The 56,307-nt window shown below is 68.6% G+C and carries 53 protein-coding genes and 1 tRNA gene (1 of these 54 only partly in view); 32 read left to right on the forward strand and 22 right to left on the reverse strand.

The features are described from left to right. Positions 1–600 (reverse strand): phosphoglycerate kinase (gene pgk, locus MKD38_RS20465; protein WP_252679465.1); only part of this gene is annotated, 600 nt, incomplete at its 3' end. Between the two features lie 415 nt (positions 601–1,015). Between pgk and MKD38_RS20470 the strand changes: the two genes are divergently transcribed. Both MKD38_RS20470 and MKD38_RS20475 read left to right on the forward strand, forming a co-directional pair. Then, positions 1,016–2,119 carry a helix-turn-helix transcriptional regulator gene (locus tag MKD38_RS20470; protein ID WP_252679466.1) on the forward strand — a complete coding sequence of 368 codons (1,104 nt, stop codon included), beginning with the start codon at positions 1,016–1,018 and terminating at the stop codon, positions 2,117–2,119. 100 nt (positions 2,120–2,219) lie between these two features. Then, positions 2,220–3,356 carry a helix-turn-helix transcriptional regulator gene (locus tag MKD38_RS20475; protein ID WP_252679467.1) on the forward strand — a complete coding sequence of 379 codons (1,137 nt, stop codon included), beginning with the start codon at positions 2,220–2,222 and terminating at the stop codon, positions 3,354–3,356. A gap of 47 nt (positions 3,357–3,403) precedes the next feature. Here MKD38_RS20475 and MKD38_RS20480 read toward each other — a convergent pair whose 3' ends face one another. Both MKD38_RS20480 and MKD38_RS20485 read right to left on the reverse strand, forming a co-directional pair. After that, entirely contained in the window at positions 3,404–4,420 is a 1,017-nt protein-coding gene (locus MKD38_RS20480; RefSeq protein ID WP_252679468.1) for a Bug family tripartite tricarboxylate transporter substrate binding protein, read from the reverse strand. Between the two features lie 197 nt (positions 4,421–4,617). After that, positions 4,618–7,656: a DEAD/DEAH box helicase gene (locus tag MKD38_RS20485; RefSeq protein WP_371925722.1), complete on the reverse strand. Its 3,039-nt coding sequence runs from the start codon at positions 7,654–7,656 to the stop codon at positions 4,618–4,620. 162 nt (positions 7,657–7,818) lie between these two features. Between MKD38_RS20485 and MKD38_RS20490 the strand changes: the two genes are divergently transcribed. The 6 genes from MKD38_RS20490 (at position 7,819) to MKD38_RS20515 (ending at position 12,393) form a co-directional block, all read left to right on the forward strand. Continuing rightward, complete coding sequence (locus MKD38_RS20490) at positions 7,819–8,739, forward strand: branched-chain amino acid transaminase (RefSeq protein WP_252679469.1); 921 nt, start codon at positions 7,819–7,821, stop codon at positions 8,737–8,739. Positions 8,740–8,834: 95 nt separating this feature from the next. Then, the gene (locus tag MKD38_RS20495) at positions 8,835–9,029 is read left to right on the forward strand and encodes a zinc-finger domain-containing protein (protein WP_010812205.1); all 195 of its coding nucleotides are present in this window, start codon (positions 8,835–8,837) and stop codon (positions 9,027–9,029) included. Between the two features lie 118 nt (positions 9,030–9,147). After that, positions 9,148–10,170 (forward strand): lipopolysaccharide heptosyltransferase II, encoded by a 1,023-nt coding sequence (gene waaF, locus MKD38_RS20500; protein ID WP_252679471.1) that lies wholly within the window; start codon positions 9,148–9,150, stop codon positions 10,168–10,170. A 31-nt stretch (positions 10,171–10,201) separates the two neighbouring features. Beyond that, positions 10,202–10,642, forward strand: a complete 441-nt coding sequence (locus tag MKD38_RS20505; protein WP_012351840.1) for a YybH family protein — start codon at positions 10,202–10,204, stop codon at positions 10,640–10,642. A 41-nt stretch (positions 10,643–10,683) separates the two neighbouring features. Further along, positions 10,684–11,763, forward strand: coding sequence for a YheT family hydrolase (locus MKD38_RS20510; protein ID WP_252679473.1), 1,080 nt, complete (start codon positions 10,684–10,686; stop codon positions 11,761–11,763). Between the two features lie 39 nt (positions 11,764–11,802). Next, on the forward strand, positions 11,803–12,393 hold the full coding sequence (locus tag MKD38_RS20515) for a DUF2946 family protein (RefSeq protein WP_252679474.1): 591 nt from the start codon (positions 11,803–11,805) through the stop codon (positions 12,391–12,393). Positions 12,394–12,412: 19 nt separating this feature from the next. On the opposite strand, the gene MKD38_RS20520 is transcribed toward MKD38_RS20515, so the two are convergent. Further along, positions 12,413–14,236 carry a beta-barrel assembly-enhancing protease gene (locus MKD38_RS20520; RefSeq protein WP_252679480.1) on the reverse strand — a complete coding sequence of 608 codons (1,824 nt, stop codon included), beginning with the start codon at positions 14,234–14,236 and terminating at the stop codon, positions 12,413–12,415. Between the two features lie 118 nt (positions 14,237–14,354). Between MKD38_RS20520 and moaC the strand changes: the two genes are divergently transcribed. The 3 genes from moaC to MKD38_RS20535 all read left to right on the forward strand — a co-directional run bounded on the left by moaC (position 14,355) and on the right by MKD38_RS20535 (position 16,026). Next, entirely contained in the window at positions 14,355–14,834 is a 480-nt protein-coding gene (gene moaC, locus MKD38_RS20525) for a cyclic pyranopterin monophosphate synthase MoaC (protein WP_035816150.1), read from the forward strand. Between the two features lie 233 nt (positions 14,835–15,067). Further along, positions 15,068–15,502, forward strand: coding sequence for a hypothetical protein (locus tag MKD38_RS20530; protein WP_115708267.1), 435 nt, complete (start codon positions 15,068–15,070; stop codon positions 15,500–15,502). A gap of 14 nt (positions 15,503–15,516) precedes the next feature. Beyond that, a complete protein-coding gene (locus tag MKD38_RS20535) occupies positions 15,517–16,026 on the forward strand; it encodes a hypothetical protein (RefSeq protein WP_252679482.1) in 510 nt (169 codons plus the stop codon). A 1-nt stretch (position 16,027) separates the two neighbouring features. On the opposite strand, the gene MKD38_RS20540 is transcribed toward MKD38_RS20535, so the two are convergent. From MKD38_RS20540 to recA, 8 genes are all read right to left on the reverse strand, one after another. Continuing rightward, positions 16,028–17,845: a PglL family O-oligosaccharyltransferase gene (locus tag MKD38_RS20540; protein WP_252679484.1), complete on the reverse strand. Its 1,818-nt coding sequence runs from the start codon at positions 17,843–17,845 to the stop codon at positions 16,028–16,030. 95 nt (positions 17,846–17,940) lie between these two features. Next, on the reverse strand, positions 17,941–18,420 hold the full coding sequence (locus tag MKD38_RS20545) for a pilin (protein ID WP_252679485.1): 480 nt from the start codon (positions 18,418–18,420) through the stop codon (positions 17,941–17,943). Positions 18,421–18,735: 315 nt separating this feature from the next. Then, the gene (locus MKD38_RS20550) at positions 18,736–19,431 is read right to left on the reverse strand and encodes a TerC family protein (protein WP_252679486.1); all 696 of its coding nucleotides are present in this window, start codon (positions 19,429–19,431) and stop codon (positions 18,736–18,738) included. Positions 19,432–19,675: 244 nt separating this feature from the next. Continuing rightward, positions 19,676–20,557 carry a succinate--CoA ligase subunit alpha gene (gene sucD, locus MKD38_RS20555; protein ID WP_252679489.1) on the reverse strand — a complete coding sequence of 294 codons (882 nt, stop codon included), beginning with the start codon at positions 20,555–20,557 and terminating at the stop codon, positions 19,676–19,678. Between the two features lie 86 nt (positions 20,558–20,643). Beyond that, positions 20,644–21,810, reverse strand: a complete 1,167-nt coding sequence (gene sucC, locus MKD38_RS20560) for an ADP-forming succinate--CoA ligase subunit beta (RefSeq protein WP_252679491.1) — start codon at positions 21,808–21,810, stop codon at positions 20,644–20,646. Between the two features lie 89 nt (positions 21,811–21,899). Further along, on the reverse strand, positions 21,900–22,607 hold the full coding sequence (locus MKD38_RS20565) for a DUF2889 domain-containing protein (RefSeq protein ID WP_240073767.1): 708 nt from the start codon (positions 22,605–22,607) through the stop codon (positions 21,900–21,902). 334 nt (positions 22,608–22,941) lie between these two features. Next, positions 22,942–23,409, reverse strand: a complete 468-nt coding sequence (gene recX / locus MKD38_RS20570; RefSeq protein ID WP_112773721.1) for a recombination regulator RecX — start codon at positions 23,407–23,409, stop codon at positions 22,942–22,944. A 110-nt stretch (positions 23,410–23,519) separates the two neighbouring features. Next, positions 23,520–24,584 (reverse strand): recombinase RecA, encoded by a 1,065-nt coding sequence (recA, locus tag MKD38_RS20575; RefSeq protein ID WP_252679495.1) that lies wholly within the window; start codon positions 24,582–24,584, stop codon positions 23,520–23,522. Between the two features lie 236 nt (positions 24,585–24,820). Between recA and MKD38_RS20580 the strand changes: the two genes are divergently transcribed. The 5 genes from MKD38_RS20580 to MKD38_RS20600 all read left to right on the forward strand — a co-directional run bounded on the left by MKD38_RS20580 (position 24,821) and on the right by MKD38_RS20600 (position 29,592). Beyond that, entirely contained in the window at positions 24,821–25,510 is a 690-nt protein-coding gene (locus MKD38_RS20580) for a response regulator (protein ID WP_012351826.1), read from the forward strand. 48 nt (positions 25,511–25,558) lie between these two features. Then, positions 25,559–27,103, forward strand: a complete 1,545-nt coding sequence (locus MKD38_RS20585; protein ID WP_252679497.1) for a sensor histidine kinase — start codon at positions 25,559–25,561, stop codon at positions 27,101–27,103. Further along, on the forward strand, positions 27,100–27,438 hold the full coding sequence (locus MKD38_RS20590; RefSeq protein ID WP_252679499.1) for a DUF4212 domain-containing protein: 339 nt from the start codon (positions 27,100–27,102) through the stop codon (positions 27,436–27,438). Before MKD38_RS20585 ends, MKD38_RS20590 begins: the two co-directional genes overlap by 4 nt. Before the next feature lie 246 nt (positions 27,439–27,684). Continuing rightward, positions 27,685–29,382 (forward strand): MFS transporter, encoded by a 1,698-nt coding sequence (locus MKD38_RS20595; RefSeq protein WP_252679501.1) that lies wholly within the window; start codon positions 27,685–27,687, stop codon positions 29,380–29,382. Positions 29,383–29,515: 133 nt separating this feature from the next. Further along, positions 29,516–29,592: transfer RNA gene (locus MKD38_RS20600), tRNA-Met, on the forward strand. 118 nt (positions 29,593–29,710) lie between these two features. Here the strand turns inward: MKD38_RS20600 and mepK are convergent. From mepK to MKD38_RS20620, 4 genes are all read right to left on the reverse strand, one after another. Continuing rightward, positions 29,711–30,310 (reverse strand): peptidoglycan L,D-endopeptidase MepK, encoded by a 600-nt coding sequence (mepK, locus tag MKD38_RS20605; protein ID WP_252679503.1) that lies wholly within the window; start codon positions 30,308–30,310, stop codon positions 29,711–29,713. A gap of 33 nt (positions 30,311–30,343) precedes the next feature. Next, entirely contained in the window at positions 30,344–31,933 is a 1,590-nt protein-coding gene (locus MKD38_RS20610) for a L,D-transpeptidase family protein (RefSeq protein ID WP_252679504.1), read from the reverse strand. 102 nt (positions 31,934–32,035) lie between these two features. Then, positions 32,036–32,662 carry a response regulator transcription factor gene (locus MKD38_RS20615; RefSeq protein WP_115705985.1) on the reverse strand — a complete coding sequence of 209 codons (627 nt, stop codon included), beginning with the start codon at positions 32,660–32,662 and terminating at the stop codon, positions 32,036–32,038. A gap of 190 nt (positions 32,663–32,852) precedes the next feature. Next, positions 32,853–33,920, reverse strand: a complete 1,068-nt coding sequence (locus MKD38_RS20620; RefSeq protein WP_252679505.1) for a CaiB/BaiF CoA transferase family protein — start codon at positions 33,918–33,920, stop codon at positions 32,853–32,855. Between the two features lie 349 nt (positions 33,921–34,269). Between MKD38_RS20620 and MKD38_RS20625 the strand changes: the two genes are divergently transcribed. Further along, entirely contained in the window at positions 34,270–34,710 is a 441-nt protein-coding gene (locus tag MKD38_RS20625; protein ID WP_252679508.1) for a universal stress protein, read from the forward strand. 49 nt (positions 34,711–34,759) lie between these two features. On the opposite strand, the gene MKD38_RS20630 is transcribed toward MKD38_RS20625, so the two are convergent. Both MKD38_RS20630 and MKD38_RS20635 read right to left on the reverse strand, forming a co-directional pair. Next, a complete protein-coding gene (locus MKD38_RS20630; protein ID WP_252679512.1) occupies positions 34,760–35,830 on the reverse strand; it encodes a serine/threonine protein kinase in 1,071 nt (356 codons plus the stop codon). An 18-nt stretch (positions 35,831–35,848) separates the two neighbouring features. After that, complete coding sequence (locus tag MKD38_RS20635) at positions 35,849–37,396, reverse strand: DEAD/DEAH box helicase (protein ID WP_252679514.1); 1,548 nt, start codon at positions 37,394–37,396, stop codon at positions 35,849–35,851. A gap of 308 nt (positions 37,397–37,704) precedes the next feature. On the opposite strand from MKD38_RS20635, the gene MKD38_RS20640 reads away from it, so the two are divergent. The 7 genes from MKD38_RS20640 to lnt all read left to right on the forward strand — a co-directional run bounded on the left by MKD38_RS20640 (position 37,705) and on the right by lnt (position 45,792). Beyond that, positions 37,705–39,390 carry a ClcB-like voltage-gated chloride channel protein gene (locus MKD38_RS20640; protein ID WP_252679515.1) on the forward strand — a complete coding sequence of 562 codons (1,686 nt, stop codon included), beginning with the start codon at positions 37,705–37,707 and terminating at the stop codon, positions 39,388–39,390. Positions 39,391–39,521: 131 nt separating this feature from the next. Further along, on the forward strand, positions 39,522–39,917 hold the full coding sequence (locus tag MKD38_RS20645) for a hypothetical protein (protein WP_252679517.1): 396 nt from the start codon (positions 39,522–39,524) through the stop codon (positions 39,915–39,917). Positions 39,918–40,008: 91 nt separating this feature from the next. Further along, positions 40,009–41,361: a tRNA (N6-isopentenyl adenosine(37)-C2)-methylthiotransferase MiaB gene (miaB, locus tag MKD38_RS20650; protein WP_252679520.1), complete on the forward strand. Its 1,353-nt coding sequence runs from the start codon at positions 40,009–40,011 to the stop codon at positions 41,359–41,361. A 49-nt stretch (positions 41,362–41,410) separates the two neighbouring features. Further along, positions 41,411–42,412: a PhoH family protein gene (locus tag MKD38_RS20655; protein ID WP_252679522.1), complete on the forward strand. Its 1,002-nt coding sequence runs from the start codon at positions 41,411–41,413 to the stop codon at positions 42,410–42,412. Further along, entirely contained in the window at positions 42,413–43,168 is a 756-nt protein-coding gene (ybeY, locus tag MKD38_RS20660; protein ID WP_252679524.1) for an rRNA maturation RNase YbeY, read from the forward strand. Between the two features lie 132 nt (positions 43,169–43,300). Then, positions 43,301–44,188, forward strand: a complete 888-nt coding sequence (locus MKD38_RS20665; RefSeq protein WP_252679527.1) for a CorC family transporter — start codon at positions 43,301–43,303, stop codon at positions 44,186–44,188. Then, positions 44,185–45,792, forward strand: a complete 1,608-nt coding sequence (lnt, locus tag MKD38_RS20670; RefSeq protein WP_252679528.1) for an apolipoprotein N-acyltransferase — start codon at positions 44,185–44,187, stop codon at positions 45,790–45,792. The genes MKD38_RS20665 and lnt overlap by 4 nt, the downstream gene beginning before the upstream one ends. An 82-nt stretch (positions 45,793–45,874) precedes the next feature. Here lnt and MKD38_RS20675 read toward each other — a convergent pair whose 3' ends face one another. After that, positions 45,875–46,063 carry a hypothetical protein gene (locus MKD38_RS20675; protein ID WP_252679530.1) on the reverse strand — a complete coding sequence of 63 codons (189 nt, stop codon included), beginning with the start codon at positions 46,061–46,063 and terminating at the stop codon, positions 45,875–45,877. A gap of 296 nt (positions 46,064–46,359) precedes the next feature. On the opposite strand from MKD38_RS20675, the gene glyQ reads away from it, so the two are divergent. From glyQ to MKD38_RS20715, 8 genes are all read left to right on the forward strand, one after another. Further along, a complete protein-coding gene (gene glyQ, locus MKD38_RS20680; protein ID WP_252679531.1) occupies positions 46,360–47,310 on the forward strand; it encodes a glycine--tRNA ligase subunit alpha in 951 nt (316 codons plus the stop codon). Continuing rightward, positions 47,307–47,936, forward strand: a complete 630-nt coding sequence (locus MKD38_RS20685) for a hypothetical protein (protein WP_252679532.1) — start codon at positions 47,307–47,309, stop codon at positions 47,934–47,936. The genes glyQ and MKD38_RS20685 overlap by 4 nt, the downstream gene beginning before the upstream one ends. A 38-nt stretch (positions 47,937–47,974) precedes the next feature. Beyond that, positions 47,975–50,098 (forward strand): glycine--tRNA ligase subunit beta, encoded by a 2,124-nt coding sequence (gene glyS, locus MKD38_RS20690; RefSeq protein WP_252679533.1) that lies wholly within the window; start codon positions 47,975–47,977, stop codon positions 50,096–50,098. A gap of 42 nt (positions 50,099–50,140) precedes the next feature. After that, on the forward strand, positions 50,141–50,749 hold the full coding sequence (gene gmhB / locus MKD38_RS20695) for a D-glycero-beta-D-manno-heptose 1,7-bisphosphate 7-phosphatase (RefSeq protein ID WP_252679534.1): 609 nt from the start codon (positions 50,141–50,143) through the stop codon (positions 50,747–50,749). A 50-nt stretch (positions 50,750–50,799) separates the two neighbouring features. Beyond that, complete coding sequence (locus MKD38_RS20700; protein ID WP_252679535.1) at positions 50,800–51,564, forward strand: lysophospholipid acyltransferase family protein; 765 nt, start codon at positions 50,800–50,802, stop codon at positions 51,562–51,564. After that, complete coding sequence (locus tag MKD38_RS20705; protein WP_252679536.1) at positions 51,561–52,439, forward strand: M48 family metallopeptidase; 879 nt, start codon at positions 51,561–51,563, stop codon at positions 52,437–52,439. Before MKD38_RS20700 ends, MKD38_RS20705 begins: the two co-directional genes overlap by 4 nt. A 95-nt stretch (positions 52,440–52,534) precedes the next feature. Continuing rightward, a complete protein-coding gene (gloA, locus tag MKD38_RS20710; RefSeq protein WP_252679538.1) occupies positions 52,535–52,942 on the forward strand; it encodes a lactoylglutathione lyase in 408 nt (135 codons plus the stop codon). A 65-nt stretch (positions 52,943–53,007) separates the two neighbouring features. Then, the gene (locus tag MKD38_RS20715) at positions 53,008–53,859 is read left to right on the forward strand and encodes a DMT family transporter (RefSeq protein WP_256505665.1); all 852 of its coding nucleotides are present in this window, start codon (positions 53,008–53,010) and stop codon (positions 53,857–53,859) included. Between the two features lie 28 nt (positions 53,860–53,887). Here MKD38_RS20715 and trpS read toward each other — a convergent pair whose 3' ends face one another. From trpS to pdxA, 3 genes are all read right to left on the reverse strand, one after another. Beyond that, positions 53,888–54,925: a tryptophan--tRNA ligase gene (gene trpS, locus MKD38_RS20720; RefSeq protein WP_252679542.1), complete on the reverse strand. Its 1,038-nt coding sequence runs from the start codon at positions 54,923–54,925 to the stop codon at positions 53,888–53,890. 72 nt (positions 54,926–54,997) lie between these two features. Then, complete coding sequence (gene rsmA, locus MKD38_RS20725; protein WP_252679544.1) at positions 54,998–55,831, reverse strand: 16S rRNA (adenine(1518)-N(6)/adenine(1519)-N(6))-dimethyltransferase RsmA; 834 nt, start codon at positions 55,829–55,831, stop codon at positions 54,998–55,000. A 17-nt stretch (positions 55,832–55,848) separates the two neighbouring features. Beyond that, positions 55,849–56,307, reverse strand: partial view of a 4-hydroxythreonine-4-phosphate dehydrogenase PdxA gene (gene pdxA / locus MKD38_RS20730; RefSeq protein WP_252679546.1) — the 3' portion only. 630 nt of this gene lie beyond the right edge of the window; only the last 459 of its 1,089 coding nucleotides appear in the window; the start codon falls outside the window, past its right edge — the gene reads right to left on this strand; the stop codon is at positions 55,849–55,851.

A 56,307-nucleotide genomic window follows, 5' to 3' on the forward strand; every position in this document is an offset into this window, starting at 1 on the left:
GACCTTGGAGCCTGCCACGATCGCCACCAGCGGGCGTGCGGGCTGGCCCAGGGCCTTGCCCAGCGCGTCGATCTCGGCGGCCAGCAGCGGGCCGGCGCAGGCGATCGGCGCGTACCTGGCGATGCCGTGGGTGGTGGCCTCGGCGCGGTGCGCGGTGCCGAAGGCGTCGTTGACGTAGACATCGCACAGACGGGCCATCTTCTGCGCCAGTTCGTCGCTGTTCTTCTTCTCGCCCTTGTTGACGCGGCAGTTTTCCAGCAGCACCACCTGGCCGGGCGCCACTTCGACGCCGTCGACCCAGTTCTGCACCAGCTGGACCGGCTTGCCAAGCAGTTCGGACAGGCGCGCGGCGATCGGCGCCAGCGAGTCTTCGGGCTTGAACTCGCCCTCGGTCGGGCGGCCCAGGTGGGACGTGACCATCACCGCGGCGCCGGCGCCCAGGCAGGCCTCGATGGCGGGCACGGAGGCGCGGATGCGCGTGTCTTCGGTGATATTGCCGGCGTCATCCTGCGGCACGTTCAGGTCGGCACGGATGAACACACGCTTGCCGGAGAGTTTGCCTTGGGAGATCAGATCGGAAAGACGCAGGACAGAGGTCATGACGGTGGATGGCGCGAGATTTCGCTGCGGACTCGGGGAAACCGGCATTTTACCTGAACGCGATCGGGCCTTTGCCGAATCCGGACCGTGGCGGACCATGATGCGCTCCGCAAGGCACAAACCCGCCTGCCAGCCAGTGCCAAGGGCGCCCGACTGCCCCCACTCCCCACCAAAGAAGGGGCGCCAGCGTTTTCCGCGAGACCCCCAAGTGCGGTAATGTACGCAACGTCTGCTACATCAGACACGCAATCACGCCAGAGCCGGTCTACAAACGGCCAAGACAAGCGGCGGCCGACAAGAGGCTAACAATACGGCCCACTGCAAGCAGCCAAGAACAACAAAGCATGCCGGGGTGCGAGCGGACGCACCACCGGCGCCGCGCATTATTTTGTCGCGAATGCAAGGGGTAAGTCAGATGAACGAAGCCGACATGCACGGAGCCATCCGCGGCTTGTACGAGGGCATTCTGGATCCCGGGGCCTGGCAGGAGAGCCTGCGCGCCCTGACCGGGCTGGCGGGAGCGGCACATGGCTCGATGATGGTCTGGGATACGGTGCGCGACCAGATCAGCGTCAACGAGATCATCAACCCGGTGGTCGAGCTGTTCACCGAATACGAGTCGGATTACCAGGCGATCGACCCGGCCAAGCAGTTCGCACCGCGCATGCAACCGGGCGACTGGTATATCGATGCGCGCGAGCTGGGCGAAGGCACCATGGCGCGCCACCCGTTCTACCGCGATTTCTTCCACCGCTATGGCCTGCGCTCCTACGTGGCCTGCCTGGTCGAGCGCCAGCCCCATTACGAAGTCTATTTCTCGATGCAGCGCGCGCGCCGGCAGCCGCTGTTCTCGAGCGTCGACACCGGCGGCCTGGACTGGGTCATTCCGCATATGCGCAGCGCCATGGCGATGCGCGATCGCACGCTCGGGCTGACGGTGCTGGCGCGGCTGTCGACGCAGCTGGTGGAGCGGCTCAATTTCGCCCTGCTGGTGTTTTCGCCGCAGCGCCACGTGCTGTTGTGCAACCGCGCCGGCGAACGCTGGGCGCGGCGGCTGGACCCGGCCGGCAAGGTTTCGGAGTGGACCTTGTCGCGCTCGTTCGCCGACATGGTCCAGGCCGCCTGCGACCCCCGCCACGCCGTGGCCGCGCAGGCGGCGCGCGCCACCAGCGGCGACGCCAGCGCGCAGGTCATCGTGCTGCCGCTGCCGCCGTCGCACGCCTTTGCCGCGCAGTGGCAGGAACCGGCGGCGCTGGTGATCGTGCACGAGCAGGACCGCGCGCCGCTGCTGCTCGGCCCCGTACTGCGGGATCTCTACGGGCTGACGCCGGCCGAGACCCGGCTCAGCGTGCAGCTGGCGCACGGCCAGGGCCTGCCCGAAGCCAGCCAGCAGCTCGGCATCCGCCACGAAACCGCGCGCACGCAACTCAAGGCGGTATTCCACAAGACCGGCTGCAACAGCCAGGCCCAGCTCACGCACCTGCTCTCGCGCCTGGGCGCGGCGCTGGATCAGGGCTGAACCCGCCAGCCTCTGCAACGCGCCGGCGCCGCGCCGGCGGCCCGCGCGCTGCCACGCGAGTAAAGTGCTAAAAATAAAAGAAGTAAGAAGAAGGGAAGCCATGAGCGACACACAGATGCACGACACCATTCGCGCGCTGTACGAGGGAATTTTCGACGCCGATGCCTGGCAGCGCAGCCTGAGCGCGCTGTGCCAGGCCAGCGGCAGCAGCCACGCGCACCTGCTCGTGCTCGACACCGTGCACGAGCGCGTGCTGGTGCACCAGGAAGTCAACCCGATGCCCGAGGCCGTGGCCGCGTACCGCGAACAGTTCGCCGCGATCGACCCGGCGCTGCCGTTCGCGCGGCGCATGGCGGTGGGCAGCTGGTATATCGATTCGCGCGAACTGGGGCCGCAGGTCATGCGGCAGTCGCCCTTCTACGGCGAGTTCCTGCGGCCGATCGAACAGTCGTCGGTGATGGCCTGCCTGATCGAGCGCCAGCCGCACTACGACGTGTTCCTGTCGCTGCAGCGCCCGCATGGCCACGATCATTACTCGCCCGAGGATGCGCGCGCGCTCGACTGGGCCATCCCGCACGTGCGCCAGGCCATGGCGCTGCGCGAGCGCACCCACCAGGTGTCGGCGCTGGCGCATGCGTCGTCGCAGCTGATGGAGCGGCTGCCGTTCGGCGTGATCGTGTTCCGCGACGATGGCAAGCCGCTCATGGCCAACAGCATCGGCGAAACCTGGGTGCGCCGGCTGCTGCCGGCGGTGTCGATCGAGACCAGCGTCGCGGCGCCGCTGGCCGCGCGCGAGGATGGCGGCTGGACCCTGTCGCGCCCGTTCGCGGACGCGCTGCGCGCGGTGAGCAACCCGGCCAGCGCGCAGCCGGCGCAGGCGCTGCGCGCCATCGACAGCGCCGGCCGGCAAGCGCAGGTGATCCTGCTGCCGCTGCCCCCGGCGCATCACCTGGCGCTGGACTGGCAGCGCCCCAGCGTGCTGGTGGCGATCCACGAACCGGGCGCCGCGCCGATGACGCTGCCGACCGTGTTGCGCGACCTCTACGGCCTGACGCCGGCGGAGATCCGGCTGGCGCTGCAATTGTCATCGGGCATCGGCCTGCCCGAGGCCTGCGAGCTGATCGGCATCCGGCGCGAGACTGGTCGCACCCAGCTCAAGGCGATCTTCACCAAGACCGGCACCGGCACGCAGGCGCAGCTGGCGCACCTGCTGACGCGGCTGGGCGTGCGCGCCTAGCGGCGCCGGCAGGCTCCGGCCGCGCTTGCAACGGATCCGTCGACGGCTCAGTCGATCGAAGCGCCCACGGTCTTGACCACGCCCGCCCACTTCTGGCGGTCGGCCTTCACCGTGGCCTTGAACTGGTCCACCGTCTCGACCCGCGGCGTGTTGCCGGCATCGATCAGCTTCTGGCGGATCGCCGGCGTTTCCAGCGCCACCTTGACCGCGTCATTGACCTTGCGCGCGATCTTCGGGTCCAGCCCCCTGGGCCCGAACAGGCCGAACCAGATGGTGCTGTTGAAGCCGGGCAGGCCGCTTTCCGCAATGGTCGGCACATCGGCGATCACCTGCACGCGCTGTTTGGTGGTCACGCCCAGCAGGCGCACCTTGCCGGCGCGGAACTGCGGCAGCACGCTCTGCACCTGGTTGAAGATGCAGCAGACCTCGCCCTTTACCACTGCCTGCAGCGCATCGGGGCCGCCCTTGTAGGGCACGTGCACCATGTCCAGCCCGGCGCGCGCATTGAACTCGGCAAACGCCAGGTGCGTGCCGGTGCCGTTGCCGGTGGAGGCAAAGTTGTACTTGCCGGGATTGGCCTTGACCTTCTCGATGAACTCCCTGACCGACTTGACGTCGAGCACCGCCGGGTTGACGGTCAGCACGTTGGAGACCTCGACCAGCGGCGCGATCGGGGTGAAATCGGCGTCGGCATCGAACGGCAGGGTCTTGTACAGCGCCGGGTTGATGCCGTGCGTGGCGGCGGTGCCGAGCAGCAGCGTGTAGCCGTCCGGTTTGGCATGCGCCACCACCTCGGAGGCAACGTTGCCGCCGGCGCCCGGCCGGTAGTCATAGACGATGGTGGTCTTCAGCGACTTCTGCAGCGATTCCTGCAGCGTGCGGCCGACGATGTCGACGCCCGAGCCCGCGGTAAAGCCCATCAGGATCGTCACCGGTTGCGTCGGCCATTCGCCCTGCGCATGGGCGGGCAAGCTGGCCGTGCCGGCCACGGCGGCGCACAGCGCGGCAACGCGGAAGGCGGAACGGAAGGACAAGCGCGGAAGCAGGCGGGACGAGTTGGGCATGGGGGCACCGTCGGTGAATGTCACAGGAAGCGGCCCGGCGCGGCGGGGACTTCGCGGCGGACCTGAGCGATGGCCGGGATCTGAGCCCCGGGCCAGCGCAACAAGATAGCAAGGTTCCTGCCAAAACCAAACGACTGAGTTTGCCTGAAGGTATGCCGTGCGGGCATATGGCAACCCGCCTCGGCGCGGCTTGCGCTTCAGCGCCGCAGCAGCCCCACCAGTTCGTCGACATCCGGCAGCGGCGCGCCGGTGCCCGCGGCATGGTCGTCGTCGGCTTCCAGCAAGCCATCGGCCAGCGCGCGCTTGTCGCGGTGCAGCTCGACGATGCGCTCCTCGATGGTGCCCGCATTGATCAGTCGGTACACCGTGACCGGGCGCTGCTGGCCGATGCGGTGCGCGCGGCCCATGGCCTGGTCTTCGGCGGCGGGATTCCACCACGGGTCGGCGATGATCACGTAGTCGGCCGCGGTCAGGTTCAGGCCGAAGCCGCCGGCCTTCAGGCTGATCAGGAAGACATCGCCCTCGCCCGCCTGGAACGCGGCCACGCGGCGCGTGCGCTCGGCCGCGGGGGTGGCGCCGTCCAGGTATTGCAGCGCCAGCCCGGCGCGCTCCAGCCCGTGGCGCAGCAGCTGCAGGAAATCGACGAACTGGCTGAACACCAGGGTCTTGTGGCCACTGGCGGCCAGTCCGCTGGCCAGTTCGACGAAGGCGCGCACCTTGGCGCCTTCGTTCAGCTGGCCGCTCAGTTGCCCGCCAACTTCGGGCGTGACCAGGCGAGGATCGCACGCGGCGCGGCGCAGCCGCATCAGCTGCGCCAGCACGTGCAGGCGCGCCTGCGCCTGGTGCCGGGCCTGCGCCAGCGCGCGCGCCTTCGCGCCGGCGGGCGCATCGCGGGTGGCCTTGCGCGCGGCTTCGAGGCGTGCCAGCGCGGCCTCGGCCTCGGTCTGGGCCTGGCGGCGCAGCGCCTCGTAATGTGCGGCTTCGACCGGCTCGGGTTCGACCCGGATCACCAGCTCGGTGCGCGGCGGCAGCTCGTCCAGCACCTGCGCCTTGGTCCGGCGCAGCACGAACGGCGCGATCATGCGGCGCAGCCGCAGGCGTGCCTCGCGGCTGCCGGCGCGCTCGATCGGGTTGGCAAAATGCTCGTTGAAGCGGGCCAGCGAGCCCAGCAGGCCGGGATTGCAGAACCGCATCACCGACCACAGCTCGGCTAGCCGGTTTTCCACCGGCGTGCCGGTCAGCGCCATGCGAAAGTCCGACGGCAGCGCGAACATCGCCTGCGCCCGCCGCGTGACCGCGTTCTTGAAGGCCTGGGCCTCGTCGGCCACCACGGTATGCCAGGCGCGCGCGCAGAAGTCCCGGCTGGCCTGCTGCAGCAGTGTGTACGAGACGATCACCAGGTCATGCGGCCCGGCCTGCGCCAGCAGCGCGTCGCGATCGCCCTCGGCATAGACATGGACGTTGAGCGTGGGCGCGAAGCGCCGCGCCTCGGCGGCCCAGTTGCCGCACACCGAGGTCGGCGCGATCACCAGCGCCGCGCCCCCGCCGGCGCGCGCCACCAGCACCGCCAGCGCCTGCAGGGTCTTGCCCAGGCCCATGTCGTCGGCCAGGCAGGCGCCCAGTCCGGAAGCGGCCAGCGTCATGGCCCAGCGGTAGCCGGCTTCCTGGTAGGGGCGCAGCTCCGCCGCCAGCGTGGCCGGCAGCGCGATCTCGCGCTCGCGCGCGGCGCGCAGCCGGGCGATGCGCGCGCGGAAATGCGCGTCGGGATCGACGCCCGCGCCGGCCAGCACGTCGTCCAGCCACGGCGTCGCCATCTGCGGCACGCGGATGCCGTCGCGGGTGCCATCCGTAAGCCGCTCGCCCACGCCGGCAAGATCGCGCAGCCGGCCGCGCAGCACCTGAGTCAGCGCCACGTAGACGCCCTGCCCCATCGGCACGAAGCGCCCGGCGTGGCTGCCGGTCCAGTCGATCAGCTTGCCCAGCTCCAGCACCAGCCCCTCGGCCACGCGCAGCTCGCCCGCCAGCTGGTACCACGCGCCGCGGCTCTCGATCTGCACTCCCAGCTGCGGCAGGTCGGCGGGCAGCACGCGCAGTTCCTTGCCGCGCGGCCATTCGACCGCCTGCACCGCGGACAGCGCCGGCAGCGCCTCGACCACCGCGAGCGCATCCTCGGGATCGTCCAGGGTCCAGGTGTACTCGCCGCCCGGCGGCGACAGCGCCACCAACTGCGGCAGCGCGGCGAAGACTTCGGCCACGCTGGCCAGCTCGGCGTCGAGGTCGCGCTGCGTGGACAGGGTCTCGCCGCGCACCGTCGCCATCAGCCGTTCGCGCCCGGCGCCGGGCGCCAGCCGCGGCCCGAGCGGGCCCAGCGGCGTCACCACCAGCCGCAGCGAGATGCCGCGTCCCACCGGCGCCACTTCGGCGCGCAAGCGTGCCTCCGCCTCGACCGCGCGCGAGCCGGCCGCGGCATCGGCCTGGATCTGGAACTGGCCGGCCAGCGCGCGCAGGGTCTGGTCGAGCCGGGCGTGGCCTTCCTCGGGAATTGCCACGCCGTTGCCGATCAGCCGCGCGGCCTCGAACTGCGCCGGGGTATAGCGGACCAGCCGCAGCCGGTGCGGGCCGTCGCGCAGCAGCGTGAACTGGCGCAGCGCCTCGGCCTCCTGCCGCGCGGCGGCGGGCAGCAGCGCCTCCAGCGCAGGCGCCTCGCGCACCGGCGGGAACAGCCGCAGCACGTAGCGGCCGGCGCTGCGCACGGCCTCCAGCGCGGGCGCGTCCTCGACCACGTCCAGCGTCTGCGTGGGCGCGTGGGCCAGCACCACGCCCGGGTGCCCGGCCAGCGCCATCAGCGCCATGGCGCGGTCGAGCACGTAGCGGCGGTGGTGCGAGGCATCGCGGCGGATGGCGCGCGCCACGCGCGCATCCCACGGCTCGAGCCGCTCGTCCTCGGCGATGCGCGCCAGCGGCACCGGCCGGGGCTTGCCCCAGCCCTTCGGGCCGCGCACCTGCTCGAGCGGCTCGATCGTGCCGGGCGCGCCGTCGGCGTCCAGCGTCAGCGCCCACAGCAGGCGCCGGGCCGGTGCCGCCGCACCTTGAGCGGTGGCCGGGTCGGTACCGGCGAGGGCGCGCAGCGCGTCCAGCGCCTGCTGCCAGTCGGCCTCCGGCGCGCCAGGGGCGTCCGGCAGCGCGTCAGGCTGGCCAGGCTGGCGATCGGGGCTGGAATGTGGGCTCGAAGGCACGGCTTGCAGGAAGGTCGACTGGCGGACGCCGCCGCCAATGCAGCGACGATGCCGTGAAAAAGCGCATTCTAGACCGCCGCGGCGCCCGCGCCGCGTTGTGACCCATGCCCCCCGGGCTTACAATATCGTTTTTGCTATTTCCACGGCGCAGGGAGAACAGACATGTCGATGGCGGATCGCGACGGCAAGATTTGGATGGACGGCAAGCTGATCGAGTGGCGCGACGCCAAGATCCACGTGCTGACGCATACGCTGCACTACGGCATGGGCGTGTTCGAGGGCGTGCGCGCCTACAAGACCCCCGCAGGCACCGCCATCTTCCGCCTGAAAGAGCACACCCGCCGCCTGTTCAATTCCGCCAAGATCTTCCAGATGGCGATGCCGTTCGACGAGGCCACGCTGGAAGCCGCCACGCGCGAAGTGGTGCGCGCCAACCACCTGGAATCCTGCTACATCCGCCCGATCGTGTGGATCGGTTCGGAAAAGCTGGGCGTCTCGGCCAAGGGCAACACCATCCACGTCGCCATCGCGGCGTGGCCGTGGGGCGCCTACCTGGGCGAGGAAGGCATGGAGCGAGGCATCCGCGTGAAGACCTCGTCGTTCACCCGCCACCACGTCAACGTGTCGCTGGTGCGCGCCAAGGCCAGCGGCTACTACATCAACTCGATCCTGGCCAACCAGGAGGCGACCGGCCTGGGCTACGACGAAGCGCTGCTGCTCGACACCGACGGCTACGTCAGCGAAGGTTCGGGCGAGAATGTCTTCATCGTGCGCAACGGCGTGATCTACACCCCGGACCTGGCCTCGTGCCTGGACGGCATCACCCGCGACGCCACCCTGACCATCGCGCGCGACCTGGGCATCGAAGTGCGCGAGAAGCGCATCACCCGCGACGAGATGTACTGCGCCGACGAAGCCTTCTTCACCGGCACCGCCGCCGAGGTCACGCCGATCCGCGAGCTGGACGACCGCATCATCGGCGAAGGCCGCCGCGGCCCGGTGACCAAGCAGATCCAGGACGCCTTCTTTGCCGCCGTCGGCGGCACCGACGAAAAGTACAAGAAGTGGCTGACGCTGGTCTGAGCACCGGCCGGCAGTCCGCGTGCCAGTCGCCCGCCCGTGCGGGCGCGGCACGCGCCTTGTTTTGACGAACAATACGTTTTATTCCCTGCAACACCATGACGCAAACCGCGACCATCATCGAAATCGGCGCCGAAGACATTCCGCTGCACTGCCCGACCGCCAACACCCCGGCCTGGAACTACCATCCGCGCGTGTTTCTCGACGTGGCCGACACCGGCGAAGCCAAGTGCCCGTACTGCGGCACCGTGTACAAGCTCAAGCCGGGCACCGTGCTGAAGGGCCACCACTGACCCGAGCCGCCGGCCATCGCACCTCCCTGACGCTCCGGGCCGCCCACTGGCGCCCCGGAGCGTTGGCGTTGCCGGCGCCCGCGCCGCTGCGCCCGTGCCGGCTCCTTGCGCCCCTTCCATGAAGAAAGCCCTCGTCATCGCCCCCAACTGGATCGGCGACGCCCTGATGGCGCAGCCGCTGTTCGCGCTGCTCAAGGCGCGCCATCCGCGCCTGGTCATCGATGCCCTCGCGCCCAAGTGGGTCGCGCCGGTGCTCGCGCGCATGCCGGAAATCGGCCGCGTGTTCCCGTCGGACCTTGCGCACGGCAAGCTGCAGCTGTCGGCGCGGCTGATGTTCGCGCAGCAGCTGAAGAACGAAGGCTATGACCTCGCCTACGTGCTGCCGAACTCGCTCAAGTCGGCGCTGATCCCGTGGCTGGCCGGCATTCCGCTGCGCATCGGCTACCGCGGCGAAGCGCGCTTCGGCATGCTCAACGTGCGCCACGCCAATCCGCCGCGCGACCACCGCCCGCCGATGGTGGAGCACTACGCCCGCCTGGCGCTCAAGCCCGGTGCGCGCCTGCCCGACAATCTGTCCGAGCCGCGCCTGCGCGCGGACCCGGCGCGCGTGGCCGCCACCGCCGAGCGCTTCGGCCTGGCGCCGCACACGCGCGTGATCGCGTTCTGCCCGGGCGCCGAGTTCGGCCCGGCCAAGCGCTGGCCCGCGGCGCATTTCGCCAGGCTGGCGCAGATGCTGCGGCGCTCGTATCCGTACGCACAGATGATCACGCTGGGCTCGGCCAAGGACGCCGAGATCGCCGCCGAGATCGTCAGCGAGGCCCCGTTCGTGCGCAACCTGTGCGGCCAGACCTCGCTCGACGACGCGGTCGACCTGCTGGCGCTGTCCGAAGCCGCGGTCTGCAACGATTCGGGCCTGATGCATGTGACCGCGGCGCTGGGCCGGCCCCAGGTGGCGGTGTACGGCTCGAGCGATCCGCGCCACACGCCGCCGCTGTCACAGGCAGCGAGTATCATGTGGCTGCAGCTGGAGTGCAGTCCGTGCTTCAAGCGCGAGTGTCCGCTGGGCCACCTGCGCTGCCTGAAAGAGATCGAACCGGAAATGGTGTTCGTCGAGCTGCGCAAGCTGCTGCACCGGCCCTGACCTCCCCGCCCTAGCCACGTCCATTGCCAACATGCCTCGCTTTGCCCGCCTGTTCGATTCCGCCGAAGACATCGTCGACGCTTTCCGCGAAGCGCTGAAGCTGCGCGACGCCGAAGGCGCGCTGCGCCTGTGGCTGGACGAAGACTCGATCACCTGCGTGCTGCCCGACGGCCAGCGCCTGATCGGCCACGAGCAGCTGCGCCAAGCATTCTCGCAGCTGCTGGAAGAGCAGCCGGTGCTGGTCGACGCCATCGAGACCAGCAGCCATGCGTCGATGGCCGTGTCGATCTTCGACGTGACCGAGGCGCTGCGCTTCGGCAGCGACCGCGTCGAGGCCGACCTGTACGTGCACACCACCTACGTGCTGATGCAGAACCACGAAGGCTGGCGCCTGGCCCACATCCATTGCAGCCCGGCCAACGCGGTGCAGGTTGCCGCGGTGGCCGCCACGCCGGGCCAGGCGCTGCACTGAACCCCCGGCCGCGCGGCGGCCCCCCGCAACACCAAGCCGGCATGACGCAGCTTCCGCACCACCGACTGCCCTACGCGGTCCAGGCAGATCCCGCCAGTGCGCACGGCTATGGCGAGGGCACGCCGATGCCCTGGTGGCTGCGCGGCGGCCACGCCCAGACCATCATCCCCGCGCGTTTCACCCGCCGCCCGCCGCGGGTCGGCTTTCGCCGCGAACGCTGGGCCACCCCCGACCAGGACTTCATCGACCTCGACTGGACCACTCATGCGGTGCGGCCGGAGACGCCGCTGGTGGTGATGTTCCACGGTTTGGAGGGCGACTCCGGCAGCCATTACGCGCAGGCGCTGATGCATGCGCTGTCGTTGCGCGGCTGGCAGGGCGTGATCCCGCATTTCCGCGGTTGCTCCGGCGAGCTCAACCTGGCGCCGCGTTTCTACCACTCGGGCGATTCGGCCGAGATCCGCTGGGTGCTGGAGCGCGTGCGCCAGCACCACTGCGCCGGCGGGCGCAAGCTGCTGGTGGTGGGAATCTCGCTGGGTGGCAACGCCTTGCTGCGCATGCTGGGCGAAGACGGCAGCGGCGCCGGCCACGTGCATGCGGCCGCGGCAATTTCCGCGCCGCTGGACCTGGCCGCCGGCGGCGCCGCGCTGTCGGCCGGCTTCAACCTGGTCTACACGCGCATGTTCCTGCAGACGCTCAAGCGCAAGTCGCTGGCCAAGCTGGAGCAGTTCCCGGGCCTGTTCGACCGCGACACCATGCTGGCCAGCCGCGACCTGTACGCCTTCGACAACGTCGTCACCGCGCCGCTGCACGGCTTTGCCGATACCGACGACTACTGGCGCCGCGCCGCCAGCAAACCCGTGCTGCGCGACATCGCCGTGCCCACGCTGGTGCTCAACGCGCGCAACGATCCCTTCCTGCCCGCGCAGCACCTGCCCGGCCCGGCCGACGCCAGCCCGCAGGTCTGGCTGGAACAGCCCGAGCACGGCGGCCATGTCGGCTTCATGACGCCGCCGGCGGACTGGCGCCGCCACCTGCCGCTGCAGGCCGACGGACGCTTCGGCGGCCATATCGAATGGCTGCCGGCACGGATCCTGCGATTTTTCGACAGCATGATGTAAGGCGGGCGCCCTTCCCTGCGGCCCGCCGGGGAGACAGAGATGGACGACATCGTCAGGCAGGCCATGGCACGCTGGCCCAACGTGCCCAATGCCTATGGCTGGCTCACGCTGGACCGCCGCGGGCAGTGGCGGCTGCGCAATGAGTACGCGCAGCAGCACGGGCTTTCGGGCGACCCGATCCGCCATGAAGCGCTGATCGGCTTTATCGAGCGCAACTACCAGTGCGACGAACGCGGCTGCTGGTACTTCCAGAACGGGCCGCAGCGGGTGTTCGTGATGCTGGGCTATGCGCCGTGGATCGTGCGGCTGCACCAGGGCGCGCTGCAGACCACCACGGGGCAGGCCTTCACGCTGCAGGCCTGCTTTGCCGACGAGCACGGCAACGTGGTCCTGGCAGGCACCGTCGCCGGCATGGCGCCGGGCACCGCGCCGGCCTTGCAGGCGGCGCTGCTGCACGACCACGACCTGGAGCAGTTCAGCGGCGCCAGCACCTGGCATGGCGAAGCCTGCGGCGCGGACCTGGGCGTATTCCGTCACGATGGCCGCGACCTGCCGATCGAGCCGATCGCCGAGAGCGAGGTGCCGAAGCGCTTTGGCTTCGTGCGCCAGCCGGCGGCGCCGGCCGGCTGAGGTGCACGAACCCCGAACCTCAGTTCGGCATGCCCTTGTTGTCCTGCTTGTCCTCGCGGTACTGGCGCTCCAGCTGGTGCAGGCGCGCATCGACCTCCGACAGCGTATAGAAATCGCCGTCGCCGGCCTTGCGCGCGATCTGCAGCTGTTCGATGGCGGCCTGGTAGGCGCCATCCATCGCATATTTCTCGGCCAGCGCCTGATGTTGCTGCAGCCGCTTGCCCTGGCCGGCGTAGGCGCGCGCCAGCATCTCCCACCATTCGCTGCGGCCGGTCTCCTGGCGCGTGCGCTCGCGCAGGAAGCGCACCGCTTCGTCATGGCGGCCGGAGCCGATCAGGGTCTCGGCGTAGGCCACCGCCACCGCGTGCGACAGCGGGAAGGCCTTCATCGAAGCGCTGGCCTGCGACAGCGCCTCGGGCACGCGGCCCTGCGCGCGCGCCAGTTCCACCGCCATCACGTCGAGCATCGGGCTGCCGGAGCTGGCGCCGGGGATATTGCCGTACAGGCGGCGGGCTTCGGCCAGTTCCTGTTCGGCCGCCGGATAGCGGCGCAGGCGCTGCTCGACGAATGCCAGCGCGTAGTGCACAGCCGGCGCGCGCAGCGCCGACGCCCCGGCCAGTTGCGTGCGCAGCGCCGCGCGCAGGTTCTGCAGGTCGCTCGGCGACGCTTCCTGGATCACGCGGGCACGCATGCGCGCGAACTCGTACTCGGGCGTGTTGGGCACCTTGCGCTGGCTGGCATGGCTGACGCGGTCCTGCATGTCGGCGATGCGCTCGGAGGTCAGCGGGTGGGTGCGCACATAGGACGGCACCGAATTCTCGGCGGTGCCCGCGGCGCGCTGCAGCCGCATGAAGAAATCGGGCATGCCCTGCGGATCGAAGCCCGCCGCGGTCAGGATCTGGAAGCCGACCCGGTCGGCCTCGCGCTCCGCGCCGCGCGAGAACGACAGCTGGTTGGCAATGGCGGCGCCCTGCCCGCCCATGGCCAGCGCCGCCGCCGCATCCGGGCTGCGCGTCGCGGCCAGCCCGGCCAGCACCATCGACGCCAGCGCGATCCACATCGACTGGTCCTGCTGGGTGATGCCGCGTGCGATATGCCGCTGCATCACGTGGCCGATTTCATGGCCCAGCACCGAGGCCAGCTCGGATTCGGTATCGGACTGCACCAGCAGCCCGGTGTGCACGCCGATATAGCCGCCCGGCAGCGCAAACGCGTTGATGCTGCGATCGCGCACCGCGAACAGGTCGAAGCCGGTGGCGAAGGTGCCGGCGCCGGTCGAACCGGAGATGTTCTGGCGCCGCGCCGCCTGCACCAGCCGGTAGCCGAGCGCGTTCAGGTAGTCGGACAGCAGCGGATCGGGCACGTACAGCGGATCGCGCCGGATGTCGCGCATGATGCGGTCGCCCAGGCGTTTTTCCATGTCGGGAGACAGCGACGCGGTCGACGGGTCGCCGAGGTCCGGCAGTTGCACGCCGCCGGCCTCCACCACCGCGTTGTTGCTGCGCAGGCCGAACTCGGACTTCTGGCCCGCCTTCACGCTGCGGTTCAGGTTGTCGTAGACCTGGTCCGTCGCCTCGGCCGAGGTGGCCGGCGCCGACGCACGGGGCGCAGCCACCGGCGTCGCTGGCGCCGCTGCCGGGCGCGGCGTACCCTGTGGCCACGCAGGTGCCGCGAACGTCAGCGCCAGCAGCGCCGCCAGCGGCCGCCGCCATGGCGCCCAGGCGCCGCCGGCGCGGCGGTGGCTGCCGGCTTCGCGATGTGACGCGGAACTGGCAGGAGCGGCATCCGCCGCGGCGCCACGGCCATATGCGGCAGACCTGCGAAGCGATGGGTGTTTTGGCATGTTGCTATGATAGCGGCCTCTCGTGGCCGTTCCCATCGGACGCGTCGGTCGGACCTTTCGGGGCGACACTGGCGGCACCGGCGGCCCCATGCATGCAGTTCGCCCGAAGCTCTCGATCATGACCCAGCTCACCCATTTCGACACCGCCGGACAAGCCCACATGGTCGACGTCGGCGACAAGGCCAGCACCCATCGCGTCGCGGTGGCCACCGGCACCATCACCATGCAGCCCGCCACCTTCGCCCTGGTGCGCGACGGCAGCGCCAAGAAAGGGGACGTGATCGGCATCGCCCGCGTGGCGGCGATCATGGCCACCAAGCGCACCGCCGACCTGATCCCGCTGTGCCATCCGATCGGCCTGACCAAGGTGGCGGTCGAGTTTGCGCTGGACGAGGCCACCGCCACCGTCGCCTGCACCGTGCGCACCGAGACCCGCGGCCAGACCGGCGTGGAGATGGAGGCACTGACCGGGGTGCAGGTCGCGCTGCTGACGATCTACGACATGTGCAAGGCGGTGGACCGCGGCATGGTGATCGGCAATGTGAAGCTGCTGGAGAAGCATGGCGGCAAATCGGGGGATTGGGTCGCGGCGGGTTGACACCTGCCGTCGCGGCACGGCTTACGTGATGCCCTCGGTACGCCCGGCGAGGGCGGACGCGGCCTCTTCTTACGCCATATTCGTTCCCTGGTAATAAAGGTAACGCCGCATTTCCACACGCGCCCTGTCCCACATCCGCGCGCGACAATTTGGTATTCAATATGATTGCGGGCCGCCCGGGATCGCGGCCGGCTGACCCTGTCCGCGGCACGCGCGGGGATGAGGTGGATACCATGAACGGGCGCATGCTCTGCCAGATCGCCCTGGCACTCGCGGCCACTGCCGCCAGTGGCGCCGCCCTTGCCGGGCGGGCCGATCTCCACGATGCCGCCTGGCATGGCGGCGATCTGCGCGACGGCATGGTGAAGACGCGCACCAGCGTAGGCGTCGGCATCTATCTCGGGCCCGGCGCGTTCTACGGCGGCTACCCCTACGGCTACCCAGCTCCGTACTACTACCCGCCCGCCGTGGTCACGGTGCCCGCGGCGCCGCCGCAATACATCGAGCAAGGCCCGAACGGCCCGGTGCCGGCCCCCGGCCCAGACGGCGTCATGCCGCAGCAGGGCTGGTGGTACCACTGCAGCCAGCCTGAAGGCTACTACCCTTACGTCGCATCCTGCCCCGGCGGCTGGCAACGCGTACCGGCACAGCCGCCGGCCAATTCCTGACACGGGGTGACACCATGGATGCCCTGATCCGCGCCACGCTGGTCGTGGCCACCCTCGCCCTCGGCGCCTGCGCCGTGCTGCCCTCCGGGCCCAGCGTGATGGCGCTGCCGGGCACCGGCAAGAACTTCGACCAGTTCCGCGCCGACGACTACAACTGCCGGCAATTCGCCTTCGGACGCGTCGGCGGGGTGTCTTCGTCCCAGGCGGCCAACAATGCCGCGCTCGGCAGCGCGGTGGTCGGCACCGCGCTGGGCGCCGCCGCGGGCGCGGCCTTCAACGGTGGCTCGGGTGCGGCGGTGGGCGCGGGCGTCGGCCTGCTCACGGGGGCGGCGGTCGGCGCCGGCAATGCGCAATACGCCGGCTATGGCACGCAGCAGCAGTACGACGCGGCCTACGTGCAGTGCATGTACGCCAGCGGCAATCGCGTGCCCGTGCCGGGGCGCGTGGCCGCAGCCCCGGCGCCGCGGTACTACTATCCGCCACCACCGCCGCCGGTCTATTACAGCCCGTACCCGTACTACTAGGTCAGTCCCGGCCCAGTTCGGCAAGCCGCCGCGAGCGATCGGCCACCCAGCCGCAGAACGCCTGCGGGCGCTGGGCCGCCTTCACGCCGCGGCACGCCTGCGCGATCGTCGCGTACTGCGCGGCCTCGTCGCCCAGGTAGTACCAGCGCAGGCGCTCCATCCATTGCCGGCCTTGCGCGGCATCGCCCGTCAGCGCCAGCAGCCATGCCGTGCGCGCGATCATGGTCGGCGTCGGCAGCAGATGCACCGCCGCGATATGCACGGGCAACAGCGCCGCGGCATTCTCCGGCGTGATCGCGGCCTGCCCGGCCGCATCGGCCTGCGCATGCTGGCGGAACCAGAAGCGCGGCATCGGCAAGGCGTGGCGGCCTTCGCTGCTGGCATACTCGCGCGCTTCCGCGCGGCGATAGTCCTGCCACATGGTGCTCAGCACCACTGCGGCCACCGCGACAAACGCGAGCACTAGTCCCCGCGCCAACGGTAACGGAAGACGCCAGCGCCCGAAGCCGGACGGCTCAAGCCAGCCGAGCATGAAGCAGAACGGCAGGAAGAAATACAGGTAATGCAGCGGGTATTCCAGCATCGAATGCGCGCACAGCATCGCCAGCCAGGTCAGCACCAGCACGGTTTGCCTGCGCTCTTCGGCATCGCCATGCCACAAGCGCACCAGCATCACGCGCCACAGCCACGCCAGCAGGATCACGGCCACGCCGGCGGTGCCGACGATCCCGGTCTTCGCCAGCAAATCGAGAATCGCGTTGTGAGCGTGCAGGGACATCTCGACCTTCACACCGACCTGATCGAGCTGCTGGAATTGCGCCCAGCCGAACTCGCCCCAGCCGACGCCGAACCATGGATGAGCTCGGAACATGGCGATGGCGTGCGCCCACAGCGCGCCGCGCGCGGAGATCTGGTCTTCGGCTTCGAGCTGGGCGATGGTGTCGAACAGGCGCCAGTCAAAGGCGTGCCCTGCCGCCTTGATCGTGGGTTGCAGGATCAAAAGCATCGCCACCATGGCAACGGCAGCGACCACGAGCCCAACCGGGCGCTGCATCGGATCCGCTCCGCGGCGCTCGCCTCGCGCCAGCCACGCTGCGATCATTGCGTAGCTCGCGGCAAGGCCAACATGCAGCACGCCGGTACGCGAGCCGGACAGCACGATACCGCTTTCCAGCAAGGCCACTGCCGCCAGCCACATCGGAAAGTGCAAACGCCCACGCGAGGCCAGCCACACTGATGCGACCAGTGCCAGACCATGTACGGTGGCCTGGTGGTTGGGCTGGTTGAGGTTGCCCCAGAGGCGGCGGTTGGTGTCGTAGAAGTAGGTGGAGACTAGGCCGAAGGAGCGGGGTTCCAGGTGGAACAACTGCACCCATTGCGACACGGTGCCTAGCAGGCCGGCGATCAGGGCCGCAACGGCGAGGGCGTCACCGGTTTCCGCTTCGCTGCCAGACTGCGTGCTGCGGTACCACCATGCGGCAGAGGCCACGGCTGCGCCGAGCGAAAGCGTCAGCACAGTCATCAGGCGGCTGCCGGAAAAGTCGGTGTGTCCCAGGCTCGCGAAGATCAGGCTGACGACGACAAGCCATAGGAATAGCAGTGAGATAAGCGGTAGGGATGCAGAGGGGGCGTCGGCCGACATCACCGGCCTGCGGACTGCTTGAAAAGCGACGGCCGCCACCGCGGCAATGCTGCACAGCGCGGCGGCCCATTCGCCGTAGAACGTCGCTAGCGGCAGTGTGTGCCGGGAGACTAGCAGCGGGATGACGATTGCTGCGACGAGAACAGCCGACGAGAAGTTTGGCCGGGAAGGCGGCATTGCGGCGCCTGGGTTGGGAAAAGGCGCATGATAGCTTGGGCAATAAAGAAAAAGCGCCCAAAGGCGCTTTTTCCAACAATTTGATACAGTGGTTATTACACGCCCGTTTCTGCCTGAGTGCATACCGGTGCTGCGGCGCGAGCTAGGGTCCAGGTTATGGTGGCCGAACCTGCAGCAATAGTAGGCGTCATCGTAACTACACAACCGCGGGCAGCTGCGTTTCCGGTGATAGTCAAAACGGGTACGCCACCAACGGCGGCCAAGGCGGCCGTACCATTAGTCAGAATCATATCCCCTGCACCGTTCAGACCTGCAGTAACGCCAACTTCCGCATACGTGTCGCAAGAGGCGGTTGCCGCGGCGTTTTCCTGCAGACACTGGGCAATTGCTTGCTTAACAGATGCAGTAGCCGCGATGTTGCCCGACCACCGGCTACGCGTCACATAATCCTGATACTGCGGAATCGCAATCGCCGCCAAGATACCAATGATCGCCACCACGATCATCAGTTCGATCAGCGTAAAGCCCTTCTGGACGCGGCGGCCCAGCTTCTTCAGTTGTTGTACCCGTTGCATGATTTGACCCCTCGAAGAGATTTTGGTTAAGCGTTGCACGTCTTCGGTTTCGTGACGCGGGGACGATTGAGCAGCAAGTGTGCCAGGCGCATCCCCCATCGGTAGGGGGTGAAAAGCGACAAATTTCGTCACCCGTCGGGGTGAGGCTCGCCGATTGCGCCAAAAATTGTCACCTGGGACCGCTACCACAGCCAAGCGCGACAAAAAGTGCGATCACTCACATGAGTTAGTTGGCACGGGCACCGACACGCTCGGCGCCGCGCCCAATGAAAAAGGGCGGCCAGCTGGCCGCCCTTCCCGTTTAGGCTGGTGCCGTCAGGCGGCCTGTGCCGACCGGCGGCTCAGGAGCTTGCCAATGATCACCACCAGGATCGCGCCGGCGGCGCCGAAGACCAGGTGGGCGTGGGGCACGTGGATTTCGAACCAGGCGGCGTCGACCGGGTCGCTGACGAGCATTTCGCCGGCGAGGTAGCCGAGCAGCGCGGCACCCAGCACGATGATGACCGGGAAGCGCTCCATCACTTTGAGCAGGATGGTGCTGCCGAACACGATCAGCGGGATCGACAGGCCCAGGCCGACGATCAGCAGCAGCAACTGGCTGCCTTCGGGTCCCTTCTGCGCGGCGGCGGCCACGGCGACCACGTTGTCCAGCGACATCACCAGGTCGGCGATCAGGATGGTGCGGATCGCGGCCCAGATATTGTCCTTGGCGTCATGGCCGTCATCGTCGTCCTCGCCGGTCAGCAGCTGCACGCCGATGTAGACCAGCAGCACCGCGCCGATGATCTTCAGGTAGGGCAGGCTCAGCAGCTTGACCGCGGCCACGGTCAATACCACGCGCATGATGATGGCGGCGGCGCTGCCCCAGAAGATGGCTTTCTTCTGCTGGACCGGCGGCAGGTTGCGCGAGGCGAGCGCGATCACTACCGCGTTGTCGCCGGACAGGACGATATTGGTCAGGATGATCGATCCCAACGCAATCCAGAAAGTGGTGGAAGACAGCAGTTCCACGGGGAGGCTCCTCGAGTTCTATGTGGTGGTGCGCCCCGTCATCCGACGGGATTTTGGATGTCTGAAAGCGCAGACATGACTGTTTAACGCATCAACCTTTCGATTAGATTTCAATTTTGTAATCTTTGGGTCGAGCGTGGCAGCCGTGCCACTTCGAGGGCCGGAAAAGACAATGCCCCCGCAGGGCGGGGGCATTTCAAGCCGGGGCCTTCTCCGCAACGCGAAGAAAGCGCTGGACTGCCTGTTACAGCATTGCCTTCAGCAGGCGGCCCATTTCCGACGGGTTCTTGGTCACCTTGATACCGCAGGCTTCCATGATTTCCAGCTTGGCCTGGGCGGTATCGGCACCGCCCGAGATCAGCGCGCCGGCGTGGCCCATGCGCTTGCCCGGAGGCGCGGTCACGCCAGCGATGAAGCCGACCACCGGCTTCTTCATGTTGTCCTTGATCCAGTGGGCCGCGTTGGCTTCGTCCGGACCGCCGATCTCACCGATCATGACCACGGCGTCCGTTTCCGGATCGTCGTTGAACATCTTCATCACGTCGATGTGCTTCAGGCCGTTGATGGGGTCGCCACCGATGCCGACCGCCGACGACTGGCCCAGGCCCAGCGCGGACAGCTGGCCCACGGCTTCGTACGTCAGCGTGCCCGAGCGCGACACCACGCCGATGCGGCCCTTCTTGTGGATGTGGCCCGGCATGATGCCGATCTTGATTTCGTCCGGCGTGATCAGGCCCGGGCAGTTCGGTCCCAGCAGCAGGGTCTTCTTGTTCTCGCGGCGCATGCGGTCCTTGACTTCCATCATGTCGCGCACGGGGATGCCTTCGGTGATGCAGACCACCAGGTCCAGGTCGGCGTCAACGGCTTCCCAGATCGCGGCAGCGGCGCCTGCGGGCGGCACGTAGATGACCGACACGGTGGCGCCGGTCTGGGCCTTGGCGTCCTTGACGCTGGCGTAGATGGGAATGCCTTCGAAGTCTTCGCCGGCCTTCTTCGGGTTCACGCCGGCGACGAAGGCGTTCTTGCCGTTGGCGTAGTCGCGGCAGCCACGGGTGTGGAACTGGCCGGTCTTGCCGGTGATGCCCTGGGTGATGACTTTGGTGTCTTTGTTGATCAGAATCGACATGCTTTCGTCCTTTGCTTGACTCTGGCAGCGCGGGCTAGGCCACGCGCGCTGCCGAAGTTCGCTTGTATTGGGTAACGGCGCCCGGCTTACTTGCCGGCGGCGGCAGCCACGACCTTCTGGGCGGCTTCTTCCATCGTGTCCGCCGAGATGATCGGCAGGCCCGAGTCAGCCAGCATCTTCTTGCCCAGGTCTTCGTTGGTGCCCTTCATGCGCACGACCAGCGGCACCGTCAGGTGCACGGCCTTGGAAGCCGAGATCACGCCTTCGGCGATCACGTCGCAACGCATGATGCCGCCGAAAATGTTGACCAGGATGGCCTGCACGTTCTTGTTGCTCAGCATCAGCTTGAAGGCTTCGGTCACCTTCTCGGTGGTGGCACCGCCGCCCACGTCCAGGAAGTTGGCCGGCTCGCCGCCAAACAGCTTGATGGTGTCCATGGTGGCCATGGCCAGGCCGGCGCCGTTCACCAGGCAGCCGATGTTGCCGTCCAGCGAGATGTAGGCCAGGTCGAACTTCGAGGCTTCGATTTCGTTGGCGTCTTCTTCATCCAGGTCGCGGTAGGCGACGATTTCCGGATGACGGAACAGCGCGTTCGAGTCGAAGTTGAACTTGGCGTCGAGCGCGATCACCTTGCCGTCGCCGGTCAGGATCAGCGGGTTGATTTCGGCCAGCGAAGCGTCGGTTTCATAGAACGCCTTGTACAGGCCTTGCAGGGCCTGGCGGGCTTGCGCCACGCTCGCGTCGGGCACGCCGATCTTGCGGGCGATGTCGTCGGCGTCAGCGTCGGTCAGGCCGGTCGACGGCTCGACGATCAGGGTGTGGATCTTTTCCGGGGAATGGGCAGCGACTTCCTCGATGTCCATGCCGCCTTCGCTCGATGCCATCAGGGCGATCTTCTGCGACACGCGGTCCACCACCAGCGAAACGTACAGTTCCTTCTTGATGTCGGCGCCTTCTTCGATCAGCAGGCGGTTGACCTTCTTGCCTTCCGGACCGGTCTGGTGCGTGACCAGCTGCATGCCCAGGATGTTGGACGCGTAGGTCTTGACCTCGTCCATGCTCTTGGCAACCTTGACGCCGCCGCCCTTGCCGCGGCCACCCGCGTGGATCTGTGCCTTGACAACCCACACCGGGCCGCCGAGTTGTTCTGCGGCCTTCAGGGCCTCGTCAACCGAGAACGCGGGGATGCCGCGCGGAACCGGCACATTGTATTTGCGCAGGATTTCCTTGCCTTGATACTCATGGATATTCATGCGTGTTTCCTTTCGGGTAGGCGTAAAAGGTAGAAGGGAAGAATCTGAAAGAAGACGAACTCTCTCGTCGGGCTGGCCGATCCTGAGAATCAGCCGGAGGTGCCGGTCGGCCGGTCGGCCGGGACAGCGTCGTTGCCGTCGATTGCGTGACCACCGCGGTCGCCATTGGCCGCGGGCTGCTGCGCCTGAGGCGCGGATGCGACGGCAGGCGCGGCCTCGGCCCTTGCCTTGGGCGTCGGCTGGTGACCATACCAGCGCGGGTAAAACTGACGAACCACCTCGCCGTCGAAACGCAGGGCGTGGCAGCCGTTCAACTGATAGGGCGGCTCCGGATTCGGATCGTCCTCGCCGTTGTCGCGGATACTGATGACCTCGCCGGCAAAGGCCTGGATCGCGGTGCTGGGCAGCACCCCGGCGGCTTCGGTCAGGTGCGAGCAGCCGTGCATGCCGCCCAGGCGCTCGCGCACCGCCTTGCGAAAACCCTTGCGCAGGTTCAGCCCGATCAGCTTGCGGTAAGCCTGCCCGATGGTGTCGCAATGGGACGGGTACGGCACCCAGTCCGAGCAGGCCTCGGCATCCAGCACCGTCATTTCCTCGTCGATCGTGATGCGCAGCCACAGGTCGTGCAGCGGCTGGCCTTGCGGGCGGATGCGGTCGCCGGCCAGTTCGATGTCACGGGGCTTGGTGTCGGTCAGGCGCACCTCGATGTCCCACAGGCCGTCCTCCCTCTGGTACGCCTCGGCCGCAATGGCGCGACGGTGACGCAGGGAGCGGTTGACGGGCTGGGACAGAGGCATGGCCAGGCTGGGATGCAGACGAGAGGACGAGAATACGGAGATACCGGGAATACGGGGGGCTGGGGCACCGTGGTGCCGCGGCACCGAATAACCCGGGGAGTTTAACATGCCATGCCGCGTTGGCCGGGAACATCCTTGTGTGGCAACTGTCGCGCCCGGATTGTCGGCCGACCATGGCACCGCGGCTGGCCGTGGCGCCATGCCGCAATGCACCAGCGGGCACCGGCTCCCGGCGCCGACAAGAACCGGGGGCCGGCATGGCGCGATGACGCAACGCAGCGAAATACACATGACGACGGTGCAGGTACTTCCCCATGCTGCCTCGCCACGCGGCTCAGTCCGCGTCGCCGTAGTCCTCGTCCGCGCCCTGGATGATCTTGCCGACCACCGCGCGCGAAAAGCCGCGTGCCACCATGAAGCGGATCTGCTTCGCCCGCGCCTCGGGCGTGTCGGGCGGCGTGCCGAAGCGCTTGCGCCAGACCTCGCGCGCGCGCTCGGCTTCGGTGGCGCGCAGGCGCTCCTGCAGTTCGCCCAGCTGCTCGCTGTCGAGCTTGTGGGTCTTGGCCTCCTGCATCACGCGCGCGGTGCCGTAGCGAGCGCCGCGGCGATGCACCAGGCTGTCGGCGAAGCGCTGGTTCGACAGCCAGTTCTCGCGCTCCAGCGCATCCAGCAGCTGTTCCAGCTGCTCCGGCGACTCGGCATGCGGCGCCAGCTTGCGCGCCAGCTCGGCGCGGCTGTGCTCGCGGCGCGACAGGTAGCCGACGGCGCGCGCCTTCAGCGACAGCGGGGGACGGGTTGCCATGGGTGACCGGGATCAGCGGTTGGAAGGACGGCGGCCGCGGGCCAAGCAAAAAGGCCGGGGCATCGGCGATGCCCCGGCCTTCCGGGATGGCGTGGCGGCCGCCGGCGCGGTCAGTCTTCGACCGTTGCCGCAGCGGTTGCAGCCGTGGGGTTCATGGCCACCACACCCAGCGCCGCGCGCACCTTGTTTTCGATCTCGGCGGCAATGTCGGGATTCTCGCGCAGGTATTCGCGGGCGTTGTCCTTGCCCTGGCCGATCTTGTCGCCGTTGTAGCTATACCAGGCGCCGGACTTCTCGACGATCTTGGCATCCACGCCCAGGTCGATGATCTCGCCCTGGCGCGAGATGCCCTGGCCGTAGAGGATGTCGAAGAAGGCCTCGCGGAACGGCGGCGATACCTTGTTCTTGACCACCTTGACCTTGGTCTCGTTGCCGATCACGTCGTCGCCCTTCTTGATCGAGCCGATGCGGCGGATGTCGAGGCGCACCGAGGCGTAGAACTTCAGCGCATTGCCGCCGGTGGTGGTTTCGGGCGAGCCGAACATCACGCCGATCTTCATGCGGATCTGGTTGATGAAGATCACCAGGCAGTTGGTGCGCTTGATGGTGCCGGTCAGCTTGCGCAGCGCCTGGCTCATCAGGCGGGCCTGCAGGCCGGGCAGCGAATCGCCCATTTCGCCTTCGATTTCGGCCTTGGGCACCAGCGCCGCGACCGAGTCGATGACGATCAGGTCGATCGAGCCCGAGCGCACCAGCGCGTCGGTGATTTCCAGGGCCTGCTCGCCGGTGTCGGGCTGCGAGATCAGCAGGTCGCCGACATTGACGCCGAGCTTGGAGGCGTAGTTGACGTCCAGCGCGTGCTCGGCGTCGATAAAGGCGCAGGTGCCGCCCAGCTTCTGCATCTCGGCCACCACCTGCAGCGTCAGCGTGGTCTTGCCCGACGATTCCGGCCCGTAGATCTCGACCACGCGGCCGCGCGGCAAACCACCGACGCCAAGTGCGATGTCCAGGCCGAGCGAACCGGTGGAAACCACCTGGATGTCCTTTTCGACCTCGCCGTCGCCCAGGCGCATGATCGAGCCCTTGCCGAACTGCTTCTCGATCTGGGAGAGCGCGGCGGCAAGCGCCTTCTGCTTCTCGGCGCTCACGCCGGCACCTGCCTTCTTGTCGTCCATGGTCGTCCTTGAATCAAATGGTGTATAAATAGGCCGCATGTGGCGCGGCACCGGCATTTGCCGGCATCAGCGCCGGCCCGGCTGTCTGCGCGGCCGCACTCCAGGGGGTCTCCCCGGGCGGCCCCAGCGGAACGTGCGGGTACTGTATAAAAAAACAGTATGCTTGGCAAGCCCCTTCGCGCCCCCGTGCCCGTTGCGCACCGGTGCCGGCTATGCCGGCCAGGGTGGAGACAACCATGCGCATTCTGATCGCCGAAGATGACGACGTGCTGGCCGACGGCCTGACCCGTTCGCTACGCCACTCGGGCTACGCCGTCGACCATGTCGCCAATGGCCTGGAAGCCGATTCGGCCCTGTCGACCCAGACCTTCGACCTGTTGATCCTCGACCTGGGCCTGCCGCGCATGAGCGGGCTGGAGGTGCTCAAGCGGCTGCGCGCGCGCGGCGCGATGCTGCCGGTGCTGATCCTGACCGCCGCCGACAGCGTCGACGAGCGCGTCAAGGGCCTGGACCTGGGCGCCGACGACTACATGGCCAAGCCCTTCGCCCTGTCCGAGCTGGAAGCGCGCGTGCGCGCGCTGGTGCGGCGCGGCGCCGGCGGCGGCGCCACGCTGATGCGGCATGGGCCGCTGGCATACGATCAGGTCGGGCGCATCGCGTATCTCAATGACCAGATGCTGGACCTGTCGGCGCGCGAGATCGGCCTGCTGGAGATCCTGCTCACGCGCAGCGGCCGCCTGGTATCGAAGGAACAGCTGGTGGACCACCTGTGCGAATGGGGCGAGGAAGTCAGCAACAACGCCATCGAGGTCTATGTGCACCGCCTGCGCAAGAAGATTGAAGTCGGTGGCATCCGCATCGCCACCGTGCGCGGGCTGGGCTACTGCCTGGAAAAATTCCAGCCGGCGGTGGCCGCGCCGCACTGATCCCATCACCGCAGGCCACGCGACCGACCTGAGCGCAACCTCGCCGACATGAGCCTGCTGCGACTGCCCTGGCGGCGCGCGCCGCGCGCCGCGCCCCCTCCTCCTTCCACGGACGCCACCGACCAGGACCTGGCCGACGCGCTGCCGCACCTGGAGGAAAGCACCGCCCATCCCGCGCCGCGCTCGCTGTTCGGCGAGATCCTCGACTGGATGCTGGCACCGCTGCTGCTGCTCTGGCCGATGAGCATCGCGGTGACCTACCTGGTGGCCAAGTCGATCGCCAACGGCCCCTTCGACCGCGCGCTCGAAGCCAGCGCCATCGTGCTGTCGCAGCAAGTGCGCGAGGTCAATGGCCGGGTCACGCTGCAGCTGCCGCTGTCGGCGCGCGAGATCCTGCGCGCCGACGAGACCGACAACATCTACTACCAGGTGGTCGGCAAGCGCGGCGAGTACATCGCCGGCGACCAGGACCTGCCCTTGCCTTCCGAGGACGACCAGGGCCACGCGGGGCTGGTGTCGCTGCGCGATGACCGCGTGGCCGGCAACGACGTGCGCGTGGCCTACACCTATATCGAGCTGAAGCAGGTCAGTGGCACCCAGCCGGTGCTGGTGCAGGTGGCCGAAACCCTGGACAAGCGCGCGCGGCTGGCCAACGAGATCATCAAGGGCGTGATCCTGCCGCAGTTCGTGATCCTGCCGCTGGCGGTGGTGCTGGTGTGGTTCGGGCTGTCGCGCGGGCTGGCGCCGCTGACCGCGATCCAGCAGCGCATCCGCGCGCGCAACCCCGGCGATACCAGCCCCATCGACGAACGCGCCGCGCCGCAGGAGATCACGCCGCTGGTGGGCTCGTTCAACGACCTGCTGGCGCGGCTGGACCAGTCGGTGCAGACCCAGAAGCGCTTTATCGCCGATGCCGCGCACCAGATGAAGACGCCGCTGGCGGGCCTGCGCATGCAGGCCGAGCTGGCGCAGCGCGAGCAGTCGCCGGAAGAACTGCGGCGCTCGCTGGCGCAGATCGCAGGCAGCTCGGAACGCACCGCGCACCTGGTCACGCAGCTGCTGTCGCTGGCGCGCATGGAAAACCTGGCCGGCACCGGCGGCATGGCCGCGCTGGACCTGGCGGCGCTGGCGCGCGAAGTGGTCAAGGACTGGCTGCCGCAGGCATGGGCGCGCGACATCGACCTGGGCCTCGATGCCGACGACCATCCGGTGGTGGTCCAGGGCAACCGCCTGATGCTGACCGAGATGCTGAACAACCTGCTCGACAACGCCATCCGCTACACCCCGCACGGCGGCCGCGCGACGGTGCGGGTCAGCGCCGACGCTTTCGAACCGTTCGCCTACCTCGACGTGGAAGACACCGGCCCGGGCATTGCACCGTCGGAACGCGAGCGCGTGATGGAGCGCTTCTACCGCGTGCTCGGCACCAACACCGAAGGCAGCGGCCTGGGCCTGGCGATCGTGCGCGAGATCGTGCAGCAGCACGGCGGCGACGTCCAGATCTCGGACCACGTCTACCAGCAATCGCCACGGCTGGCCGGCGCGCATTTCCGCGTAACGCTGCGCCGTCCCGAAAACTTTCCGTCCGCATGAACGACACTCCTGCCCCCGGCAGCGCCGAGGCCCGGCATCGCCTCGCCTGGCATCGCAACCTGCGCTGGATCTGCGGCCTGCTCGCGGTCTGGTTCACGGTCACCTTCGTGGTGGCGTGGTTTGCACGCGACCTGCGCTTCAACTTCTTTGGCTGGCCGTTCTCGTTCTGGGTTGGCGCGCAAGGCGCGCTGGTGGTCTATGTGCTGATGGCCGCGCTCTATGCCTGGCGCATGAACCATGACGACGCCGAGGCCGAAGCCAGCAGCGCCGAGGCGCCGCCGCCGGCAATGCCATCGCAAGGCGCCTCGCGCGGTCCTGGCGCGGATGCTGCATAGCCGCACGCCCGCAACGCGCACAGCTGCGCGGAGCCCATGCGCCGAGGGCCCGCAGCGCAGCATCCACAGCCCTGTGCGCGCCTAGCGTATACCCCGACGTTTTTTGCTGCCGGCACGCCGGAATCTGTCAGAACGCAGTAAGTTTCGCCACCCACAATCCTCTGCAACTCTGGGCATAGCGGCCAGCCGCGCGGCGCTTTCCGCGCACCACGCCCGCCCCAGATCCATTCCAGACGGAGGAGACAAATGGCAAACGTGCAAAACGTTGCGGTGCCCGGAGGGGGCGCGCAGAACGCACCGATGACTGCCGAAGAGCGCAAGGTGATCTTTGCCTCGTCGCTGGGCACGGTGTTCGAGTGGTACGACTTTTATTTGTATGGCTCGCTGGCGGCGATCATCGCCAAGCAGTTCTTTGCCGGCCTGGACCCGACCTCGGCCTTCATCTTCGCGCTGCTCGCGTTTGCCGCCGGCTTTATCGTGCGGCCGTTCGGCGCACTGGTGTTCGGCCGCCTCGGCGACATGATCGGGCGCAAGTACACCTTCCTGGTGACGATCCTGATCATGGGCGTGTCGACCTTCATCGTCGGCCTGCTGCCCGGCTACGCCACCATCGGCTGGGCCGCACCGATCATCCTGATCGCGCTGCGCATGCTGCAGGGCCTGGCGCTCGGCGGCGAGTACGGCGGTGCCGCGACCTACGTGGCCGAACACGCTCCGCACGGCAAGCGCGGCGCGTACACCTCGTGGATCCAGACCACCGCCACGCTGGGCCTGTTCCTGTCGCTGATCGTGATCCTGCTGTGCCGCGAAGCGACCGGTCCCAACTTCGAGGTCTGGGGCTGGCGCATCCCGTTCCTGCTGTCGATCCTGCTGCTGGGCGTGTCGGTGTATATCCGGCTGTCGATGAACGAATCGCCGGCGTTCCAGCGCATGAAGGCCGAGGGCAAGACCTCCAAGGCACCGCTGACCGAATCGTTCGGCCAGTGGCGCAACCTGAAGATCGTGATCCTGGCGCTGCTGGGCCTGACCGCCGGCCAGGCCGTGGTCTGGTACACCGGCCAGTTCTACGCGCTGTTCTTCCTGACCCAGGTGCTCAAGGTCGATGCCAAGACGGCCAACCTGCTGATTGCCGGCGCACTGGTGATCGGCACGCCGTTCTTCATCTTCTTCGGCGCGCTGTCGGACAAGATCGGCCGCAAGTGGATCATCATGGCGGGCTGCGCGCTGGCCGTGCTGACCTACTTCCCGCTGTTCAAGGCCCTGACCCACTACGCCAACCCGGCGCTGGAGCGCGCCCAGCAAAGCGCCCAGATCGTGGTGACGGCGGATCCGAAGCAGTGCTCGTTCCAGGGCAGCCCGATCGCCCGCGAGATCGACTTCCGCAGTTCGTGCGATATCGCCAAGCGTACCCTGGCACAAGCCTCGGCAAGCTATGAAGTGGTCGAGGCCCCGGCCGGCACCGTGGCCAGCGTCAAGATCGGCGACAAGGAGATCAAGGCCTTCGATGCCAAGCTGGTGAACGGCCACAGCTTCGACGACGCCAGCAAGCAGCAGATCGCGGCGTTCAAGAAAGAAGTGGGCAGCTCGATGGCCGCGGCCGGTTACCCGACCAAGGCTGACCCGGCGCAGATGAACACGATCATGGTGCTGGTGATCCTGGTCATCCTGGTGATCTACGTCACCATGGTGTACGGCCCGATCGCCGCCATGCTGGTGGAACTGTTCCCGACCCGCATCCGCTACACCTCGATGTCGCTGCCCTACCATATCGGCAACGGCTGGTTCGGCGGCCTGCTGCCCACCATCTCGTTCGCGCTGGTGGCCCAGAACGGCAACATCTACTACGGCCTCTGGTACCCGATCATCATCGCTGCGCTCACCTTCGTGGTCGGCGCGCTGTTCATCCGCGAGACCAAGGACGTGAACATCTACGCCAACGACTGAGCGGTCGTGCGGCACCAAGCAGAACGGCAGGCCCGCTGGCCTGCCGTTTTTTTATGCACGGAAGCCTCGTGCAAAATCTTCACCGGAAGGTGTTGACAGCCGAGAAAGCCCAGGTATAATCTCAGTCTTCGTTGGCGAATTAGCTCAGTCGGTTAGAGCGACGGAATCATAATCCGCAGGTCCGGGGTTCGAGTCCCTGATTCGCCACCATCTATTTGAAAAGCCGCGTTCTCGCAAGAGAACGCGGCTTTTTGCTTTGGTGCTTGCGGACAAAGGTTCCGGGCAACGACACAAGGCCGTCCATGCCGGACGACCCCGCAGGCAACGCTTACCAGTAGCGCACGCGCCCGGTGTCGATATGCACGAACTGGTCGGACTCGTAGTAACCGACGCCGCCGCGCTGCAATGACTTGGCGGCATCGCGTACATCGGCCAGCGACACGCCGGCGAGTCGGATGTCGATGGCCTTGCCATCCATATGCAGGCTATGCCTGGCCACCCCGCCGCCGCGCGAATTGCGCAGGCGCGAATTGGTGGCCGGGCTGCGGTAACCGGAGATGACCTGGAACGGCTTGTCGGTGCCGAGTTCGCGACGCACCTGGAACAGCAGGTCGAACAGCTGCGGATCGATGGTGCCGACCTTGCCGGAATAATGATCGCGCAGGAAGCCGTTGAGCGTGGTCAGCGCGTCGGGCACGAAACGGTCGCCCACGGCATAGACCAGCGATACGCGCTCGCCGGTGTGGGTGTGATCGAAAGCCAGCGTGCGGGCGTTCGGCAGGCCGGCCAGCGCCTGATGGGCGGGCAGGTTCGCGGGCAGGCTTGCCAGCGCGCGGCGCGGCGCCAGCGGCATCAGGCCTGCGGCGAGCGCCAGGGTTCCGGTGGTATGAAGAAAGCGGCGGCGTGCCTTGCGCGTCGCGTCAGTCATGGTACTTCCTCTGAATGTGCGGAGTGCGGCGCCTCAATGGATGACGCCGGAGGCGCTTGCAACAGCGCGCGACTGGGGGCGACCGTTGCGTTGACGCAGCGCCTTGTCCAGCAGTTTGTCGTGACCGTAGATGTCAGGCAGGAAGGATACACGACCATCGGCGCGCGCGATGACCGTGCCGTAAGCCAGCACCACCGGCAACGGCTGCTGCAGGCGCACCGTGTTCGACTTGCCACGTGTCATCGCTTCGCGGATCCGGGTTTCGTTCCAGTCCGGCATATCGTGCAACACGAACTGTGCCAACGCTACTGGGGCTTCCACGCGGATGCAGCCGTGGCTGAAGTCGCGCCGGTCGCGCTTGAACAGCTGCGGCGACGGCGTGTGGTGCAGATAGATGTTCTCGTTGTTGGGGAACACGAACTTGATGTCGCCCAGCGCGTTGAGCGGGCCAGGCCGCTGGCGGATGCGCAGGCCGCCATTCAGCACCGCCTCCAGGTTCTCCTCGGACAGAGTGGTCACGGCCTTGCCGTCGCCGCCGACGAACTCCAGTCCCTGCCGGTTGAAATACCCCGGATCGCGGCGCAGCCGCGGCACCGTCTCGCGGCGCGCGATCGACGGCGGGATATTCCAGTACGGGCTGAATTCGATATAGCGCATGTCCTCCTCGAACAGCGGCGTGCGCGTGTCGAGCGCCTTGCCGACGATCACCTTCATCTCCAGCTTGATGTCGAGCTTGCCGTCGCGGATTTCATAGGCGCGTAGCATGAACTCCGGCACGTTGACCACGATCATGCGCGGGCCGTCCAGCGGGGTCCAGCGCAGGCGCTCCATGGTCAGTTCGATCTGACGCACGCGCTCGGCGATGGGCAGGTTCAGCTGCGCCAGCGTGGCCGCGCCGATCACGCCGTCGGGCTGCAGCCCATGGCGCGCCTGGAAGGCCTTGACGCCATCGACCAGCGCGCCCTCGTAGCGTGCCGGCGGTTGCGTGTTGGCCGGCAAGTCGCCCAGCGCCACCAGGCGCGCGGCCAGTGCGGCGACGCCGCCCCACGACTGGCCCGGCGTCAGCTTGCTGGCCGGCAGCGGCGGCAGCGGCTGTTGCCACACCGGCTGCCGCCCGATGTCGCGGTAGCGGGCCAGGGCCTGGCGCAGCGTGCCGTACAGCGGGAACGTCGGCGCCGCCTGGCGGATGGCATCGGGCAGGCGGTGCTGGGCGACCGCATCGCGCAGCCAGGTGGCGGCATCGAAAGCCCGTTCAGCCGGCGGCGCGAAATTGGCATGGACCGCGCGCGGGTTGATGCGGCCGCCGTGCAGATCGGACAGCATCCGCTCCATGGCGGCGCTCAGCGCCGCGTCGAGCCGGGCCGCGGCATCGGGTGGCAACGCCGGGCCTTGGGCGGCCTGGGTCACCGCCTGGCGCAGGGCTTCGGCATCGTAGTCGCGCGGCTCGAGGCCATCGGCGGCCACGGCAGCCAGCGCGTCCACCGCCTGGCGCGCCTCCGGCACTGGCCGGCCCTGCACGAACCACATCGGCTCGTTGGCGAAGGCCGGAACGGCCAGCCACGTGGCGCAGGCAATGGCGACGGCGCCGAGACGGCGCACGGCAGCATTCAGGGTCTGGGGCATCGGGCGGATAGCTCGGATTCGTCACAGATGCCCACAGTCTACCCGCGATGGCCGATGGGCGCGGCTGAGCTCGCATGCCGCGGCAAACCCGCCAGGTGACGTTCACCACACCAGCTGGTGCCGGCGCGCGTAGTCCACCATCTCGACCAGCGAGCCCACGTGCAGCTTGGCCATGATATTGGCCTTGTGCGTGCTGACGGTCTTGCTGCTGATCAGCAGCTGCGCGGCGATCGACTTGTTGGAATGTCCCCGCGCCAGGTATTGCAGGATGGTGATCTCGCGGTTGCTCAGCCGCGGCAGGCCGGCCTGCTGCTGCTCGCCGAGCTGGCGCACCGTCTCCAGCGTCTGCAGCGGAAACACCAGATAGCCGCTCAGCACGCCGCGCACCGCCTGCATCACTTCTTCGACGCCGCGCTGCTTGACCACAAAGCCGTGCGCGCCGGCGCGCAGCGCCCGCACCGGCGCCTGGGCGGTGTCGGTGCCGGACAGGACCAGCAGCGGCACGCCGGGCAGCGTGGCTACCACCCTGCGGACGAAGTCGATGCCGGGATTGCCGAAGCGTTCGACGTCGACCAGCACCAGGCCGGGCCGGTGCTCGCGGGCGAGGCGGTATCCCTCCCTGACTCCATCCGTTTCCAGGACCTCGTCGGCGTCAAACTCGGCGGCGAGTTCGGCGCATAACAAGGTGCGGAACCTCGAGGGTTCGTCGACGATCAGCGTTGGGGGCAATTCAGGGCTCCTTAACAACTGGCGGGGAATTGGCCAGGGGACTGGCTATGCCAAGATTAAGGGCCCTGAGGGGCCTTGATGCGCCGAATTCTCACTGCGCAGACGCAGCAGATTCTGCACAAGAGTCAGGCTTTTCCTTCGATGACGCGGCTGGCGTCAAGTGGCTGCAGCGCCGGTCATTCCGTGCCGCTTATTCCGTCCCGGCCGGCAGGAAGCGCGGCGCGGGCGCGGAGCGCGGCACCTCGCGCTCGCCGTGCTGATAGAGACGATACGTGCCCCGCGCCTGGTTGTGCGGATGGCGCGCGGCCTCGTCCAGCGTCAGCACGCGCGCGAAGCACACGTCGGTGCCGCCCAGCACGGACTCCCAATGCGTGCTCGGCCTGGCGGCAATCGCCGCGGCGATGCGGGCCTTGACCGCCGGCCACTGGGCGCGGTCGTACTGCGCGGCCGGGTCGATATCGGTCAGTTCCAGGCGCTCGAGCAGTTCGCGGTAGAACTGCGGCTCGAGCGCGCCGAGGGTGATGGCGCGCCCGTCCGCGCACGGGAACACGTCATAGAACGGCGAGTCATGGAACGGGCTCGGTTGCGGGCCGCCCAGCGTGCCGGCCGCGCGCGACACCTGCACCAGCGAGCCGAGCATGGCAACGATATCGGTGATGGCGGCATCGACCACGCAGCCCTCGCCGCTGGCGCGCGCGCTGAGGATGGCGCTGGTGATGCCGAACGCCAGCCCGAGCGCGCCGGTGGCATCGCCCATCACGGTCGGCGGCACCATCGGCAGGCTGCCTTCGCGCGCGGCCATCGACAGCAGGCCGGTCAGCGCGATGTAGTTGAGGTCATGGCCAGCGCTTTGCGACAGCGGGCCAGTCTGGCCCCAGCCGGTCATGCGGCCGTAGACCAGGCGCGGATTGCGGGCATGGCAGGCCTTGGGGCCCAGCCCCAGGCGTTCCATCGCGCCGGGACGCAAACCCTCGATCAGCGCGTCGGCGCCGGCCACCAGGTCGAGCGCGGCGGCCACGTCTTCGGGCGCCTTCAGGTTCAGCTGCACCACGCGCTTGCCGTGCTCCAGCTCCATCTCGGCCGGCACCGACTGGCCACGCAGGATGCGCCGCGCATCGGGCGCCACCGGGCGGGTCACCAGCGTGACCTCGGCGCCCAGGCCGGCCAGCATGGCGCCGCACAGCGGGCCGGGGCCGATGCCTTCGAATTCCACGACCTTGATACCGCGCAGGGGCTGCAGGTTGGCGCGCTCACTCATGATGGTTGTCTCCGGTTCGCCCGCCTGCGCGCCTTGTGGCGGGAGGCGGCTTGCATTGGTGGTTGGATCGTCTGCCCTTGGCCGCACGGGGGCCATGCTTGCCGCGGGGCTCGGGAGCATGCTACGCGCCGCCGTGTTGACGGGGCAATGGCCAAATGCTTCAGCCGGAATGACGGAATACATCAACGAACCGGCCAACCGGTTATCGCACCAGTAAATCGGACAATTCCGATCCGACTTGATCTGAATCGCATCCTGGCGAGACACTAGGGGGCATGATGGTTCCAGATGGCGTTGCGGCCACATGGCCGCGGCGCTTGCCGACAGCCCCCATCCAGGAGATTCCGCCATGACCAGTATCGTCCTCGCCACCGACGGCTCTGCCTTCAGCGACGCCGCGGCGCGCTTTATCGCCGAAGGCAGGCTGCTGCAAAACGGCTTCACCGTGCATGTCGTCCATGTCGCGCCCGAAGTCAGCGGCCAGGTGCGCGCCTTCGTCAGCAAGGAAACCATCGACGACTGGCACAAGGAAGCCAGCGACAAGGCGATGGCGGCGGTCTGCGACATTCTCGCCGCAGCCAATGTGCCGTTCGAGCGGCACCCGCTGCACGGCTTCGCGCCCGAGCGCATCGTCGCCTACGCGAATTCGGTCGACGCCGCGGCCATCGTGATGGGTACGCATGGGCGCGGCTCGTTCTTCGATGCCGTGATCGGTTCGGTGGCGGGCCGGGTGCTGGCCCAGGCCGAGTGCCCGGTGGTGCTGGTCAAGACCCCGGAAAAGAAGGGTTAAGCCCCCAGCTGACGGGCGGTGCCGCAACGGCGCCGCCTTGCGGCAGGCTTCAGGCGCCCCACAGGGGCGCTTCGTCCATCAGCGCGACCTGTTCGCGCAATTCCAGGATCCGGTCCTGCCAGTAGCGCGCGGTGCCGAACCACGGGAAGGCGGCCGGAAAGGCCGGGTCGGCCCAGCGGCTGGCCAGCCAGGCGCTGTAGTGCAGCAGCCGCAGCGTGCGCAGCGCTTCCACCAGCCACAGTTCGCGCGCCTGGAATTCGGCAAAATCCTCGTAGCCGGCGACGATATCGGCAAGCTGGCCTTGCATGGCCGCGCGGTCACCCTCGAGCAGCATCCAGATGTCCTGGATCGCGGGGGCCATGCGGCTGTCGTCGAAGTCGACGAAGTGCGGGCCCGGCTCGCCATGGGCGCCGCCGCGCGCGTCTTCCTCGTCGATCCACAGCACATTGCCGCGATGGCAGTCGCCATGGACGCGCAGCAGCCGCACGTCGCCGGCGCGCTCATAGCAACGCTGCACGCCGTCCAGCGCCAACTGCGCCACCGACTGCCAGGCCGGCAGCAGATCGGGGGGAATGCAGCCGCTGGCGAGCAGCCAGTCGCGCGGGGCAATGCCGAACGTGTCGAGATCCAGCGCCGGACGCGCCTGGTAGGGCTGGACCGCGCCCAGCGCATGGATACGGCCGATGAACCGGCCGAGCCAGGTCAGCGTATCGGCGCGGTCCAGCGCCGGCTCGCGCCCGCCGCAGCGGGGGAAGACGGCAAAGCGGAAGCCCGCATGGTGCAGCAGCGTGCCGGCCTCGCCCGGCGCCAGCGCCATGGCCGGCACGGCGGGAATCTCGGCGTCGGCCAACTGCTGCACGAACGCGTGTTCTTCCAGGATGGCCGCATCGGTCCAGCGGCCCGGGCGATAGAACTTGGCGATGACCGGCGCGGCGTCCTCGATGCCCACCTGCCAGACGCGGTTCTCGTAGCTGTTGAGCGCCAGCAGGCGCCCGTCGGGTCGCAGGCCGGCGCGCTCGAGCGCGTCCAGCATCAGCTCGGGCGTCAGGCCGGCGTATGGGACACCGGAGGGGACGCCGGAGGGCACACCAGAGTCGGCGGGGGCGTCGGACGTGTGCATGGTGCCGCCGGTTCCGCGTTAGCGCGCCGGCTTGCGGTTGCCGCCCAGCAGCGCCGCCTGCGGCGCCGGACGGCGGTTACGCGCCGGTGCCGGCGCGGCGTCACTGGGCTGGCGCGCGGGCTGGGCCGCGGCGCGTTGCGGGCGTGCCTGGTCCTGGCCGTCGCGGCGCGGCGCGGGGGTGCGGGCGCCGGCGGGCTGGACCGCACGGTTGCCATTGGCGGCGCCGTTGCCGCGCTGGCCCTGGCTTTGGCCCTGGCGCGGCGCGCCCTGCGCCTGGCGGGCGGGACGCTGGCGCTGCGCGCCTTCGCCGTCGCCGGCCGGACGCGCCTCGGCCCGTCCGCGGCCCTGGCCCTGGCCGCCACCGCCACGCTGCTGGCGGCCCTTCTGAATCGGCTCGGGCGCGATACTGGGGTCGACCTCGAAGCCCGGCAGCATGGTCTGTTCGAGCTTGCGCTTGATCAGGCGTTCGATATCGCGCAGCAGCCCCAGTTCGTCCACGCACACCAGCGAGATCGCCTCGCCCTCGGCGCCGGCGCGGCCGGTGCGGCCGATGCGGTGGACGTAGTCCTCGGGCACGTTGGGCAGGTCGAAGTTGACCACGTGCGGCAGCTGGTCGATGTCGATGCCGCGCGCGGCGATATCGGTCGCCACCAGCAGCCGCAGCGTGCCGGCCTTGAATTCGGACAGCGCACGCGTGCGTGCCGACTGGCTCTTGTTGCCGTGGATCGCCAGCGCCGACAGGCCGTCCTTGGTCAGCTGCTCGGCCAGCCGGTTGGCGCCATGCTTGGTGCGCGTGAACACCAGCACCTGGTGCCAGTCATGCTGGCGCACCAGGTGGGCCAGCAGCTCGCGCTTGCGTTCGCGGTCGACCGGGTAGACGCGCTGGTCCACGGTTTCGGCGGTGGTATTGCGCCGCGCGACTTCGATCGAGGCGGGATTGTTCAGCAGGCGGTCGGCCAGCGCGCGGATATCGTCCGAGAACGTCGCCGAAAACAGCAGGTTCTGCCGCTTGGCCGGCAGCACGTTGAGGATCTTGCGGATATCGTGGATGAAGCCCATGTCGAGCATGCGGTCGGCTTCATCGAGTACCAGCAGTTCCACCTGCGACAGGTCGACGGTGCGCTGGGACACATGGTCCAGCAGGCGGCCGGGCGTGGCCACGACGATCTCCACGCCGCGCTTTAGCTGCTCGATCTGAGGGTTGATGCCGACCCCGCCGAACATCACCATCGAGCGCAGGCGCAGGTACTTGCCGTAGTTGCGCACGCTCTCCTCGACCTGCGCCGCCAGCTCGCGCGTGGGGGTCAGCACCAGCGCGCGCACCGCCACGCGGCCGCCGCGCGGGGCGCCGCCGGCATGGCGGGCGACGGTTTCGGACAGCAGTTGCAGCATCGGCAGGGTAAAGCCGGCGGTCTTGCCGGTGCCGGTCTGGGCGCCGGCGAGCAGGTCGCCGCCCTTGAGGATGGCGGGAATTGCCTGGGCCTGGATGGGAGTCGGAGTGGTGTAGCCCTGTTCGGCTACGGCACGCACAATCTTTTCGGACAAGCCGAGTTCAGAAAAAGACATGAATTGCTGCTTGGGCCATCGCTGCGCGCGCGGTGCGCCAGACGCCGGATGGCTCCTTGTAATCGATCGGAATCGGAACGCGAGCGCCGGGAAGCCGGCGTGGCAGGCCACCGGCCCGCCCGCGAAGGAAAGAGCGGTAGTGTACCAGTCCGGCGCGGGCGGGTTATGCACCCCATCGGCACCCCCCGGCAAGGAATGCGCGCCGGCGCACATGGGATCGGCGCGGGTGGCGCTGCGCTATCATGACGGCTCTCGGGCCGCCCGGCCGCCACCGCCGGCACGTCGCCCTGCCTGCCCGGAAAGCCGCCATGCGCTTGCGTTTCCTCGAAGACCAGGAAGTCACACTGCTCGCGGCCATCCCGGTCGGGATCGTCGCTGCCATCGCCACCACGCTGTTCAAGGAGGCGCTGGACGGAGCGGGCTTCGTGCTGTTTGCCAGCCATGCCGATGTGGTCACGGTGTTCGCGACGCTGGCGCTGGCATGGCGGGTGGTGGTGCCCGCCGTCGGCGGCGCGCTCGCGGGCGGCCTGCTGGTGCTGGCCAACCGCCTGGCCAGCACCCATCCGGGCGCCACCGACTACATGGAAGCGGTCGCCAACGGCAGCGGCCGGCTGCCGGTGCGGATCACGCTGTTGCGCGCGCTGTCTTCGTTCTTCTCGATCGTCAGCGGCAGCTCGGTCGGCAAGGAAGGCGCGATGATCCAGCTGGCGGCGCTGTGCGGGTCGCTGTTCCCCTCGACCCGGATCGAGCGCGGCGGCGGCTCGAACATGCGCCGCATGCTGACCGCCTGCGGCGCCGCGGCGGGCCTGGCCACCGTCTACCACACCCCGTTTTCCGCCGCGGTCTTTGTCGCCGAAGTCGTGTTCGGCGCGCTCGCGGTGCAGCGCCTGATGCCGCTGTTCCTGGCCTCGGTCGCCGGCGCCATGGTCAGCCAGTGGCACGGCGGGCTGCAGCCGCTCTATCCCGGCCTCGATATCGCCCCGGACCTGCGCCCGCAGATCCTGCTGGCCGCGGCCGCGCTGGGCGTGGCCGCCGGCATCGCGGGCGCGCTGTTCCTGCGCGCGGCCGGCTTCGCGCGCAGCCGCTTCGCGGCGCTGCCGGGCGGGCCGGTGGCGCGGCTGGCGCTGGGCGGCGCGCTGGTCGGCGTGCTGGCGATGGCGGTGCCAGAGGTGGTCGGCAACGGCTTTTCCACCATCCAGACCCTGCTGCAGGAGCAGCCGCTGAGCGTGCCGGTGGCGGCCGTGCTGCTGGCCAAGCTGGCGGCGACGGTGATCAGCATGGGCTCGGGGGCGGTCGGCGGCGTGTTTTCGCCGTCGCTGTTCGTCGGTGCGGCGCTGGGCCAGCTGCTGGCGCTGGGCATGCAGGGCACGGCGGCGGGCGCGGCGCCGCTGCTGCCGCTGGTGGGCATGAGCGCGTTCCTGGCGGCCACCAGCCAGGCGCCGCTGATGTCGGTGCTGATGGTGTTCGAGATGACCCTGGCACCCGCGCTGCTGCTGCCGTCGATGATCGGCGCGGTGGCGGCGTACTACACCGCGTCGCGCTGCCAGACGCTGTCGCTGTACAGCGTGATCGCCGAGCGCGCGCAGGCGTCGGCGGCCGCCGAGCATGCCCGCACGCTGACGCTGGCCGGCCTGTGCGACCCGACCGATACCGTGCTCGACCCCGGTGCCACGCTGGCCGCCGCCGCCGACAAGTTCGCCGAGACCGGCACGCGCTACCTCTACCTGGTGCAGGCCGACGGCCGCCTGCTGGGCGCGCTGTCGATCCATGCCTTGCAGCGCGCGCAGCGCGAAGGCGCGCCCGACGATGTGCTGGCGCTAGCGCAACGCGACTTCCCGGCGCTGACGCCGGACTCGAGGCTGCGCGACGCCCTTGCGGTATTTGCCGAACACGGCATCAACCGCATCCCGCTGGTGCGTGACCCGGCCGGGCGCGAACTGATGGGCACGGTTTCCAAGCAGCGCGTGCTGCAAGAGGCATCCTGCCTGTTCTGACGCCGCTTGCCTGCCACACTGCCTGCCACACCAAGCCGGCGCCGGCGAGGTAAAATGCGCGGTTGCCCGCCTTTCGGCCACGGCCCGCGGGCCCTCCACCCACCGCACCGCCCTATTTGCCGGAGTTCCCCATGCCAGCAGGTCGTGATACGCGCCGCGAGGCGCCGGAGTCCGTGACATCCAGCCGCCTGGGCAAGCGTTGGGCCGGACTGGCGTGCGGCGCGGCGCTGCTGCTGGGCGCGGCGGTCGCCGCGGCCCAGCCGGTGCGCGCGCTTCCGGGCGATGCCGTGGCGGCCAGGCTGATCATCGAGGCGCCGTCGGCGGGCGCGCCGCAGACCGCCACGCTCGACGGCAAGCGCGTGGGCGTGGCGCCGGGCCTGCGCCTGTTCGGCACCGACAACCAGTTGCTGGCCAGCGCCGCGGTGGCGGGCCAGAAGCTGCCGGTGCGGTACAAGCTGGACCTGTACGGCCAGCTGCTGACCGCGTGGGTGCTGAGCGAGGCCGAACAGCAGGCGCTGAAAAAATAACCAACCCCCGAAGTGCGACCGGCGCTCCCCGCGCGCCGGCCGTGTTGTTGCAACACCCTGATGCCCCCAGGTCAACCACTGAGATCGGCATATGAAGAAAGTTTTCGTCAAGACGTACGGCTGCCAGATGAACGAGTACGACTCGGACAAGATGGTCGACGTCCTCAACGCCAGCCAGGGGCTGGAAGCCACCGACAACGTCGAAGACGCCGACGTGATCCTGTTCAACACCTGCTCGGTGCGCGAGAAGGCGCAGGAAAAGGTGTTTTCGGAACTGGGCCGGATGAAGGCGCTCAAGGCCGCCAAGCCCGACCTGGTGATCGGCGTGGGCGGCTGCGTGGCCAGCCAGGAAGGCGCCAGCATCGTCTCGCGCGCGCCCTATGTCGACGTGGTGTTCGGCCCGCAGACGCTGCACCGCCTGCCTGACCTGATCGCGCGCCGCCAGCGCACCGGCCAGTCGCAGGTCGACATCTCCTTCCCCGAGATCGAGAAGTTCGACCACCTGCCGCCCGCGCGCGTCGAGGGGCCGAGCGCGTTCGTGTCGATCATGGAGGGCTGCTCCAAGTACTGCAGCTATTGCGTGGTGCCGTACACGCGCGGCGAGGAAGTGTCGCGCCCGTTCGAGGACGTGCTGGCCGAAGTCGCGGGCCTGGCCGACCAGGGCGTGCGCGAGGTCACGCTGCTGGGCCAGAACGTCAACGCCTACCGCGGCAAGATGGGCGACACCAGCGAGATCGCCGACTTCGCGCTGCTGATCGAGTACGTGGCCGAGATCCCGGGCATCGAGCGCATCCGCTACACCACCAGCCATCCCAAGGAATTCACCTCGCGCCTGGTCGAGCTGTACGGCCGCTGCGGAAAGTTGGTAAATCATTTGCACCTGCCGGTGCAGCATGCGTCCGACCGCATCCTGATGGCGATGAAGCGCGGCTACAGCGTGCTGGAATACAAGAGCATCATCCGCAGGCTGCGCGCGCTGCGCCCGGACATGTCGATGTCGTCGGACTTTATCGTTGGCTTCCCCGGCGAGACCGATGCCGATTTCGACAAGCTGATGGCGATGATCGAGGAGATCGGCTACGACACCTCGTTCTCGTTCATCTTCAGCCCGCGTCCCGGCACGCCCGCGGCCAACCTGCACGACGACACCCCGCGCGAGGTCAAGCTCCAGCGCCTGCAGCGGCTGCAGGCCACGATCGAGGAAAACGTGCAGCGCATCAGCCTCAACATGGTCGGCACGGTGCAGCGCATCCTGGTCGAGGGCCCGGCGCGCAAGGACCCGACCGAGCTGCATGGCCGTACCGAAAACAACCGCGTGGTCAACTTCGCCCTGCCCGGAGTGCCGCAGGCGGGCCGCGACCGGCTCGTCGGCCAGCTGGTCGATGTCAGCATCACGCAGGCGTTCCCGCACTCGCTGCGCGGCGAGATCGTGGTGCGCCAGTAGCGCTCCGACCCATCCACCCAGCAGCTTCCAGCGAGGCCATCGCCCACCGATGAAAATCCCTTCCGCAGAATTTGTCGCCCCGCGGGACGACAACACCCGGCTGCAGAACCTGTGCGGCCCGCTCGACGAGAACCTGCGCCAGATCGAGCAGGCGCTGGACGTGACCATCCAGCGCCGCGGCCACCGCATGACCATCCGTGGCAACCACGCACAGGACACCGCGCTGGCGCTGGAGCGTTTCTACAACCAGGCGCGCACGCCGCTGTCGATCGACGACGTGCAGCTGGGCCTGGTCGAGACGCGCCAGCTCAGCGCGCATGGCAGCTACCTGCCCGGCAACGGCAATGACGACGAAGCCGAGCGCGAGGAAGGCGACGAATCGCCGGTGCTGCATACGCGCCGCACCGGCCTGCAGGGCCGCACCGTGGCGCAGCGCGACTACCTGCGCAATATCCTGTCGCACGACCTGACCATGGGCATCGGCCCGGCCGGCACCGGCAAGACCTACCTGGCGGTGGCGTGCGCGGTCGACGCGCTCGAGCGCGACGCGGTCAAGCGCATCGTGCTGACGCGCCCGGCGGTGGAAGCCGGCGAGCGGCTCGGCTTTCTGCCCGGCGACCTGGCGCAGAAGGTCGACCCCTACCTGCGCCCGCTGTACGACGCCCTGTACGACCTGCTCGGCTTCGACCGCACGCAGAAGATGTTCGAGCGGCAGATGATCGAGATCGCGCCGCTGGCGTACATGCGCGGGCGCACGCTGAACCATGCCTTCATCATCCTGGACGAGGCGCAGAACACCACGCCCGAGCAGATGAAGATGTTCCTCACGCGCATCGGCTTCGGCTCCAAGGCCGTGATCACCGGCGACACCACCCAGATCGACCTGCCCAAGGGCCAGAAGAGCGGCCTGGTGGAAGCGCAGCATGTGCTGCGCGACGTGCGCGGCATCGCCTGCACCCGCTTTACCAGCATCGACGTGGTGCGCCATCCGCTGGTGGCGCGCATCGTCGATGCCTATGACGAATATCACGCCCAGCACAAGGACGCTTAATTGAAATCGCAGAAATCCCAGTCTTCCGGCGTCAGCCTGACCCTGTTCGACGGCGAAGGCCGCGCCCGCAAGAGCGCCGCGCACGCGCTGCGCGTGCAGTTGCCCGACGGCCGCAGCCTGACGCTGGACCTGTCGCAGGCGGCCGACGGCGTGGTCGCGCTGCTGGCCGAGCACACCGATACCCACCAGCAGGCCGGCCTGCTGGTGCGCCCGGACAACCATGACGCGCTGTCGGTGGCGGTGACCTCCGCGCCACTGGCCACCACCACCGGCACCCCGGCCACGCCGGCGGCGCTGGAGCTGGAAGTCCAGCACGGCGACGGCATCGGCAAGGGCAACGGCCTGCCGGCGCGGCGCAAGCTGGAGACCTGGGTCAAGTCGGCGCTGTACGCCGATGCCGCGCTGACCATCCGCTTCGTCGGCGAGGAAGAAGGCCGCACGCTGAACCGCACCTATCGCGGCAAGGACTACGCCACCAATGTGCTGACCTTCGCCTATGCCGAGCGCGAGGAAGATCCGGTCACCGGCGACATCGTGCTGTGCTGTCCGGTGGTGGAAGCCGAGGCGCGCGAGCAGCGCAAGCCGCTCGAGGCCCACTACGCCCATCTGGTCGTGCATGGCGTGCTGCACGCGCAAGGCTACGAGCACGAAGACGACGCCGAGGCCGAGGAAATGGAAGCGATCGAGACCGAGACGCTGCAGGCGCTCGGCTATGCCGATCCTTACATGGCAGAAAAAGCAGCGCGGGCCGCGTGATGCGGCTGCCGCAGGCGGCGCCGGCAAGCGTCGCCTGCGGCACATATCAACCCCGGCCGCACCCCGCCGTCACGGGACCGACAGGCTTTTAGTGTATCCTTCAGACGATCTCCACCACGCGCTCGCCGCGAAATGAACGACCCCTATCCCAGTTCGAAGCCCGCTTACCTGAAGCAGGCCGATCGGCCCAGATCGCTGCTCGAACGCCTGTCAGACCTGATCTCCCCCGAGCCGGACACCCGCGCGGAATTGCTTGAAGTGCTCCAGGAAGCGCATGAGCGCAGCCTGATCGATGCCGATTCCCTGTCGATGATCGAGGGCGTGTTCCAGGTTTCCGAACTGACCGCCGCCGACATCATGGTGCCGCGCGCGCAAATGGATCTGGTCAATATCGCCGACGCGCCGGAGACCTTCATCCCCTTCATGCAGCAGACCGCGCACTCGCGCTTCCCGGTCTACGAAGGCAGCCGCGACAACATCATCGGCATCCTGCTGGCCAAGGACCTGCTGCGCTACTACACCGATCCCGCCTTCGACCTGCGCGAGACCCTGCGCCCGGCGGTGTTCATCCCCGAATCCAAGCGCCTGAACATCCTGCTGCGCGAGTTCCGCATCAACCGCAACCATATCGCCATGGTCGTCGACGAATACGGCGGCGTGGCCGGACTGGTGACGATCGAGGACGTGCTGGAACAGATCGTCGGCGATATCGAGGACGAATTCGACCTGGATGAAGACCAGGACAATATCCTGCCGATGCCCGACGGCAGCTGGCGCGTGCACGGCCTGACCGAGATCGCGCAGTTCAACGAAGCCTTCGGCACGGGTTTCTCCGACCACGATGTCGACACCGTCGGCGGGCTGCTGTCCAACCACGTGGGCCACGTGCCCCATCGCGGCGAGATCATCACGCTGCCGCCGATCCGCTTCGAGGTGCTGCGCGCCGACGCGCGCCAGGTGCACCTGCTGCAGGTGCACCGCGAAGCCAACGCCGACAGCGCCAGCGCGGCCAGCGCATGAAGCTGCCCGCCCCGCTCCCCAACGGCGCCGCTGCCGACGCCGGCGCCACCGGCGTGCCCGGCACGCGCGCGCCTTCGCGCGCCGCGACGCTGGCGCGGCTGCTGCTGGCCGGCGTGCTCGGCATCGCCCATACCCAGGCCTTCGCCCCGCATGACTGGTGGTGGCTGCAGATCCTGTCGCTGGCCGGCCTGGCCGCGCTGATCGCCGACGCGCCGCGCGCACGCACGGCCGGCGCCATCGGCTATGCCTTCGGGCTTGGCTGGTTCCTGTCCGGCATCTGGTGGCTCTATATCAGCATGCACGTGTACGGCGAGATGCCGTCGTGGATGGCCGCGCTGGCGGTGGTGCTGTTTTCGGGCTTCCTGTCGCTCTACCCCGCGCTGGCCGGCGCGCTCTGGCACCGGCTCACGGCACGCCTGCCCGCAGGCACGCTGATCGCTCCGCTGGCGTTCGGCGCCGCGTGGGGCCTGACTGAATGGCTGCGCGGGGTGGTGTTCACCGGCTTCCCGTGGCTGTCGGGCGGTTATGCGCACGCCGACGGCCCGCTGGCGGGTTTCGCGCCGGTGCTCGGCGTGTACGGCATCGGCGCTTTGGCCGCCGCCGTGGCGGCGCTGCTGGCGGCCGCCGTGCGCGGGCTCGGCCGTGGCGAACGGCGGCGCGCGCTGGGTGCGCTGGCGCTGGCGCTGCTGGTGCCCGCCGCCGGCGCGGCGCTGGCGCCGCTGGCGTGGACCACGCCCGCCGGCAAGCCGCTGACGGTGCGGCTGCTGCAAGGCAACGTGGCCCAGGACATCAAGTTCGAGCCCGCCGGCATCCAGCGCTCGATCGAACTGTACCGCGACATGATCACCGCGACGCCGGCCGACCTGGTGGTGACGCCCGAAACCGCGTTCCCGGTGATCCTGCAGGAGCTGCCCGTCGACGTCGCCGTCGCCGTGCGCGACTTCGCGCTGGAGAGCGGCACCACGGTGCTGTTCGGCGCCGCCGGTGCCGATTCCCCGGTCGACTTCACCAACAGCGTGTTCGGCCTGGGCCCGGAGACAGAGCGGCTGTACCGCTACAACAAGCATCACCTGGTCCCGTTCGGCGAATTCATCCCGCTCGGCTTCCGCTGGTTCGTCGACATGATGAAGATGCCGCTGGGCGACTTCCGCCGGGGTGGCCTGGACCAGGCCTCGCTGCCGGTTCGGGGCGTGCGCGTGGCGCCGAACATCTGCTACGAGGATTTGTTTGGCGAGGAGATCGCGCAGACGCTGCGCCAGCAGCCGGCGCCGGCCAACCTGCTGGCCAACCTGACCAATCTGGCGTGGTTCGGCGACACCATCGCGCTGGACCAGCACCTGCAGATCTCGCGCATGCGGGCGCTGGAAACGCGCCGCCCGATGCTGCGCTCGACCAATACCGGCATGACCGCGGTGGTGGGCCCGGACGGCTCGGTGCAGCAACGCCTGCAGACCTTCACCGTCGGCACGCTGACGGCCGAGGTGCAGGGCATGCAAGGGCTGACGCCCTATATCCGCTGGGGTAACGCGCCGGTGCTGGCGCTGATTGCGCTGGTGCTAGGCATGGCGGCCTGGCGCGCGCGCCGGGCGCGCGCGACCGGCTGAAGGCGCAAGGCCGGGCGCCGGGCGCGGCGGATCACCGCAGCGGGCCCGGTGCCGGTGGCGCGTCAGGTTCGCGCCGGCAGGTTCAGTTCAGCAGCCCGGTCACCACGGACACGGTGGCCGCGGCGATCATGACCGCGATTGCGACCAGATAAGGTTTGCGAGAAAGAAGTGCCATGATCCGAATGTCCCCATCAATAATCAATTCCTGACATACGGCTGCCGCCGGAAGACCGCGCAGCCGCCGTGCCTGCATAGCGGCACGGACCGTCAATCGCAACGCTCTGAAACGGGTTGCTTACTCTTACTGTATACAAAAACGTTATCGGCAAGCAGCGGCGCGACTTGAAATCCGCGTCAGTATTTTCCCGATGCGTTGTGCGCGGCCGACATTGGCGCACCGCCGCGCACCGCCCCGGCCATCGGTGCGTGCCCTATGCAGCCCTGCCAAACGGGGCGCCGCGCCAAAAAGCCGATAGAATTCAGGGTTTGGCAAAATCCGTATGCGGCGGCTCCGGCACGCGCTGCGCGGCCTCGGCTTGCCTCCGCTTGCCTCTACCTAGTCTTCCTATGCTGACCTTCCAACAAATGATTCTGACCCTGCAGGCCTACTGGGACCGGCAGGGCTGCGCGCTGTTGCAACCCATCGATCTGGAGGTCGGCGCCGGCACTTCCCACGTACACACCTTCCTGCGCGCGATCGGCCCCGAGCCGTGGCGGGCCGCCTACGTGCAGCCGTCGCGGCGCCCCAAGGACGGCCGCTACGGCGAGAACCCGAACCGGCTGCAGCACTACTACCAATACCAGGTGGTGCTCAAGCCCGCGCCGGAGAACATCCTGGAGCTGTACCTGGGCTCGCTCGAGGCGCTCGGCCTGGACCTGAAGCAGAACGACATCCGCTTCGTCGAGGACGACTGGGAAAACCCCACGCTGGGCGCCTGGGGCCTGGGCTGGGAAGTCTGGCTCAACGGCATGGAGGTGACCCAGTTCACCTACTTCCAGCAGGTGGGCGGCATCGACTGCAAGCCCATCACCGGCGAAATCACCTACGGCATCGAACGGCTGGCGATGTACCTGCAGAAGGTCGAGAACGTCTACGACCTGGTCTGGACCGAGTGGGTCGAGAACGGCGAGACGCGCCGCCTGACCTATGGCGACGTGTACCACCAGAACGAGGTGGAGCAATCCACCTACAACTTCGAGCACAGCAACACCGAAATCCTGTTCCGCCATTTCGCCGAGCACGAGGGCGAGGCCAAGCGGCTGATGGGCAATGGCGACGGCGCCGACGCCGCTCAGGAAACCGGCACGCGCCTGGCGCTGCCCGCCTACGAACAGGTGCTCAAGGCCGCGCACACCTTCAACCTGCTCGACGCGCGCGGCGCGATCTCGGTCACCGAACGCGCGGCGTATATCGGCCGCATCCGCAACCTGTCGCGCCAGGTGGCGCAGGCCTACTACGACTCGCGCGAAGCGCTCGGCTTCCCGATGTGCGGCCAGCGCGACGGAGCGCGGGCATGAGGCTGCTGGCGCGCGGCGCGCTGGGCTGCGCCCTGGCGCTCGCCACGCTGGCCGCGGCAGGCAATGCCGCCGGCGCGCGCGCGCAGGCCGCTCCCAGCGCACAGGTGCTGATGCTGCCGGCCGAACTGAGCAATGTGTGCGAAGCAGACCCGCAGGCGCTGCAGCTGGCGATGGCGCGCCAGTGGCGGCCATCGCTGAACGCGCTCGACCAGTGGACGCAGCTGGTGCGCTCGTTCTCGTGCGACCTGTCCGGCCAGCGCGACCTGGGCTGGCACCGGGTGCCGCTGCGCGCCTATGAAAGCGCGATCCGCTACCCGCTGACCTGGGTCGAGACGGAAACCCACAACGGCCGCACCCGGCGCAAGGTCAAGACCTACTACTCGGCCGGGCAGTTGCCGCCGAAGATCGATTTCTGGGTGGGCGGGCGCATCGACGAGATCCGCTACGACAAGCGCCTGCGCCGCATCGACGCGCGCTTCCCGGCGGCGGGCAGCCGCGGCGGCAGCAATGGCGCCGCCAGCGCCGCGGCGGCCGCGCAATGCGCCTACACCACGCTGCAATTCCGGCAACAGAACGGCCTGTGGCTGCTGTCCGGAGTCGAACCTAATCTTTCGCCGCGCTGCTGAGCCAGGCTGCGCGCGCTACAACCTGTTGGATACGATTCATGTCGCAACCCATGACCGACTCGCTGCTGATCGAACTGTTCACCGAAGAGCTGCCCCCCAAGGCGCTGGCGCGCCTGGGCGACGCCTTCGCGCAGGGCCTGTTCGCCGGCCTGGGCGAGCGCGACCTGCTTGAGCCGGGCGCCACCGTGACGCCGTTCGCCACCCCGCGCCGCCTGGCGGCGCTGGTCAGCGGCGTGCGCCGCAACGCGCCGGACCGCGAACAGCGCGAGAAGGTCCTGCCGCTGTCGGTGGCGCTTGGTGCCAACGGCGAGCCGACCGCCCCGCTGGCCAAGAAGCTGGCCGCGCTGGCCAAGTCGGTCGGCGTTGCCGAGATCGACTGGCAGTCGCTGGAGCGCGCCTCCGATGGCAAGGCCGAGGCCTTCTTCTACCGCTATACCGCGCGCGGCGCCGAGCTGGCCGCCGGGCTGCAGGCCACGCTGGAAGACACCGTGGCGAAGCTGCCGATCCCCAAGGTCATGAGCTACCAGCGCCCGGACGGCAGCACGGTGCATTTCGTGCGCCCGGCGCACAGCCTGATCGCGCTGTTCGGCGCCGAGATCCTGCCGGTGACGCTGCTGGGACTGCAGGCCAGCAACCTGACCCAGGGCCACCGCTTCCTGTCGCATGGCGCGATCGAGATCCGCCATGCCAACGAGTATGCGCAGCAACTCGAGTCCGCCGGCCGCGTGGTGGCCAGCTATGCCGAGCGCCGCGAGCGCATGCGCAGCGCGCTGCTGCAGGAAGCCGGCGCCGACCAGGTCATCATGCCCGAGGCGCTGCTCGATGAAGTCAACTCGCTGGTGGAATGGCCGGTGGTGTACGCCTGCCATTTCGAGCAAGCCTTCCTGGCGGTGCCGCAGGAATGCCTGATCCTGACCATGCAGACCAACCAGAAGTACTTTGCGCTGACCGATGCCGATGGCCACCTGCGCAACCGCTTCCTGATCGTGTCGAACCTGGCCACCGAGACGCCGCAGTCGATCATCACGGGCAACGAGCGCGTGGTGCGCCCGCGCCTGGCCGACGCCAAGTTCTTCTTCGACCAGGACCGCAAGAAGACCCTGGCCTCGCGCGTGCCGCAACTGGCCAGCGTGGTCTACCACAACAAGATCGGCACGCAGCTGGACCGCGTGCAGCGCCTGCAGCAGATCGCCGGCCATATCGCCGATGCGCTCAACGCCGCCGGCGTGGCCACCGACAAGGCCGCGGCAATGCGCGGCGCCGAACTGGCCAAGGCCGACCTGCTGACCGACATGGTGGGCGAGTTCCCGGAGCTGCAAGGCACCATGGGCACCTACTACGCCCGCCACGACGACGAAGCCGAGGACGTGGCGCTGGCCTGCTCCGAGCACTACCGCCCGCGCTTCGCCGGCGATGCGCTGCCGGCAAACGCGGTCAGCACCGCGGTGGCGCTGGCCGACAAGCTCGAGACCCTGGTCGGGATCTGGGGCATCGGCCTGCAGCCGACCGGCGAGAAGGATCCGTTCGCGCTGCGCCGCCACGCGCTGGGCGTGCTGCGCATGCTGATCGAAAAGCCGCTGGCGCTGTCGCTGTCGTCGCTGCTGGCGCTGACGCAGCAGGCCTTTGCCGGCATCGCCGCGGTCAAGCCGGCGCCCGAGGCCATCCTCGACTTCCTGTACGACCGCGTGCGCGGCTACCTGAAGGACAAGGGCTACACCACCAATGAAGTCGAGGCCGTGGTCAGCCTGCGCCCGGATCAGCTGCATGACATCCTGGGCCGCATGGAAGCGGTGCGTACCTTCGCCGCGCTGCCCGAGGCCGAGGCCCTGGCCGCCGCCAACAAGCGCATCACCAACATCCTGCGCAAGAACACCGAGCCGGTCGGCGCGGTGAACCCGGCGCTGTTCCAGGAAGGCGCCGAAGGCGCGCTGCACGCCGCCATCGAGCGCGTGCGCCCGGCCGTCGAGGCCGCCTTCGCCAGCGGCGACTTCACCGCCGCGCTGCGCGACCTGGCCCAGCTGCGCGACGCCGTCGACCAGTTCTTCAACGACGTGATGGTGATGGCCGAGGATGCGCAGCTGCGCGCCAACCGGCTGGCGCTGCTGGCCTCGCTGCATGCGCTGGCCAACCGCGTCGCCGACATCTCCAAGCTGGCCGCCTGAGCGGCGCCCGCAGCCACGCCCAAGCAACCGCCGGAGCCGCACATGCCGCAGACGCCGCCCAAGTTTGTCATCCTGGACCGCGACGGGGTGGTCAACCTCGACAGCGACCAGTTCATCAAGACCCCCGATGAATGGGTGCCGATCGACGGCAGCCTGGAAGCCATCGCCGCGCTCAACCAGGCGGGCTACCGCGTGGTCATCGCCAGCAACCAGTCCGGCATCGGCCGCGGGCTGTTCGAGATGAGCGCGCTCAACGCCATGCACGAGAAGATGCACACGGCGCTGGCACGGCTGGGCGGACGCGTCGAGGCGGTGTTCTTCTGCCCGCATACCGCCGCGGACGGCTGCGAATGCCGCAAGCCGCGCTCGGGCATGCTGGAACAGATCAGCGAGCGCTTCGGCATCGAGCTGCGCGGTGTGCCGATCGTCGGCGATTCGCTGCGCGACCTGGAAGCCGGCGTGGCGGTCGGCTGCGCCCCGCACCTGGTGCGCAGCGGCAAGGGCCTGAAGACGCTCGACAAGGGCGGGCTGCCGCCCGGCACGCAGGTGCACGACGACCTGCGCGACTTTGCCCGCTGGCTGACCGGCAACGACGGCGGCCAGCGCCAGCCGGCCCAGAGCGGCCAGAGCGGGCATGCCACAGCCGGCTGACCGAGCCTGCGGCCGACCGTCCGCACCCATTTTCTCTTTGCGCCCCCCGCATGACGTTCCTTCGTTCCCTGTTGTTCGCGCTGTACCTGCTGGTGCTGACGCCGCCCTACGCCTGTGCCTGCTTCCTGGTGTTCCCGTTCATGAATGCCGACCAGCGCTTCCGCTTCGTGCGCGGCTGGCCCCGGCTGGTCATCGGCGCCGCGCGCGTCATTTGCGGCATCCACTACCGTATCCAGGGCCATGAGCACATGGACGCCATGCTGGACAAGCCGGTGGTGCTGCTGTCCAAGCACCAGTCGGCCTGGGAAACCGTGGCCTACGTCGCGCTGATGCCCAGGCCGCTGTGCTTCGTGTTCAAGCGCGAACTGCTGCTGGTGCCGTTCTTCGGCTGGGCGCTGGGCATGCTGAAGATGGTCCATATCAACCGCAAGGAAGGCACGCGCGCGTTCGCCTCGGCCGTGCGCCAGGGCCGCGAGCGTCTTGCCGAAGGCGCCTGGATCATCATGTTCCCGGAAGGCACGCGCACCCCTTCGGGCCTGGTAAAGACGCGCTACAAGAGCGGCGGCGCGCGCCTGGCGGTGGAAACCGGTGCCTGGGTGCTGCCGATGGCGGTCAACTCGGGGCGGGTGTGGCCGCGCAACAAGTTCCTCAAGTACCCGGGCATGGTGACGATCTCGGTCGGCCCGCCGATCGCATCGGCCAACAAGACCGCCGACCAGCTCAATCAGGAAGTGGCCGACTGGATCGAACGCGACATGCGCCGCATCGATCCGGAAAGCTACCAAGTTGCGCAGCGCAGCGAGTCGGCTGCATGAAGCTGCTGCGACCCGCCTCCGACGCCGACGGCGCGCAGCTGGAGCTGCCGCTGGCGGAGGCCGTCCACGCGCCGCAGCCGGCGGCGCCGCTGGTCCCGCAGACGGAGCATCCGCAGCTGCCGCAGCAAGCGCCGGCCTGGCCGGTGCCGCAGCCCAATGCGCGCCTGCTGCGGATCGGCGAGCGGCCGCTGCACTACACCCTCAAGCGTTCCGCGCGCCGCACCATCGGCTTCACCATCGACGACCGCGGCCTGTCGATCACCGCGCCGCGCTGGGTCACGCTGGCCGATATCGAGGCGGCCATCCTGGAAAAACAGCGCTGGATCTTCAACAAGCTGGGCGAGTGGCGCCACCGCGAAGCGCGCCGCATCCTGCCCACGGTCCAATGGCGCGACGGCGCCGCCCTGCCCTTTCTCGGCCAGCCGCTGACGCTGGCGCTGGAGTCGCCGATCGGCGCGCTGCTGTTCGATGCCGACCGCCGCGTGCTGCACCTGGCACTGCCGGCCCACGCCGACGAGCAGCAGATCAAGGACCGCGTGCAGGGCTGGCTGCAGCAGCAGGCGCGCCGCCTGCTGGCCGAGCGGCTGGAGATCTATGCCGCCAGGCTGGGCGTGCGCCATACCGGCTTCGCCCTCACCTCGGCCGCCACGCGCTGGGGCAGCTGCACTGCCGACGGCAAGATCCGGCTGAACTGGCGCCTGATGCATTTCCCGCTGTCGATGATCGACTATGTCGCCGCGCATGAACTGGCGCACCTGAAGGAAATGAACCACGGCCCGCGCTTCTGGGAGACCGTGGAGTCGATCTTTCCCGAGTTCCGCGACGCCCGCGCGCAATTGCGCGCGCACCCGCCCGAGCTGCTGCCGACGTTCTGAGGGCCGCTACCGGTACTGGGACCGGTCGCGGTGGGTTTCGGCCAAAGGCACTAAAATGGCGCCTTCCTATACCGATAACAGTTGAAGGCCCTCCCATGCGACTCCTCCACACCATGCTGCGCGTCGGCGACATGCAGCGCTCCATCGATTTCTACACCCGCGTGCTCGGCATGCAGCTGCTGCGCGAGAGCGACAACCCCGAGTACAAGTACCGCCTGGCCTTTGTCGGCTACGGCCTCGAGAGCGAAACCGCGGTGCTGGAGCTGACCTACAACTACGGCGTCGACAGCTACGACCTCGGCACGGCCTACGGCCACATCGCGCTGGAGACCGACGATGCCGCGGCCGCCTGCGACCGCATCCGCGCCGCGGGCGGCAAGGTCACGCGCGAAGCCGGTCCGGTCAAGGGCGGCACCACCGTGATTGCCTTCGTCGAAGACCCGGATGGCTACAAGATCGAGCTGATCGAGCGCCATTCCACCCGCGACGCCAGCCGTCCCTGAAGGCCTGCGCCGTGAGCACGCAAGGCGTCGCGCGCCAGCCGCTCGACGGCACCGCCATTGGCCTGATGGTGGTGCTGTGCGCCGCCTGGGGACTGCAGCAGGTGGTGATCAAGGTGACCGCGCCGCTGATGGGCGCGGTGCTGCAGGCGGGCGTGCGCTCGGCGGTGGCGGCGCTGCTGGTGTTCGGCTTCGCGGCGTGGCGCGGCACCCCGCTGTGGCGGCACGACGGCACCCTCAACGCCGGCCTGCTGGCCGGGCTGCTGTTCGGCGCGGAGTTCTTCTGCATCTTCGTCGGCCTGGGGCACACCACGGCGTCGCGCATGGCGGTGTTCCTGTACACCGCGCCGATCTTCACCGCGCTGGGACTGCATGCGGTGGTGCCGGGAGAACGGCTGCGTCCCGGCCAATGGCTGGGCGTGGCCCTGGCGTTCGCGGGCATGGCGCTGGCCTTTGCCGATGGCATCGCCGCGCCGTCGGCGCAGGGCAGCACGCTGCTGGGCGATGCGCTCGGCATCCTCGCCGGCGCGCTGTGGGCGGCCACCACCGTGGTGGTGCGCGCCAGCCCGCTGGCCGGTGCGCCGGCCAGCAAGACGCTGCTGTACCAGCTGGCGGTGTCCGCGGTGATGCTGCTGGGCATGGCGGTGGCCGGCGGCCAGACCGCCACCGTGCAGATCGACGGCGTGGTGCTGGCCAGCCTGTTCTACCAGTCGGTGCTGATCGCCTTTGCCAGCTATCTGGCCTGGTTCTGGCTGCTGCAGCGCTACCTGGCGTCGCGGCTGTCGGTGTTTTCCTTCCTGACGCCGCTGTTCGGGGTCGCCTTCGGCGTGGTGCTGATGCACGACGCCGTGGGCCCGCGCTTTGCGGTGGCGGCGGTGCTGGTGCTGGCGGGGATCGTGCTGGTGAACCGGCGGGCGTGAGGGGCAAACCCTCAGCCCGCCAGCGTGATCAGCGGCGCGACTCGAACGAGAACATGCCGAGCGCGTCGCGCACTTCTTCCAGCGTCTGCTGGGTCAGCGCGCGCGCCTTCGCGGTGCCCTGGCGCAGGATGTCGAAGACATAGTCCGGATCCTTGGCCAGCGCTTCGCGGCGCTCGCGGATCGGGGTCAGCATGTCCTGCAGCACGCCCTCGATGCGGCGCTTGAGCACCATGTCGCCGAGACCGCCGCGCTGGTAGTGTTCCTTCAGCGCCTGGACTTCCTCGGTGTTCGGGTCGAACGCATCCAGGTAGGTGAACACCACGTTGCCCTCGACCTGGCCGGGGTCCGCCACGCGCAGGTGGTTGGGATCGGTGTACATGCTGTGCACCGCGGCCTTGATCTGCTCGGGCGCTGCCCCCAGCGCGATCGCGTTGCCCATCGACTTGCTCATCTTGGCCTTGCCGTCGACGCCGGGCAGGCGGCCGAACTGCGGAATCATCGCCTTGCACTCGGGCAGCACGTCGCGGCCGACCTGGTGGTTGATGCGGCGCACGATCTCGTTGGTCTGCTCGATCAGCGGGGCCTGGTCCTCGCCCACCGGCACCACCTCGGCCTTGAAGCCGGTGATGTCGGCGGCCTGCGAGGCCGGATAGCACAGGAAGCCGGCCGGGATGTCGCGGCCAAAGCCGCGTGCCTGGATCTCTTCCTTGATGGTCGGGTTGCGCTCCAGCCGCGCCACCGTGACGAAGTTCAGGTACATCAACGTCAGCTCGGCCAGCGCGGGCAGGTGCGACTGCACCGTGATGGTGGTCTTGGCCGGGTCGATGCCGACCGCCAGGTAGTCCAGCGCCACCTCCAGCACGTTGCGGCGCACCTTGTCGGGATCGTGCGCGTTGTCGGTCATGGCCTGGGTGTCGGCCAGCAGCAGGTATTGCTCGTGCGAATCCTGCAGCGCGACGCGGCTCTTGAGCGAGCCGACGAAGTGGCCGAGGTGCAGCGGGCCGGTGGGACGGTCGCCGGTCAGGATCACGGGACGCCGGTTGGTTTGGCTGGTTTGGGCTGTCATGGGACGGTCTTGCACGGAAATAGTCGCGGGAGAATCGGGATGCTTTGGGATGCGGGAATTCGGCTGCCGCGCTCAGGCGGCCTGGCCCGAGGGCTTGTCGCCCAGGCGCCGGGCCAGCTCGACATACTCGCCGACCGGCACTTCCTCGGCGCGCCGGCCCAGGTCGAAGCCCATGGCATCGAAATCGACCTGGTCGCGCAGGAACGACAGCGTGTTGCGCAGCACCTTGCGCCGCTGCGAGAACGCCGCCGTGACCACGTCGCCGAGCACGGTGATGTCGCAATCGGCATGCGGCGAACGCAGCCGGCCGTCGCCGTGGCGCGGCCACGGGATCATGCGGACCACGGCGGAGTCGACCTTGGGCGGCGGATTGAAGGCGCCCGGCGGCACGTCCAGCACGTGCTCCATGTAGTAGCGCACCTGCAGCATGATCGACAGCCGGCCGAAGGCCTTGCTGCCGGGCTCGGCCACCATGCGCTCGACCACCTCCTTTTGCAGCATGAAGTGCTGGTCGTGCACGTGGTCGGCGAACTCCATCAGGTGGAACAGCAGCGGGCTCGAAATGTTGTACGGCAGGTTGCCGACGATGCGCAGCGGGCGGCCCGGCACGGCCAGCTTGTCGAAGTCGAAGTCGAGCGCGTCGCCGGCGTGGACCTGCAGGCGGTCGCCATAGCGGCGGCGCAGCCGTTCGACCAGGTCGCGGTCCAGTTCGACCACCTGCATCTGCGGGATCCGCTCGAGCAGCGGGTCGGTCAGCGCGCCCAGCCCCGGCCCGATCTCGACCAGCACGTCGCCGGCCTGCGGGCTGATGGCATTGACGATGCCGTGGATGATGGTGTCGTCGACCAGGAAGTTCTGCCCGAATCGTTTGCGGGCCACATGGCCCTGGTGCACGTTAGAACGCATGATGTATTAGTCCGGCGTCAGCATGGCGGCTGCGTGCCGGAAGGGGTATGGCCCGGGGCAGCGCCGCCTGGCCGTCGGCCGTTGGCGTGGCCAGACATGATAACCGCCGTGCGGATGGCCTCGATCATGCTGCCGTGCTCGGCCTGGCCGGTGCCGGCGAGATCGAGCGCGGTGCCGTGGTCCACCGACGTGCGGATGAAGGGCAGCCCCAGCGTGATGTTCACGCCGTGGCCGAAGGTGCCGTACTTGAGCGGCGCCAGCCCCTGGTCATGGTACATCGCCAGCACGCAGTCGGCATCGCGCAGGTGGCGCGGCTGGAACAGCGTGTCGGCCGGGAACGGCCCGCGCGCGTCGATGCCGGCATCCTTGGCCTGCGCCAGCGCGGGCGCGATGATGTCGATCTCTTCGCGGCCCATGTGGCCGCTTTCGCCGGCGTGCGGATTCAGGCCCGTGACCAGGATGCGCGGCCGCGCGAT

Source organism: Cupriavidus sp. WGlv3 (genome assembly GCF_023952475.1).
Classification (GTDB): Bacteria; Pseudomonadota; Gammaproteobacteria; order Burkholderiales; family Burkholderiaceae; genus Cupriavidus; species Cupriavidus phytorum.

Excerpts from the sequence above, each read along its gene's own strand:
- MKD38_RS20700 (WP_252679535.1), top strand. The coding sequence starts at position 50,800 with ATGACGTTCCTTCGTTCCCTGTTGTTCGCGCTGTACCTGCTGGTGCTG.
- MKD38_RS20505 (WP_012351840.1), top strand. The coding sequence starts at position 10,202 with ATGCCTCGCTTTGCCCGCCTGTTCGATTCCGCCGAAGACATCGTCGAC.
- MKD38_RS20685 (WP_252679532.1), top strand. The coding sequence starts at position 47,307 with ATGAGGCTGCTGGCGCGCGGCGCGCTGGGCTGCGCCCTGGCGCTCGCC.
- MKD38_RS20705 (WP_252679536.1), top strand. The coding sequence starts at position 51,561 with ATGAAGCTGCTGCGACCCGCCTCCGACGCCGACGGCGCGCAGCTGGAG.
- MKD38_RS20610 (WP_252679504.1), bottom strand. The coding sequence starts at position 31,933 with ATGCCCCAGACCCTGAATGCTGCCGTGCGCCGTCTCGGCGCCGTCGCC.
- MKD38_RS20595 (WP_252679501.1), top strand. The coding sequence starts at position 27,685 with ATGGCAAACGTGCAAAACGTTGCGGTGCCCGGAGGGGGCGCGCAGAAC.
- MKD38_RS20540 (WP_252679484.1), bottom strand. The coding sequence starts at position 17,845 with ATGCCGCCTTCCCGGCCAAACTTCTCGTCGGCTGTTCTCGTCGCAGCA.
- MKD38_RS20665 (WP_252679527.1), top strand. The coding sequence starts at position 43,301 with ATGAACGACCCCTATCCCAGTTCGAAGCCCGCTTACCTGAAGCAGGCC.
- MKD38_RS20620 (WP_252679505.1), bottom strand. The coding sequence starts at position 33,920 with ATGAGTGAGCGCGCCAACCTGCAGCCCCTGCGCGGTATCAAGGTCGTG.
- moaC (WP_035816150.1), top strand. The coding sequence starts at position 14,355 with ATGACCCAGCTCACCCATTTCGACACCGCCGGACAAGCCCACATGGTC.
- MKD38_RS20580 (WP_012351826.1), top strand. The coding sequence starts at position 24,821 with ATGCGCATTCTGATCGCCGAAGATGACGACGTGCTGGCCGACGGCCTG.
- MKD38_RS20515 (WP_252679474.1), top strand. The coding sequence starts at position 11,803 with ATGGACGACATCGTCAGGCAGGCCATGGCACGCTGGCCCAACGTGCCC.
- waaF (WP_252679471.1), top strand. The coding sequence starts at position 9,148 with ATGAAGAAAGCCCTCGTCATCGCCCCCAACTGGATCGGCGACGCCCTG.
- MKD38_RS20535 (WP_252679482.1), top strand. The coding sequence starts at position 15,517 with ATGGATGCCCTGATCCGCGCCACGCTGGTCGTGGCCACCCTCGCCCTC.
- MKD38_RS20640 (WP_252679515.1), top strand. The coding sequence starts at position 37,705 with ATGCGCTTGCGTTTCCTCGAAGACCAGGAAGTCACACTGCTCGCGGCC.
- MKD38_RS20480 (WP_252679468.1), bottom strand. The coding sequence starts at position 4,420 with ATGCCCAACTCGTCCCGCCTGCTTCCGCGCTTGTCCTTCCGTTCCGCC.
- glyQ (WP_252679531.1), top strand. The coding sequence starts at position 46,360 with ATGCTGACCTTCCAACAAATGATTCTGACCCTGCAGGCCTACTGGGAC.
- MKD38_RS20625 (WP_252679508.1), top strand. The coding sequence starts at position 34,270 with ATGACCAGTATCGTCCTCGCCACCGACGGCTCTGCCTTCAGCGACGCC.
- sucD (WP_252679489.1), bottom strand. The coding sequence starts at position 20,557 with ATGTCGATTCTGATCAACAAAGACACCAAAGTCATCACCCAGGGCATC.
- MKD38_RS20490 (WP_252679469.1), top strand. The coding sequence starts at position 7,819 with ATGTCGATGGCGGATCGCGACGGCAAGATTTGGATGGACGGCAAGCTG.
- MKD38_RS20475 (WP_252679467.1), top strand. The coding sequence starts at position 2,220 with ATGAGCGACACACAGATGCACGACACCATTCGCGCGCTGTACGAGGGA.
- MKD38_RS20585 (WP_252679497.1), top strand. The coding sequence starts at position 25,559 with ATGAGCCTGCTGCGACTGCCCTGGCGGCGCGCGCCGCGCGCCGCGCCC.
- MKD38_RS20510 (WP_252679473.1), top strand. The coding sequence starts at position 10,684 with ATGACGCAGCTTCCGCACCACCGACTGCCCTACGCGGTCCAGGCAGAT.
- recA (WP_252679495.1), bottom strand. The coding sequence starts at position 24,584 with ATGGACGACAAGAAGGCAGGTGCCGGCGTGAGCGCCGAGAAGCAGAAG.
- mepK (WP_252679503.1), bottom strand. The coding sequence starts at position 30,310 with ATGACTGACGCGACGCGCAAGGCACGCCGCCGCTTTCTTCATACCACC.
- glyS (WP_252679533.1), top strand. The coding sequence starts at position 47,975 with ATGTCGCAACCCATGACCGACTCGCTGCTGATCGAACTGTTCACCGAA.
- rsmA (WP_252679544.1), bottom strand. The coding sequence starts at position 55,831 with ATGCGTTCTAACGTGCACCAGGGCCATGTGGCCCGCAAACGATTCGGG.
- MKD38_RS20630 (WP_252679512.1), bottom strand. The coding sequence starts at position 35,830 with ATGCACACGTCCGACGCCCCCGCCGACTCTGGTGTGCCCTCCGGCGTC.
- MKD38_RS20470 (WP_252679466.1), top strand. The coding sequence starts at position 1,016 with ATGAACGAAGCCGACATGCACGGAGCCATCCGCGGCTTGTACGAGGGC.
- MKD38_RS20590 (WP_252679499.1), top strand. The coding sequence starts at position 27,100 with ATGAACGACACTCCTGCCCCCGGCAGCGCCGAGGCCCGGCATCGCCTC.
- recX (WP_112773721.1), bottom strand. The coding sequence starts at position 23,409 with ATGGCAACCCGTCCCCCGCTGTCGCTGAAGGCGCGCGCCGTCGGCTAC.
- lnt (WP_252679528.1), top strand. The coding sequence starts at position 44,185 with ATGAAGCTGCCCGCCCCGCTCCCCAACGGCGCCGCTGCCGACGCCGGC.
- MKD38_RS20565 (WP_240073767.1), bottom strand. The coding sequence starts at position 22,607 with ATGCCTCTGTCCCAGCCCGTCAACCGCTCCCTGCGTCACCGTCGCGCC.
- trpS (WP_252679542.1), bottom strand. The coding sequence starts at position 54,925 with ATGACAGCCCAAACCAGCCAAACCAACCGGCGTCCCGTGATCCTGACC.
- gloA (WP_252679538.1), top strand. The coding sequence starts at position 52,535 with ATGCGACTCCTCCACACCATGCTGCGCGTCGGCGACATGCAGCGCTCC.
- MKD38_RS20495 (WP_010812205.1), top strand. The coding sequence starts at position 8,835 with ATGACGCAAACCGCGACCATCATCGAAATCGGCGCCGAAGACATTCCG.
- MKD38_RS20635 (WP_252679514.1), bottom strand. The coding sequence starts at position 37,396 with ATGTCTTTTTCTGAACTCGGCTTGTCCGAAAAGATTGTGCGTGCCGTA.
- MKD38_RS20530 (WP_115708267.1), top strand. The coding sequence starts at position 15,068 with ATGAACGGGCGCATGCTCTGCCAGATCGCCCTGGCACTCGCGGCCACT.
- MKD38_RS20715 (WP_256505665.1), top strand. The coding sequence starts at position 53,008 with ATGGTGGTGCTGTGCGCCGCCTGGGGACTGCAGCAGGTGGTGATCAAG.
- sucC (WP_252679491.1), bottom strand. The coding sequence starts at position 21,810 with ATGAATATCCATGAGTATCAAGGCAAGGAAATCCTGCGCAAATACAAT.
- MKD38_RS20520 (WP_252679480.1), bottom strand. The coding sequence starts at position 14,236 with ATGCCAAAACACCCATCGCTTCGCAGGTCTGCCGCATATGGCCGTGGC.
- gmhB (WP_252679534.1), top strand. The coding sequence starts at position 50,141 with ATGCCGCAGACGCCGCCCAAGTTTGTCATCCTGGACCGCGACGGGGTG.
- MKD38_RS20545 (WP_252679485.1), bottom strand. The coding sequence starts at position 18,420 with ATGCAACGGGTACAACAACTGAAGAAGCTGGGCCGCCGCGTCCAGAAG.
- miaB (WP_252679520.1), top strand. The coding sequence starts at position 40,009 with ATGAAGAAAGTTTTCGTCAAGACGTACGGCTGCCAGATGAACGAGTAC.
- MKD38_RS20655 (WP_252679522.1), top strand. The coding sequence starts at position 41,411 with ATGAAAATCCCTTCCGCAGAATTTGTCGCCCCGCGGGACGACAACACC.
- MKD38_RS20645 (WP_252679517.1), top strand. The coding sequence starts at position 39,522 with ATGCCAGCAGGTCGTGATACGCGCCGCGAGGCGCCGGAGTCCGTGACA.